This is a genomic window from Marinococcus sp. LNHM5E3-2.1, assembly GCF_056034365.1.
This window is the reverse complement of the sequence record NZ_JBQLIB010000001.1, coordinates 571,506-629,176: the sequence shown is the minus strand read 5'-3', so window position 1 is coordinate 629,176 and position 57,671 is coordinate 571,506. Positions and strand designations below refer to the sequence as shown.

The window sequence follows — 57,671 nt, the reverse complement described above, 5'->3', positions numbered from 1 at the left end:
GTTTGGAACTATATCGTTTGCTTTAATTCTTATGGATTTGCGCCATATTATTCATATGCCAAATTGGTTATTTATATTATTATTACTTATTTTGGCTATTTCTATTGGGATTTTCTTTTACCTTCAAAGAAAACAATCAAGCGTTTCCACCGACTATGAAAATTGAGTGGGGCTGTAGATGGGGATCTTTGATGGTTAGCCAAATCGTGCCTATTTTAGAATAATTGGTATATATTTCTATTTTTAAAATACCACAGTCCGCCTCATTTTTATACCAATAATTCCCTTTTAAATAAGAACATAAAAATTATTCGTTGCCTCCCGGATTTTTTTCCTTGTATAATATAGGTATTTTATAGGTGCCATGATAATATTCAAGCACATAATTACAAGGAGGCCCTCCACCATGCCATCACTCGATCAAACCGACTGGGCCATTCTACGGGCTTTGCAGTACAACGCCAAAGAATCCTATTCCCATATTGCCCGGTCATTAAATGTAAGTGAAGGAACGATTCGCGCCCGGATCCGCAAAATGCTTGATGACGGAGTTTTTGACTTTATCGTTCATACTGACCCGAAAAAAATTGGTTTGGACGTGCAGGCCATTGTCGGTGTCAATACCAGGCTCGGACAGCAACAGCACACGTCGCTCTTCAACTCCAAACCTTTGAAGCCGTTCGTTTCGTGGGAGCCTTCTCCGGTAATCACGACCTCATGATACAGGCATATTTTTCGACCAATGAGGAATTGGTTTCGTTTATCAACGCCGATTTAGCCGCAATTGAAGGTATTTTAGATGTCGACGTCAACGTAGAGCTCAAGCAATATAAAGACAGCTTTTCCTATTAAGGATAAAAAATAAATAATTTTACCTTTTATTACAAAAATTGGTTTTCATATCCTTTCTTTTCGTTTATACTGAAGCAACATTTTTCGAAAAGGGGGGAGAGCGCGTATGAAAAAGCTCACCACAACAATTTCCAGTCTTCTACTTGCATCGGTAGTTTCCGTTACTTTGGAAACGCCAGCCGAAGCCGCCCATGTAGCTGTCGTCGGCGGTGCCAGTCTGGGGTATCAACCATCCATCCAGGAAGAAAACCACAACGGCCAGCATCCCCTCCGTACCGAAAGCTATATTTCGGAGGAACAGCGTCAGCCTTGCGGCACATCCGAATGCCGAACAATTTTTCAGCAGTACCATGACCACATGAACGACATTTTTAATCGCACCGATGACGTGCTGACATTTGATGCCTTCGAGCAATCCCTCGTGTATCAATTATCCAATGGCGATTATTATATTGTCTCGAATTACACCAATGAAGTTAACGGAAACTATCGCCACATCGAAGTCATTTTGCATCAAAGTCTTGAGTATCTGCAGGACATGTATATCGAAACGGACGCCTCATCGTCATACGCCTCTCCAATGGTTCCTGGCGATAACCGGTGGGCTAGAAACACCGGCCAGGGCGAAGAATAATTACTCAAAGAAGAAAATGCTGTCTCCGTGAAAATATGGAGATGGCTTTTTCAGTTTATCGAACTGCGGAAAAAACTCATGAAAAGCACGATTACTTTTGGGGTTAATATATCAACTAGAAAAGCTTGCATGTAAATAGTTGGGAAGTGGGGGCCCGTTACTGAAACCTGTCCATTTCGTATACACAGAAAGAAAAAGATCCTCCTTTAATGATCCGGATGAAAAATCTCATAATATTTTTATCATTCCCGTACAGGATTTCCTTCGCTGTCGAGTAAAGGTGTCAGACTGCTCCCCGTTCCCGCAACTGTACACATGTAATTAATACCCGTGTCCCGATCGACAACAATAAAAACTTCCCCAAGCTTAGACAAACTTTTTGATTGTTTGATGTAAAAACGCTGCTCTTTTCCCTCTTCATTCTTCTTAAACAATCGAATCGCCCCCCATATTTAAACGAATTACCCCACCTCAGTTTGACTACCTTAATGTCCTGGTTTTCTGCCTATCATTCGTAAGCGTCCAGGCTTTTATCTTTGCTTTAGCCCTTTCTTCGTGACCGGCTAGAATTTTCCCTTCCAGTACGCTTGAAAAAAGAAATATGAACACCCTGTCTCGTTGATAGAATGAGTAAAAGTATAAGCGTAAATTCTTGACCCCGAATGAGGTGGACGAGGTATTCTTATTAATAGATCTTATTAAATAAATCAATGGAGGAATGGAAGATGACCAAATTTGCTTTCGTAACCGGCGCAAATAAAGGGATCGGATATGAAACCGCCCGCCAGCTGGCAGAGCAGGATTATCACGTTTTCTTAGGTGCCCGTAACGAAGAACTTGGCCGGCAGGCCGTTCAATCCCTGGGGGTTTCGAACGTTTCGTTAATTCCAGTCGATATTTCTGACCCCATGTCCATTCAAAGCTCTGTAGACAAAATTCGAATGAAAACGGAACAATTAGATTTACTCATTAATAACGCTGGCATCGCTCTTGATTTTAACCTTTCACCCAGTGAAGTCGATTTAGAAACATTGCAAAAGACATTTGAAGTTAACTTTTTTGGCACGTTCCAAATGATTCAGGCTTACGCACCGTTAGTAAAGCAGGCTCAGGGCGGTAAAATTGTTAATTTAACAACCGATATGGCGTCTCAAACCATGTTTGATAATGGAGAGGCCCCTCCGCTTAATATACTGGGGTATAACTCATCAAAAACGGCAGTGAATTCCTTAACTCTTACCTTCGGAAAAGAGTTTGAAACCGAAGGACCGGAAGTTATAGGGGTAACCCCCGGCTTCACCTCGACTGATTTAAATGGCAACCCTTCTGCCGGAAAGACACCTGCTGAAGGAGCTCAGACAGTCGTGAAATACGCTTTAAGTGAAACTAATTATAACGGCAAGATTCTTAATGATAAAGGTATTATCCCATGGTAAGCTTCCCCTTTAATATCATAAACGGGAGAACCCGACTCAAGGATTCAAGCCAAAGGTAATCAGAAAATTGAATAGAGAATGTCCCGCCTTTTCATTCTTTTTAATTTCTATAAGCGGAGGTTCACTTTATGTCATCAACCTGGAATCAAGAACAGCTCAGCCTTTTTGCCCGTTCCGATGATTTATACGTTTCTCCCTTTTACAGCGATGGTAAAACCCCGGGCACGCCAACATGGATCTGGAAGGACTGGATTCACTGCCGGTTACTTTTTAATCAGAGCAGACAGGCTTTTCATCGGTTAAAAAATTAAAAAACGCATTTTTTCGTGGATCATTTGATTCACGTTTTTTTGTGCCCAATTATTTGGTGATGCAAAGCATTCGCTCTTCCAAGAAGACTCTATTTTTTCTTCTTGCGAAAATTATTTTTAGTAAACGGGCTGGAAATATAAACGACAAATAGAAACCCAAATACATGGGCAGAAATGAGGCCGGTTATTAACATGGTTCTTGAAATATCCAGAGCTGTCAGCGAAAACATTAGTATTCTCTCCACCTTTATAAATTCTTGCCACGGCATACTTTAACGGTCTTTACAGATCGATGTTTCTACGTCACCCACGGTTAAAATTCTCTCCTTCCTAAATTCCCCTATTATCATGTTCATAATCATCCAGACAGCTCAAATTTTTCATTCAAAAAGCCAAAAAAAGACCAGCCGTAAAGGCTGATCTGGAGAAAGGCCGTATATTCATTAAGAAAAATATTGAATAAAGCAGCAACGTAACTTCGCCTGGCTATTATCCTAAATTAATAATTTTTAATACACGGCTGACCGTTTTTTTGCTGATTTTGCCGCTTGTAAACCGGGGGATCTGCCGGAAGGTCATATTCATGATAAACATAGTGTTGTTCGCCTGTAAGGGCTTATTCGCAGCCATTAATCCTTTTTTTATCGACACAATTAAAAGATATATCAGTTGCCCTAACCCTTTTTTATACTTCATTTGGGCAAGCGTGTCGTTATGGTCCAGGTTTTTCTTTCTGTTCCATTTGGAAGCAGGCGGCGTGTGGCCTAAAAGAGCATGAAATTCTTCGTCCCTTATACGATGCACATCTGCTCTATAGTACGAGGGCAGCCTCTCTTTATTATAGGGCGAAGCGTGATCGTCCCCTTCAATCGTTATCGTATGGGACAACCTTATATCCTGAATAGAACTTCCAATATTCAGTGTATACCTGCCGCTTTCCAGGGACCACGCCTGAATGGCTGTGTTATAGTAGGCGGCTTGATCTTCAGTAAACGGAATCGTTACTTCTTTGGCCTCTCCGGGCTCTAAATGCACCTTCACAAACCCTTTCAGTTCTTTTCGGGCCCGAAAGATGTGTGAATCCAATGGTTCAACGTAAAGCTGGGCAATTTCTTCCCCCGCCCGGGAGCCTGTATTTTTTATCGTCAACGAAATATGTGTGCTGCTGACATGCATTTGGCTGTATTCAAAACTAGTGTAGGACAGCCCATACCCAAATGGGAAAAGAACAGGAATTTCTTTAGTATCAAAATAACGGTAACCAATGTAAATGCTCTCTCTATGCTCAGCGGTTGCTTCCCGTCCAGGATAGTACGAAGCTGAAGGGACATCGCTGTAATGAACAGGATACGTTTCCGCCAGTTTTCCACTTGGATTACAGCTACCCTCCAGAACGTCACCCAAAGCTTCTCCCATGCCCTGCCCCCCAAGGTACGTATGAATAATTCCCTGAACCTTTGAGGCAAACGGCATTTCCACTATAGAGCCGCCCGAAAGAATCACAATCACGTTATCATGAATGTTCGTCAGCTCGTCCACCAGCTCTAACTGATTATTTCCAAGCTTCATATCTGACCTGTCTATGCCTTCCGCTTCACTTCCTTCATCTAAACCGAGAAAGAGCAGAACAATGTCTGATTCTCTGGCAAGCGAAGCGGCTTCCTGCTTCAATTTTGTGCTGCTCCCCCCAAACCTCTTAAATCCCTTCGCATAGCCTGAAAGAGTTAATGATGTTTTTTGCAGGGCTTCCCACGGACTGGGTAAACTGGTCGGCTGAACTAGTGAGCTTCCCGCGCCCTGATACCTTGGCACATCTGCAAAATCACCGATAACTGCGATCGTCTGTCCGCTTTGCAGCGGTAGAATATCCTGTTCATTTTTAAGCAGAACCATTGAACGCTTCGCCGCTCCCACGGCTGCTTTGTGATGGTGCTCCGTCTCCACTGCCTTTTTCGTATCAACAGACCGGGTATCAAAGATTAAAGTGAGCAGCCGGTCCACGCTTTGGTCTAAAACGTTCTCCTCCAGCTCATTCGTTTTTATAGCGTGCACGATCTCCTGATCCGTGATGCCGCCAGTCGAGGGCATTTCAAGCTGATTTCCGGCCAACAGTCCCTTGATGCGGTCGTTGTTACCTCCCCAGTCAGTAACAACAACTCCCTCATAGTTCCATTGATGATAAAGCACTTCCTGCATTAGATACAAATGTTCATTGGCATATTCGCCGTTTACTTTATTGTAGGCACTCATCAACGTTTTCGGCTCCCCTTCTTCCACAGCTAAGCGGAAGCCTTCTAAATAAATTTCATGCAGGGCCCGTTCATCGACGATTTCATCAATTGTCATTCTCAAATGTTCCTGACTGTTAAAAGCAAAATGCTTAGGACACGCAGATATACCGTTACTCTGGATGCCTCTCGTCATGCTTGCGGCTAATTTTCCGCTGAGAAAAGGGTCTTCGGAAAAATATTCGAAATTCCTTCCGCCCAGCGGATTTCGTTTAATATTTAAACCAGGCCCAAGAACGACACTTACATTTTCACCAACCGCTTCGCTGCCAATATAATGACCAACATCGTGCAGCAGGCTTTCATCCCAGCTGTTCGCCAGCGTGGCAGCGGTGGGAAAGCAGGTGGAAGGGATGCTTTTATTCAGTCCTAAATGATCGGCTTTTCCGCCCTGCTTTCTTAACCCATGGGGCCCGTCTGTCAGCATGATCGAAGGAATATTCAACCTCTCGATGTCCTCCGTGTTCCAAAAGTTTTTCCCGGACATCAGCGAAGCTTTTTCCTCCAGCGTCATCTGATCAATAATTTTTTGGTTTTTCAGCATTGTGTTTACCACCTTGTAGGATTCGTATCATTCGTCATCTTTTTTCATTTCTTGTGTTTGAAGAATGTAGTAGCAGATATTATGGACTGCTTTTCTAAGCCCTGCCACCGTTTCTGTTTCGTCTTCCTCCAGGTGCTCTGCCAGTTCTTCTTCAAATTTATTCGCCATAGGCAGATTGATAGGGAAAGCAAGCATCATGTCGTTTCCGGCATGTATGGCCTGCAACGCATCAAAGTGCTCGCCCTGCGGCCCTATTCCTGCATCGGTAATGACAAAGCCTTCAAATCCCCACTCCTCGCGCAATACGTCGGTCAGTAATGCCTGGCTGCCGCCGGACCAAGTAGGCCCAACTCTTGTAAAGGAGGACATTGCTCCGTGGGGTTCGCCTTCTTTTACTGCTTTTTCAAAAGGACGAAGATAAATTTCCCGCAAAGCCTGTTCATTTGCCCATACATATAATCCGTTACTCGCACGGTTCGTTTCCTGGTCATTTCCAACAAAATGCTTCATTACAGCGGTCGTATCGGTGCTTTCCAGACCTCTGATATAGGCAGCGCCGGTTTCACCGACAAGATGCGGATCCTCCGAGTAATATTCAAAGTTTCTGCCTCCAAGCGGCGTGCGGTGCATATTAAGTGCAGGAGCGTATACCGCTTCCACATCAAAAGCGTTGGCTTCCTCTCCCATCGACGTACCCATGTTTTCCACCAGCGATTTATTCCATGTGCTTCCAACATTGATGCCGGCCGGAAAAGCAACCGATGACCACGAGTCAAAGAAGTTTTTAATCGTAGAAGGCCCATCGTACATGGAGGTTTCCGGAATGCCTAATCGTTCGATAGGCACGGACCAGTAGCCGCCATCACCTGCTAATTTAATCATTTCCTCGGCGGTAAATTGATCGAGAAAGTCCTCCCAGAGAGGATCATTATAATCGAGCCCCTGCAGATCCTCGAGCACAATATCGTTATCCACATTCGTCGGAGGCGTCTCTTCCGTGGTGGCTTCATGCTCGTAATCGGCGGTTTCCTCCACGATATCCGGAATTAAGAAATCATCTTCCGAAGGTCCGTCGGGATAGGTTTCTTCCGGGTTCGCCCGGGATAAATACGTCAGGTCACCTTCAGCGTCCTCGAAACGATTTTGAATCGGTGTACCAGTTGTGCCGTCTTCATCGTAAATGTTTGTTTCTTCAACTGTGAACGTGGAAGTGTCCTGGCTGTCCCGGATATGAGAGGCAACATTCAGATCGTAATCTCCTTCCTCAAGCACCCAGGCTTCTTCATTCTCGTGATCGTAAGTCGCCATATCCTTTACCGGAAAGCTGACAGTCACCACCTCCGATTCACCCGGATCCAGTTCTGAGGTTTTCGCGTAGCCTCCCAGCTCCTTATCCGCTTTTTCCAGGCCGCCTTCACTATATGGAGGAGAAAAATAAACCTGAACGACGTCTTTGCCGGCTGCGTCACCTGTGTTCGTTACATTAATGTCAAAAGAAATTTCGGTATCCGTGAAATTCGTTGCTTCAACATTCCAGTCAAACTCTGTATAGGAGAGACCGTAGCCGAATGGAAACTGAACGGTTTCCTCATATTCTTCGTCTGTCAGAAAGGTTTCATAGTACCGGTAGCCTACGTAGATGCCTTCCTCATTGTTAACAAAATGCCGGCCGGTCTCCTCCCCATTTTCGTTTACATATTCAAAGTCTCCGGTATTTTCAACGGCAGGGTTGCTTTCGACGTTATACGCGTACGTATCCGGGAGTCTTCCGGACGGAGAGGTTTCCCCATTTAACACCCGTGCAATTGCATGTGTTCCGTACTGCCCGGGTCCCCCCACCCAAAGGAGAGCGTCAATATTTTCGTATTCCTCTATAAACCCAAATTCAAAAGCGTTGAACGTATTTGCCAGAATGATGACATGCTCAAAGTTTTCGTTTAATGTCGCGATGGTTTCTTCCTCTTCTTTTCTTAACCGGGTATCTTCGATGGACAGGTCTATCGCTTCAGACCCTACTCTCGAAATGGTATATACTGCTGTATCAGAATAGGATACCGCTTCTTCAAGTGTGTCTCCGGGAAGCTCTGAGACGGGCATTTCCTCCGGGTTGTAGGGCAAAAAGCCAACCGCGTTTGGAAGAAGGGTCTGAATAAGTGATGGATCTGACGGTTCGAAATCTTCTGTAGTAGCTTCTTCTTCCTTTTCATAGTTGTTATAGACGTTATAAAGCGTGGAATTATAGTTTATTCCTGCCTCGTCCAACGCTGTATATAACCCGTCAGCCTTTGTGTCATCAATGGACCCGGCCCCGCCTCCGCTGAATACCGGGCGTGCTGAACCAGTTCCAAACACGTTTATTTTTTTATTTTCCAATGGAAGGACATCGTCATTTTTCAGCATCACAATGCTTTCCTCCATTACCTGCTCCGCCACTTCCCGTGATTCGTCTGCGGCTTCCGCCTGTTCATCGGTTAACGGCGCTGTAGCGCTTAAATACCAGTTAAGCAGGCCCCCCCCTATCAATAGAACAATCAGTAATAAAGAGCTCAGTATGTAAGGACGACGCTTCAATTTTTTGTATTTTTTAAATCCTTTCTTTTTCGCTTTCCTTTCTTTTTTATCCTCCGTGCTTTTAATATCCTTCTCCCATTGCTTTATTTGCGTTTTATCGTCTCTACGGAGATCCTTTTTTTCTTCTCTTGAGAGCGGTTTTCGTTTCTTTTTCTCTTCTCTTAGTGCTTTAATTTTCCTTTTTGCTTCTTGTTTTTGTTCTTTAACCTTCTCTTTAAATGCTGACCGGTCCATTGTTATGAACCCTCCCCCCTTGATTTGTAAGCGCTGACATTTATACATATCTCTTAACTGCACTTAGTATACAAAGGTCTAATAAAAAAAACATTCCCATTTAAGAAGGAATGCTTTTCCAAATATGAACCTATTTTCAAAATTGTATATTCCACAATACAAATTCTTTATTTTTCATTCCAATTAGTGTGATCTTTTGTAAGCTCAATCAATTGAATTTCATGGGCATCCAGCGTCGTTTGAAGCAAGCACGGGTCTTCAGCATTCAAATAATCTGTTCGAAGGCCCGGCTCTGCTTTTACCTGAAGATAGCTTTTCAGCTCAGGATCAATCACCTCAGGCGCCCCAAGCTCCACCCATGCATCATAGGACGAGCCGTGCTTCTGATTAACAAAATGTTTTTTTATCCGATAGTTTCCCTGCAGCCCTTTTAATTCTAATTGTAGGGACTGGGCGGCACTGTTTTCAAATACACCGTAGCGGCTGGTGGAAGTTAATTGGGAATAATCGAACGATCTATATAAACGGTTTGGGTGGCTGTAATTCCAAAGCAGGATTTGAAGCCTGTCATCCGACTTTGTCACAATCATATTCTCTTTTATGGTGATAAGCTCCTCCCCCAGCTTACTCAAAAAAGCAAAAGCATGGTAGCTGGCTTTTTTAATCCCATTATACGTCATTAAACCGAAACCGCCGTGATACAAAGCGGGCTCTCTGCTGAATTCCCTGAAAACATCCGTGAAGGTCCAATACCCCATCCCGCTTATTTTTTGAAAATTATCCACGGCATTTTTGACAATAAAAGCCGCCATGTAACAGGTATCATGAAGAGGATCGCCGTAATCGCTGTTGGCGTTCCATTCTGTTATCCATTTTTCCTGATTCAGCGTGCTGTACTTTTTTGTATGGTTTATTATTTTATCTATGGAGGCGGAGAAGTTATCTTCCTCTCCAATCATAGTGACTTCACTTAAAAATTCTGTAATAGTACTAAAGCTCTCCACTTTTTTAGCAGGCTTGTCTTTTTTCTTCTCCGTGTTAGTCATCAGATTGTAGACATGAAATGAAAAAAAATCGAGGCCTACCTGCTGCTTGAGGGCAAATTCGTGAAAGTCGTTCAGCCAGGAAGCATTCCCATGAAAGTCAATGTTTCCGAAGCCGCCAACGCAAAGATCCGGGTCTATTGCTTTAACACACCGGTAGCTTTGGGCATAAAAGGAAAAAAACTCTTCCTTTGATTCACGCCAGAAATAGTCAACCTCCGGTTCATTCCAAAATTCAAAATACCAGCTCTTTACTTCTTTTGAGCCGTAACGGTTGAATAAATGCCTGATAAAAGAATCCAGCAATTCCAGCCACCGTTCCATGGATTTGGGAGCCGACACCGAAGTCCTTCCTTCAAAAATGGTGTAGGACTTACCGGCAAGCTCTCCTGGCATAAATCCAATTTCTATAAACGGTTTAATGTTATTTGCCAGCAATTGATCAATCAGTGCTTCAATATGAGAAAAATTGGCATACCATGAGCCATCAGGCCTTTCATTGTATACCTCCAGCTGGTCCGAAAAGATATTGTGAAACCTTACGTAGCGAAAGCCAATATCCTTCTGGAGCTGGTAAAGCTGATCATTAAAATCCTTCCGTAAACCCTGCGCAGCATCGCCAAAGGTAGCTAAAGAGGTGAAGGAATGATTTATTGCTTTAGCGGGCTGGGAAAAATCAATATTTTCCTTTGCAGCCTGCACTGCAGGGCCTGGCGTAGTTTTTATAGTCATGTATTGAAATAACTTCTTCAACGACTCACGGCTGTTAATGCTTAAATAATCCCTCGGGATGCTGTAATCTATGCTGAATTGGTACTTTCTGCGATACTGACCGGGAGCCATCTGCATATGCTTTCTGAATACCCTGTAATAGGATTTAGTATCAGGAAAGCCGAATTCCAGCGCGATTTCTGTTACAGCTTTATTTGTTGTCTGCAGTGCAAATAGTGATTTCTCCATCCGTATCGTATCCAGTTTCGTTTTTAGGGAAGTCCCTGCCTTCAGCTTGAAATATCTTGAGACATGCTGCGGGCTTAATGAAAACTCACTGGCTATTTCTTCGATGCTTAAAGAACTATTGGCGTAATGGTTATTCATATATTTCATTATTTCAAACAGTCTATTGTCCTCTAACAATTGCTCGTCGGATTTTTGATATGAATATTCGAAATTTTCTCTTAATATAATTATTATTTCCAGAACAAAATTTTCGATTTTTAAAATAGAGCTGGCCTTTTGGTTTATCAGTAAGTCTAAAATGAAAGCTAACAGCTGTTTCAAGCGTTGCACATGAACGTCTTCGCCTGAAGATGCATGATAGCCATCAAGAAAAAATTGTTGTTCTTCTACATTGATGCCTCTTTGTTTCATGTAATTACTATTGATCTGCAACACTAGTATGTGCGGCTTTTTGCTTTGGTCGACTGAATGAAGAAAGTGTAGTTCATTACTGTTGATAAAAAACAAATCTCCGGCGTTCAGATTGTAGGTTTTTTCATTTATTCTTATTTCCAGCGACCCTTCGAGCACGAACAGTAGCTCAGGATCCTCATGCCAGTGATAGGGATAACGTTCAATAGTCTGTGCAAATATATTTATTGGCAGGTTACTTTGGTAATTAATCGATTCATATGTATACACTTTTCTACCTCCAACAGAGAACCGCTTTGTCTCATAACATTTGTTGTAGTTTGCAATTTCAAGCTTTAATTGTCAATTCTTTTATAATTTAAATTGTTAATGCAAGTTAGAAAAAGACCCGGTTTTCGGTTGCCCCCTCCACTGGTTGACGATCCTTAAAACCGGGTTCTTAAGCTTCACACCTGCATTTCTATGAGACAATCTTTTCTGCAGCCAGAGCATCCAGCATAAAAGGAGAAAGGACTTTGCCAGGCCTATGGTTTTTTCGGACAAGCGGCACAGTAGCTGCCGCAGTTGTTCACCGCATAGTTAAAACAGCACGTCCTGCGCTCCCGGAACCACCCGCCTTCTTTGTTTTTCTGAAGCTTTTGATGGAAAAGCTGTAACGGATTGTTCGTTTCTCCAAATAGTTCCCCAGGCGCTTCATAAACGAGATAATGCAGATCCTCATCCATCCGCTGAAGCTCTGAAAGAGAGGCTGATGTTCGCAGTTTCTTTTCGTACAGCGAAAATAAACGAACAGCCGTATTTTCCCATAATATCGGCATCGGCAGGCTTGAAATATGAGAAAGGAGCTTCCAGACCGGCTGCAGATGCCCGGCAAAGACCTGCTTTGTCAGCCTCGCTCGTTTCTCCTGATAACTGCCTCCCGCATGGCCGGAGGTCTCCAGTATGTGAAACTCCGGGGTCCATTTATCCCTGGAGAAATCTGTACGAAGAACGCTGTTTTCTGGAGAGAGGTCGAGCATCTTTTCGTCTATCGTTAACGCCCTAAAGGCAGGCTCAGTAACAAAACGGGCGTACCTTTTCGAAAACTGGGAAGCAGCCACCATCCTTGAGGGAGCGTTGATTGCAGTCATTACGTCTTCGAGATACGACCGAGCGGCCTCCTCTTTCATCAGCTCTGCCCCGAAAATGATTTCATTCTGAATCGGCTGCGGCGATGGTGCCATACGGCTGCCTCCCTTTTCCGTATGGTATTACCATCGGCGTATGAAATACTGGGTCTTCCGCTATATAACAATTCATGTGAAAGACATGCCTGACCATTTCTTTGGTAACAATATCGCCGGGGCGCCCCTGGGCAAACACGGATTTCCCCTGCAGTGCTACAAGATGATCGGCATACCTGCAGGCCAGATTGATATCATGCAGCACCATCACGATAGTACGTCCCTCCTGTTCATTCAGCTCATACAAAAGATCGAGAACATCGATCTGATGGGCCATATCGAGATAAGTGGTTGGCTCATCAAGCAGCAAAGTGTCCGCTCCCTGGGCCAAGGTCATTGCTATCCAGGCGCGCTGGCGCTGGCCGCCGGATAGATCATCCACCGGAGTATCACGAAAGGATGTCACTGCTGCTGCCTGCATAGCGTTTTCCATCATTTTTTCATCTTCAGGCGACCATTGTTTTAACCATGATTGATGCGGATACCGTCCCTGTTTCACAAGCTGTTCCACCGTAAGCCCCTCCGGTGCGGTGGGGCCCTGTGGGAGAATCGATAATTGTTTAGCTATGTCTTTCGTTTTTAATTTAGAAATACCCTTTCCATTTAACAGAACTGCTCCCTTTTCAGGCTGAATCAGCCTTGCCATCGTTCGCAAAAGGGTGGATTTGCCGCATTCGTTCGCGCCAATAAACACAGTAATTTCTCCTTTTGGCACACGAATGGATAAGTCCTGGAGGACGGTTTCTTTCTCGTAGGAGAAGGTTAAATTTTTCGCTTCAACAGTCATCTGCTTTACCCCCTTAAAAGTGGTTGCGGTTTTGAAACAACAAGTATAGAAAGAAAGGAGCGCCAATGGCGGCTGTGAATACGCCAGCCGGTACATTTACCGGATAAAAAACCGTACGGGCTATAAGATCCGCAGAAAAAAGCAGCAACGCCCCGGTGCAGGCAGAAGCCGGAACCAGTGCCCCGTAGGAGCGGCCGATAAGCGCTTTTGCAATGTGAGGGGCAATCAACCCAATAAAACCAATGGCCCCCGCCACGGCTACCGCCGTTCCCGCTAAAACGACGCTCAGGAAAACGACTCCCACCCTGTCCACCTGAATCCTTACTCCCAGACCAGCGGAAGTGTCATCGCCAAGCTGCTGGGCATTCAGACTCCTGGAGAAAAAAACAGCGAGTGGCAGACCCAGGATGAGAACAGGAGCGATGGTAAATATATCGCTCCATGACGCTCCATATATGCTGCCCGTTAGCCAGACATAGGCGTCTGTTGCCGTAACAGCGGAGCTTACAATAATCATGAAAGTCACTCCGGCACTCATAATGGCTGAAATTCCAATCCCTATCAAAATCAGCCGGATCGGAGAGACTCCTTTTTTCCAGGCCAGCGCGTAAATCAGCGAAGATACGAGGAGCGCTCCACTAATGGCAGCAAGGGGGATCCATTGGATACTGATCACCCCGGCACCAAACGTCATAAACGCAACGGCAGCTACAGAGGCTCCTCCAGTCACTCCAACAATATCGGGAGCGGCCAGCGGATTGCGGACTACTCCCTGCAGCAGCAGACCTGATACACCAAGCGCTCCGCCCGTCAGAAGCGCTGTCAGCGTTCGCGGCACCCGGGAGTTGTTGACGATAAATTCATTTGCACCGCTGCCATTGCCCATCATCGTTTCCACGACTGTAACGGGGCTAAGCATCGTATTTCCTAAAGACGGGCCGAGCACGCAGGCGACCAGAACCGCCAGTGCAAGCATCCCCATTCTCCACATCGCTCTCTTATGCATTTGTAACGAAAAGAAGCGGGTGCGCCATGTCGTATGCCGGTTCATAAATTTGACACCCCTCTTCTTGCGATATAGATAAAGAATGGCCCTCCGACAAGCGCTGTCATTACGCCAATCGGTACTTCCTGCGGCATGATCACAAGCCGGGCAAGCACATCAGCCGAGACGAGCAGTACTGCTCCCAGCATTGCTGAAAATGGCAGGACCCAGCGATAATCGTGACCAACAAAATACCTGGCGACATGCGGAATCACCAGCCCAATAAATCCTACCGAACCCACTACCGCGACAGAACTCCCGGCTAACAGCACGACAATAACACCAATGACTGCTTTTAACAGAATGGTTTTCTGCCCCATGCCTTTGGCAATATCGTCGCCGGTAATGAATAAATTGATTGCTCTCCCAAGAAACATCGCTGCCGCCATAGCCGCCATCATAAACGGGAGTACAGGCAGCAGCATTTCCATGGTCCTTCCGCTTACCGACCCGGCGAGCCAGAACATGACATCCTGCAGCCCTGCCTCATCAAGCACCAAAATTCCCTGCGTGTATGACTGGAATAACGCACTGATCGCCGCTCCGGCGAGCACAATTTTCACCGGCGTCAATCCGTCCCGGCCAAGTGATCCGAGAAAATAAACCACGGCTGCAGCCACCGCTGCTCCGAGAAAGGCCATGCCCATTAAAGAGACGAGCGACGATAACGATAAATACACTATACCGATGACTACAAAAAAAATAGCCCCCTGGTTGATGCCAAAAATGCTTGGGGATGCCATCGGGTTTTTGGTCAGTGCCTGCATCAGCGTACCCGCCACCGCAAGACTCGCACCTACCACTGTAGCGATAACAGCACGCGGCAGCCGGTCCGATTGCACCACAATGTGGCTCGTCGCTTCGTCGTTAAACGCTGAAAAAGATTTCCATACTTCCCCAGCTGTAATGGGCGTCTGCCCAAACAAGAGACTAGAGATAAAGGAAAGCAGAAATAAGAATAAGATCAGGAAAAGGGTCAAGTCCCTTTTCCTTTGCTGTGCTACTCGGTTCTTCATAAATGTCCACTCTTCCAAACACTGTTATTCTTCTTCAATATCAAACGTCTCATAAAGATCATCAAGCATTAAATTCGCCGCGATAATACCGCCGCCGGCATTCCATGTTTCTTCCTCCACCATGTGTACCTCGTCATTTTCAACCGCTTCAAGCTCCTGCCACAGCGGGTGAGAGGTCCATTCCTCGTAGGTTTCTTCAATTTGCTCTGTTTCTGTACCGGAATTAAAGTTAAATATCATTTCCGCATCCGCTTCAGGTATGCTTTCCTTGGAGGTTAATTTGATGCCCCATTCATCTGTATCTTCATGGCCCTCCGGACGGTCAAATCCAGCATCCTGCAAAATACTCCCGGCAAATCCCATATAAAAAATCCGGGCATGATCCGCGCGGAAATTCGTTATGGCTACTTCAATCGGAAGCCTGTCCCCCATTTCTTCTTTGAAATGTTCGGTCCGGTCTTCGTACTCACTGAGCAGTTCATCGGCTTCTTCTTCCTTGTTTAAGACTTCTCCTGTCAGTTCGAGCGTATCCTTCCATTCGTAAACCTGATCCGTGGTAACTGTTGGTGCAATGGCAGAAAGGTCATCATATATGTCTTCGTGTCTGGATTTGTTCGCAATGATGACATCCGGATCCATTTCTGCTATTTTTTCGAGGTTCGGCTGAATTTCCTCTCCGACCGTTTCGGTTCCTTCAAGATCATCGCGTAAGTATTTGTAAATCGGCTGCTGGGTCCACGATTCAACAATTCCTACAGGGTCCGCGTCCAGCGCCGCCGCTGTATCATTGGCCCCCTGGTAAAGCGTAACGACTTTTTCCGGGGTTCCTTCGATCTCTGTGGTGCCCATCTCATGCTCCACCGTTCTCATCTCTTCCTCTTCTGATGAAGCTTCACCATCTCCTGTTTCACTGCTCCCGCTTGATTCTTCTCCGCTTCCGCATGCTGTTAACACCATCGCAGCGAGAAAAACCGTAGAAATACCTGCTTTTTTCTTCACTTACGTCACTCCCCCTGTATTTAATTGATAATAATTATCATTATCACTAATTGTATCGTTGATAATCATTTTCATCAAGACTTTTTCGATACAAAGGAATAACAGGCTTATTTTTTTAAAACAAAGGCGGGGCTGTCCCAAAAATAGGACAGCCCCTTAGATATTTACGGATACCTGGTTATTATTTAGACAAAAAAGATAAACAACATATTAAAATGCACCACCCGCTATCTAATATATTCAAATATACCTGCGGCTCCCATACCTCCACCAATGCACATGGTTACCATGCCATATTTGGATTCTGGTCTTTTTTTCATTTCAGAAAGCAGCTTTGCAGTCAGCATTGCTCCTGATGCCCCGAGAGGGTGGCCTAATGAGATGGCGCCTCCATTAACATTCGTTTTAGTCATATCTAACCCTGTCTGTCTGATAGAGGCAACCGTTTGTGCTGCAAATGCTTCATTTAGTTCGATTAAATCCATATCATCAACTGTCAGGTCAGTTAATTTTAACACATCCGGAATTGCATAAGCCGGACCAATCCCCATGATTTTTGGATCAACACCTGCTGCCTTGAAGCCCACGAATCGTGCAATCGGTGTGACGCCTAATTCTTTAACTTTGTCTCCTGACATTACAACTACAAAACCTGAGCCATCTGTAAGCGGGGCAGATGAACCGGCTGTTACTGTCCCATCGGCTTTGAATACAGTGGGTAGCTTCGCTAAATCCTCCATATTGGTATCAGGGCGCACCAGTTCGTCCGTATCAAATATATCTTTTGTTACTACTGGGCCGTCATTATTGTACGTGACCTTACTTACATTGACGGGAATAATCTCGTCATCGAACTTTCTTGAATCCTGGGCATTTTTAGCACGCTGATGGCTTTGCACTGCATAAGCATCCTGATCTTCCCGTGAAACGTTATATTTTTCGGCTACCATCTCGGCCGTCAGCCCCATTGGGTAGGATACTCCGGCCTCTTCCTCCTGGAGTATTGGACTGTTGACCGGCTCATTTCCCCCCATCGGAACGGCACTCATCAGCTCGACCCCGCCGGCCGCTATGATATCTGCCTGGCCAGACACGATCTGATTAGCCGCCATCGCGATTGTTTGAAGCCCTGAAGAACAATAACGGTTTACAGTCTGGGCCGGAACGTCTTCCGACAGCCCGGCAAGCAACGCAATCGAACGTGCGATGTTTTGTCCCTGCAGGCCTTCAGGAAAAGCATTACCAACGATAACATCTTGTACCATGTCTGGATGGAATTGACCATCTACCCTATCCAGCACCCCTTTTAATACCTGTGCTGCCACCTCATCAGGTCTCTCGTGAGCCATAGCACCATTTAACTTTCCTTTAGCTGAAGCAGAACGTCCATAAGCTACTATATATGCATCTTGCACTGACTTTCACCCTTTCTCTGCTGCCACCATTTTTAATTTCGTAAAGGCTCACCTGTAGCCAGCATATGAGTAATCCGATCGTACGTTTTTTCGTTTTGTAACAGCATTAAGAATTTCTGTTTTTCAAGTTTTTGAACGTATCTTTGATCAATATAGGTGTTACGCGGAAGATCTCCTCCGGATAAAACATCGGCCACACTCAAAGTGATTGTATAATCATGATCGCTAATGAAGTTTCCGACACGCTGGGCATCCAATTGGCCTTGAGCGAGTGCTTTATAATCTCTTCCTAAAGCAAAGTATTTCAACTTCGGCTGGGGAACATAATTTGTCTCCGCTTCAAACCGTGCCCGGTTTAATGCTATTTCCACTCTTTTCTCTGTATTCAATATAATCGAGTCATTTTCTCTTAGATAACCATACCTGAGCGCTTCATAAGCATTCGTTGATACTTTTGCGAAACCTACATTAGTCAGTGCTTTCGTCATCGATTCTTGTTTATCATTGTGCTTATGGGTTGTGCCAAGAATCCGGTCCGCCATTTCGGCAAGGCCGCCACCGCTAGGAAGCAGTCCTACCCCCGCTTCCACAAGTCCCATGTACGTTTCACTTGCAGCTACCACAACAGGTGAATGAAGAACCAATTCACAGCCTCCGCCCAAAGCTTTCCCGTGAACGGCTGTCACGACTGGTTTAATCGCATATTTAAGACGGTTAAAGCTCTTGTGCAGTTTTTCAATTGCAGGCCCCACGGTCTCTTCCACTGTGTTTTCTTCATGTGCTTTTTTCATCAGATATAGGTTGGCACCGACACTGAAATTGCTTCCTTCTGCATAGATGACCATGCTCGAGTAATCCTCATTTTCCAAAAGATCGATAGACTCAATTAAATCATCAGCAAAGCCGTTGGTAATAATATTATTCGTACTTTGTAGCTTGAGCAGCAACTGATCACTATTTGCAACAAAAAGACTGGAGTCTTCCCTGTTCCATAGTTCACGCTCTGTAAACGCTGATACCGGAGTTACACGCTCTATCGACTCCCCTTCAGCATAAAATGGTGTACTGCGTTTTTCTATCCATTCCGGTAATGCCCCCAGCTCCCGTTGCATGCGTTCCTTGACGCGCTTGAATCCCATCAGGTCCCACAGCTGAAAAGGCCCTTTTTTCCAGTTGAACCCCCATACCATCGCCCGGTCTATATCTTTAAAGTTTGGTGCCGCTTTCGGCACATTCAGCGCACTATAGTAGAAATTGTTTCTAAGGGTTTCCCATAAGAACCTGCCCGCTTCATCCTCAGCATTAAAGATTTTATCCATATTTGATTCCAGGTCTTTACTGAAGCTGTTCAGCAGCTCAAAATCGGGTTGTTCGGGCTTTACATATTCATTGCTTTCAGGATCAAAAACAAGCAGTGATTTCCTTTCTTTCTTATAAAAACCCTGCTTGGTTTTCCTGCCCAATGCGCCATTTTCCACCAGTTTTTCTGCCGTACGTGTATTATGGAAAAATTCTTTTTCTTCTGGAACCTGCTGAAGGCCCTTTATCACAGTTGTTGCAATATCCAGCCCTACCAAATCAACAAGCCCATACGTTCCCAGGCTTGGCCTTCCGATGCCCCGTCCCGTCAGTGCATCGACTTCCGCAATAGACAGACCTTCTTCTTCCGCACGATACATAACATCATTCATCGTCTGTGTCCCGATCCGGTTAGCAACAAACGCGGGAACGTCATTTGCGATAATTACACCTTTACCCAGTACATCTTCAGCAAAAGCCTGGACTTTGTTTGTTACTTCAGAGGACGTATTAGGACCCGGAATCACTTCTACCAGCTTCATAATACGGGGCGGGTTGAAGAAGTGCATGCCGAAAAATCTTTTCTGCTCTGTCTCATCAAACACTTGGGATATTGCCTTTATTGGGATACCAGAGGTGTTTGTTGCAAATAAGGCCTTATCTTTGGCAACGCTTCTCACCTGGTTCCAAATGCTATGCTTTATCTCCAATTCTTCTTTTACAGCTTCAATAAAAATATCCGAGTCATCCTGCTCAGACAAATCCTCTGTAAAGTTGCCATAGGTTAGATTAGAGGCAAAATCTAAGTCAAATAATTGCGGTCTTTTCGGGTCAGTAATCATATCATAGGATTTTTTTGAAATCTTGTTAGGGTCATTCTCATCAACTGCCATGTCCAGCAGCTTTACTTTTAAACCTGCATTTACCAGAAGGGCAGCAATTTGGCTGCCCATTAACCCCGCTCCTAAAACGGTTGCTTTTCTCATCGTCATGAAATAACCTCCATATTTCTGAAATTTATTTAGCCATTCCCTGCAATCAGATAAATGCAGAGTCCCCTGTTAATGCTCTGCCAATAACTAAGGCATTAATTTCATGAGTACCCTCGTAGGTGTAAATGGCTTCGGCATCAGAGAAGAACCTCGCGATATCATATTCGGCAAGAATACCGTTGCCTCCTGTAATGCCCCGTCCCATTGCAACAGATTCCCTTAATCTTAGGGCGTTCATCATTTTTGCGGTTGAGGTTGCCACTTCATCATATTCCCCGTTCCCCTGCATCCGGGCGAGCTGTGCAGACAGGCTCATTGCATGAGATAGGTTTCCCTGTATCATTGCCAGCTTCTCCTGAATTAACTGATATTTGCTAAGTTCTTTACCAAATTGTTTACGTTCGGTCACATAATCCAGAGTTGCCCGCAGGGTCCCGGCTATCGCTCCTGTCGCCATATGGGCCACACCAGCACGTGTGGAGTACAGCACTTTCGCAATGTCTTTGAAGCCGTTAATATTTTGCAGCCTCTCTTCTTCTTGGACGACAACATTGTTTAAGTGAATATTAGCATTTGGAACAATTCTTAAAGCGATTTTATTTTCAATGATATCTATATCTACGCCATCCTGGTCAGGCTTAATGATAAATCCCTTTGGTTTACCTGTCTCCACATCTGTAGCAAAAACTGGTATGACATCCGAAAGAGTGGCACCGCCTATCCATTTTTTCACACCGTTTATTACCCATTTATCACCCTCACGCTTAGCCGTCGTTGCTAAACCTCCAGCTACATCCGATCCATGTTCAGGCTCGGTTAAAGCAAAGCAGGTCCTCAGTTCGTGAGATTGTAATTTGGGCACATAGTACGCCACCTGTTCTTTACTTCCGCCAAACAGGAACGCATTGTGTCCTAAACCTTGATGCACGCCCATCAAAGTAACTAAGGAAACATCAAACCTTGCCACTGTATATAGCATGAAAAACTGAAACAGCTGACTCGCAGTCCGTTCGCCCTCCCGCCCTTCAAACAGCAATGGGTTATTGAAATAATTCAATTTACCCATATCATTAAAAAAGTCTTCAGGCACTGTTGCATTAGCCCAGTGATCATTGATTGAATCCCGGTATTTTTCTTCGAGCAGATCATTGAGTTGTTTTAAAAACTGTAGTTCTCCTTCAGTTAATTCTTTAGAAATATTTAATAAATCTTCAGGATATAATTCTTTTATCAGTGCTTGTTTTTCAGCCATAGTATAGCCTCCAGTATATTCTGATAGCGCTTTCAAAAAAGTCGCTTAAAGTAATTCGTTTTCTTGATTTTCCTCCCGTGCTTTTTGATTCGCCATTTTTTGTAATTCTAATCTGTCAGGTTTCGCGGTAGAGTTTAATGGTATATCTTTAATTTTCAAATACATCCGCGGTATTTTGTAGCCTGCCAGGTGCTCTCTCACATGTTTGTCCAGTTTAGCTTCGAAATCCGGATCGTCTTCCTTCAATTGCACTACCGCAGAAACAGATTCTCCAAATTCCGGACTTTCATATCCCACTACCACCGTTTGCCTGACAAGCGGGTGCTCTGATAATACACCTTCCACTTCGGAAGGCAGAACATTTTCACCCCCGGTAATAATGAGTTCCTTTTTCCGGTTAATGATAAAGATATCTCCGTCTTCATCCTGCCTGGCTAAATCGCCTGTTAAGAAATACCTGCCTGCAAATGATTTTTCTGTTTCTTCCGGCTTGTTCCAATAGCCTGGTGTAACGTTTTTACCATGGATGGCCAATTCCCCAATTTCACCAGTTTCAACATCGTTATGATTTTCATCCAGCAGACGCACATTCATATACATGACAGGTTTGCCAATACTCATTGGTTTTTTCATTGCATTATGAGGTGTATTAACCATAACAAGTGGAGCTTCAGTTAAACCGTAGCCATTGACTAATGTGTACCCCATACTTTCAAATTTTTTCTGTACAGCTGGAAGCGGTGAAGAGCCACCCTGTATTAAGAACTCAATATTTTTGAAGCCCTGAATATCAAGATTGCCAGCTGCCAGCATTCCGTAATACATAGTTGGTATGAGCATTAAATAATCGGGCTGGTATTTTACCATCAGATCATTTAATTCCTTCCCGTCAAAATAGCGATGCAGAATCAATGTGCCGCCAGCCATTAATAACGGAAGCGACAAATCATTAAATCCCAGTACATGAAACATTGGAGTAGATACAATCGTTGTGTAACCGGCATGTGTTTTATACGTCAATGCGGTATTGATCATGTTATTAACAAACGACTCGTAGGTGAACATAACCCCTTTTGGTAATCCTGTTGTCCCGCTCGTATATATTAAAGATGCAAGGTCGTCGCTTTCTACATCGACACTCTTAAATGGGCGGTGACTGTCAGGGTTAACAATGTCATCATATTCCGACGAATCGACATCCATATGGATTAGCTCCTGGGGGATTCCTCTCAGGGACTCCAGATGATTGGAGGCGTAAAAAATCAGTCTGGCATTAGAATCCGAAATAATGCTTTCAATCTCTACAGATTTCAGCCGCCAATTAATAGGAAGGAAAACGGCACCCAGTTTAAAGGAGGCGAACAGCACATCCAGTATCGCAACATCATTTGGTGCGAATATACCGATTACATCCCCGCGTTTTACTCCCTGATCCTGCAAATAATTCGCTAGATTCTCTGCACGGATGTTTAAATCCTGATACGACCATTCTGTACCCTTGCCCGGATCAATAACCGCTGCTTTTACTCTGTCAAAATCTGATCTTGTTTTAATCCAATCATAATTCATATTTATCTTCTCCTTTATCAATATGATTCCGACGTTGGATCGATTGCTTCAATTCCCCCCAATCATTTTGATAAATAGTTTGGTCCGTAATTTTCAACTCGTCAGAAATAATAGGGTCAAAATCCATCTTTGATAGAACATCCTTTTGCAAATCTAACCCCGGACTGATTTCAATTAATTTTAAGCCTTCATTCACCAATTGGAATACAGCACGTTCAGTCACATAAAAAACCTGTTGATTCAGTTCTCTCGAATATGCTGCGTTGAAATCCATACTTTGTACAGTATTTACAAATTTATGCGAGTGACCTTCTTCCTCAATGATCAACTGGTTATTTTCACAAGAAGATTGGCTGCCCGCAGCCAGGGTTCCCGAAAAAATAATCGTCTTCACAGTTTGACTTATATCTATAAACCCGCCACTTCCGCTCATTTTATTACCAAAACAGGAGACATTTACATTTCCAAACCGATCGATTTCCGCAAAACTGAGATAGGCTATATCATGGCCGCCATTGTATATAAAATCCCATGTCAGCTCATGGCGCATTCTCGCGTCCAGGTTATAGTTCATTCCAAAGCGGTCCTTGCTGCCGATAATTCCTCCGAATATGCCGGTATCAATATTAAGCTGAACCAAATCCTCCGCTTGTTCTTCTATCAATACATTTGGCAGCTCATTATTTATACCAAAACCAATACTGACTACATCCCCTTCGCTTAAAAACTGGGCAGCCCGTCTTAAAATAATTTTACGGGAGCTAAGCTTCATAGGCTGCTCCTGTATCTCACTCACCCGGTAGTGGCCTGATAAAGCAGGGTCATAATAAGTTTGCATCACCTGCTTATGATAGTTGGGGTTTTCATTTATAACAACGTAATCCACAAGTTCACCGGGTATAAACACGTCTTGGGGCGGAAAACTGCCGCCTGGAACAATTTCTTTAACCTGAACAATCACCTTACCACCATTTTTATGGGCTGCAGCCGCTACACTATATCCTTCTCCTAAATGGGACTCATGAGTCATAAAAATATTCCCTTTTTCGTCAGCATAAGTTCCACGTAAAAGGGCTACATTAATGTCAGGGAAGTCATAATGTAAATATTCTTCTCCCTTGATTTCTAATACAGAAACTAAATCCCCGGTGGTAATATCATTCGCCTTTCCCCCCGAGTTTCTAGGGTCGACGCTCGTATTTAAACCTATTTTTGTAATCATACCGGGCGAAGAAAAGGATTGGTTTCGATATTGTACTGCGAGAATCCCCTGGGGTAAAAAGTACGTCTCAATGGCATTATTTTTAATCGCATCAATAGTAGCTGGTGAAGCTGTAAGCAAACTCGTTATTAACCGTCTGACCATGCCCCGCTTAACGAAAGCATCAAGATCAATTCCGTCCTCGTAATCACTTATATCATTTGCGATAATAAACGTAAGATTATCCGGACCTCCAGTATCATCGTACTCATCAACTATATTTTTTAATATTTCTGCTGGTAAATTTCCGACAGATAAGGCTGCGATGGAAATAGTATCTCCAGTGTTAACAATGTTTTTTAAATCCTTGTAAGAAATAATATCCATGTCTTAACCTCCATATGTATTTATTCTGCTAAAATTTCACCATATATATATACCCCCTTATTTACCTTTATCTTACAAGTGTAATTTTATCATTGTATACAAAAAAAGTAAACGCTTTCATATAGCAATAGACTCTCCTATGGAATTGGACAAATCAACGATGTCATAAGTGGTTTAAGCATTAGGCAATGTTCCAGCGTCCAAAGTTTGGCTATTCGAGGCTGTGACGCAGGAATAGCAACAGCAAATTAATAGATGGCTTCATCGGCGACGTGTAGATAAAATGCTCGGGCCGACAGTTCCTCGCTCCAGGCCATTACTGTGTTGGAATACCCTCGCCTCGCAAACTGCCGTATGAAGTATTATTGTGGAAAATGTTCGTGTATTCGATAAGCAAAACAACGTTCTAGCTGATGCCAAACAAGTGGAACAGGCGCGAGACAGATGGAAAATCGTCTACGGAAAGCATCAAGAACAAGTCGCTACCATGACAAACACCTCAACCATGAATACCTATATGCGGCTAACGATCCGTTACAACGGGAACGAGTCCGTTATTAAAAATGATACGGAGCATAAAATCTTTGTGCTAAAAGCTCAGGGAAACGTATTAGCCACCATGAAGATCCAGAACCCGTCGTTAACCCATCACGAAGTGACCTATGATCCTGCCGCCTTGGATTGGCCGAGGAGTTGTTGGTGGCCGTGTTTTATACCTTCAGCCTGAAGCATGTGAGGCCTTAATCCCGTCAAAATGAGCTGTATGCAAAAAAAGTATAGTCTTCAAACATGAAAAGAAGCATTTCTGCTGGAAAAAATGCTTCTTTTAGAATTCTAAATTTCTTCGTCGTCGAAAAAATTCATAGATAATTCATGGAAATAATTCTTCAATAAATGCTAATTCGTAGTCGAAAATTATTGAAGTGGTTCCGTAAATCACAAAAATTCCTATTGGCCATTTGTCGAACTTGCTTTCTTTTTCTCGAGGTTGAAAAGAATCTTCCCTATGTTGCTTTCGATCCTTATACCTTTAGAAAGGAGAAAGTTTAAGCTTCTTGATATTCATAAATACGAAAAATTTTAGTTATAAAACAAATGATTCTTTGCTCCATTAAAATCATAAAACAAAGAATCAAAAAATTTAATATTATATCCACTTAACGTGTTGGTAATAAACTGGATATAATAATCAGTATCTATCAACATAATGACGATTATCGGTAATGAGAGAAAGGTAGCTGTAAATGACCCCTGGACAAATGCTTATCGATAAGTCCTGGAGACCTCGAAGGAGGGGCCAATCATGCAAAAAGGCCAACCATACGGCCGGCCTCCCAACAGATGTCATTACTTAAGGGGGAGTAATGGAGAAGACGATCATTCTCTATCCCATTGTATCATGCCATAAGGAAAGGGACAGGACTTGCGCCTCTATCTTAACCATGTTTCAAGGCTTTCTTTTGGGGGTTCGGGTCCAGGCCCATGCATCCAACAGAAGGAAGTTAGTCTCCCCTCGGACTTTTAACGATGAATGGTGGCCAGGTATTGGTCCAACCGCTCCATGTTGCTATCGAAAAACTTGTGTTTCCGCTTCAGTTGCTCGATACCAGCTTTCGAACATGTGGACAGGCATGGCAAACCATTATTTTTGGGACGACCACGTCTCTCCAAATATATATTGAAATACTCGTTCTTTCATCCCTGTAGGGGGCGTCCAGCAGGTTTGTTTTTCCTCAGAAAGTAAAAAGCTATCGTTGCCCGTTCCAGAGCTGTCAGCGCGTTTTTTGTTTTGTGCCTGTTTATTTACTTTCGTCCCCCACTTTCTTACATTTATGGCCATCGCCTCCCCCTGTTCATGCCTTTATCCCTATGATGGAACAACAAAGACGATGCCGCTTGATACGTTCATCGCCCTGTCGTTGATCTATAGTTCTTTCTCTGTCTCTACTCTTCCATGGATACGTCTTCCGAAGGCTTCGATTCCACTCCTTCGGTGTCGACAGCCGTCACATGGTACGTGAAGGCTCCTTCCTCTGTTTCCGTGTAGCTTTTGCGCTCATGGGCATCCACGCTCGCCACCCGGGTGAAATCATCCCCGCCCTCTTCCTGGCGGTACACCCGGTAACCGGCAATGTCCTCATCCCGCACCGCATGCCATTTCACCAGCGATCCCTGGAGAGAGACATTGTCCGGGGACGGCGGCGGTTCCGATGCTTCGTCGCCATCGTTCATCAGGGCTTCTTCGCTCTCCTCGGTGAGCTCGGTATAAACGACCAGCCGTTCATTATGCGTGCCCTGCTCCTGATTAAAGGTGCCGGTGCACGTAATCAGCTGCAGATGCCGGCCGTCGCTGGCACCAAAAATATTCTCAATCGGTGCATCCTGCCGTGGATAGCTCACCACTTTTGTCACCGTAAAGGTCAGCTCCTGGCCGTCCTCATTCGTGACTTGCACATCGTCTCCGGCTTTCATGTCCTCCAGATCGAAAAACACGGCCGGGCCGCTTTTACTGTCTACATGGCCGGCCATCACGGCATTGCCTTGTTCTCCCGGGGTGACGCCCGGTTCAAACCAGCCGACACCCTCCGCCGAATCTGGTACGCCCATCTGGCCGTTATCCAGGACGCCCACGCCTTCCAGATCGGCTTCCACATCAATTGATGGAATCGAAAGCGTCGAAGGAGCGGCCAGCTCCATTTCCTCTGCTTCTTCTGTTTTTTCATTCGCTTCGGTGTTATCTGTCACCTGAACAAACTCTTCCACCTTCTGCGAGGACGAGCTTTCCCCCGATTCTTCGTCTTCTGGATCCGACACGCCCTCTCCCTCGGATAATACCGTGGTTTCCGCCGGAGAGGAGAACAGGGCCTGCTGCGCGTATTGAACCCCCAGGCCGATGGCCACAAACATCATCGCAGCAAGTATCAGGAATTTGATTCGTCGTTTGGTCACCGTTCTCCTCTCCTTTCTATTTACGTGGGATTATTTGGCCAGGTTTTTACGGAACATGTAGGCTCCTGCAAGAGCCGTCATCGCGACAGACGCGAATACCCAGGCCCATGGACTATTGCCATTCGCCGTACCGCCCATGCCGGTTTGCGGCATTTCGGCCGGCATCATTTCGCCGTCCTCCATCATCATGTCCGTTCCGAACTGATCCGGCATTTGCGTGGAGATTGCGCCTCCGAGATTCTTGCCGATGCCAAACATAAAGGCATAGCCTTCCCGGAAGGAATCGTAGGTGGCTTCATAGTCTTCGTTCATATAGTTATCGTACGTGTCGAGCACCTGGCTTTCATGCATCCATACAGCTTCCTGCGCGGCTTCGGTCGGAAGGTTTTCCTCCGTCGCCCCGCCTAAGAAGGCACCAAAGTCTTCCGAGAACATTTTTAATTCATCTTCAGCGGCCTGACGCGCTTCATCGTCTTCTTCCAGGGTTGCAGCGACGATATCGCTCTGGGCATCAATATGCTCCCCCTGCCAGATATCCATGAATTGAACCCCGGCTTCCTCGCCGTAAATCGAGGTGATCGCGGCCCGGAAATCTTCGGTATTGCCATCTTCGGCCCAAGTGACGAAGTCATAATCGTCCTGCTGGTTCACGCCCTTCTGCATTTCCAGAACGGCCAGGCTGAAATGTTCGCCGGCCAGCATGTTCAGGTTCGAGCGGAGATCGTCGGCCGCGGTGTCGGTCGTGCCCTGGTCAAACTGCTCCGGCATGCCTTTTACGACCGCGTCTGAGACCGTTTCGCCGATGTCAAACATGCGGGCGTAGCCGTCCCGGTAGTCGCTGTAGGCGGCTTCATAATCCTCCGCCACGTAGTTGTCAAACGCGCTCTGTACGTCACCCTCATGAGCGATCAGGGCTTCTTCCGCTGCTTCCTGCGGCAGTTCCCCACCGGTCGCGTCGGACAACAGGGTGCTTAAGTCGTCCGCGAAGGTTTGAATTTCGGCTTCAGCTTCTTCCAGACCGGCTTCATCATCATTTTTGGTGGCTTCAACAATATCCGTGGTGTATTCGTTATGCTCCCGGAACAGATCGCCGAACTGCTGGCCGGCTTCTTCGCCGTAGAGCGATGTAATCGCCATCTGCATATCATCCGCATTTTTATTGAGGTTCATTTGAACTTCCTCGGCATCCGGCGCATCGTCATACTGCTTCTGCATCGACAGCACGGCTAAGACGAAGTGCTCCGATAACAGCTGGTCAAACGACGCCCGGACGTCCCCGGCGGACATCTCTTTCATCTCCTGCATATCGGCCATCGGCATCTGCTCGCTGGAGTCATTGTCTGCTGCCATGGCGGTGGTCGGCACCATCAGGGTAGCCGCTGTTGCCCCTAAAATAAATTTTTTACCAATCATGGAAAAACCCTCCTCATTTTGTGTTCATCCAGGCTAACGAGAAGAAAAATGTTTTGGATCACAATGGCTGCCATCTTTTTTATTTTGGTTTTTTTGAGCTTCAAGCATGCTTGTTATTCCTAAAAAGAGTAACAACCCTTCAAAAGGGGTACTTAAGAATCATCATTGCTATATAAATCGATGCTTTAGACCTATGACAAGGAGGATCACGTTTGCGATGCCCTATGAACGATTGCTCGTCCGCCTTCATCGTCGGGATCGACAGGCCCTGGAAGATCTCTATGAAGCCACCGCGTCTCGCCTTTATGCCTGGTTGTATCATGATCACCCCAATGAACAGCAATGCGAATACGTTCTTTGCCTCCTGTACGAGCATGTATGGACCTACCCGCAAACCTACTGTACCGAGGGGCTCTTCGACCAGTTGTTGGCGTGCGGGTATCAATTCATGCTAGACCACCAATTCGATTCACCTGTTCGAGGAACGCCCCCTAAGCGGGGTTTTTAAGGATATTTTTAAAAAGTTTAAAAAATTCTGTCAAAAAGTGATCCGCCTCTTCTTTCCCACCGTATGCTCCCTAATTGGATGCTTGTATTTATTCTGCATTCATGGAAGGGGGATCGACTGGTACCCATCGACCGTTTCATTTCATTATGACCTAAGGGGGAAAAGAATATGAAAAAACGCGTTATTGTACCATTAGCATCCGTATTTGCCGTGACCAGCTTTGCAGGCACTGCTTCCGCCGATCATGAAGGACTCGAGTTTATGGTGAACTTAACCCCGGAGGCTGAGACCAAAGACGTCGACAGTGACGCCATGGGCGAAGCGCACTTTGAAGTCAGCGAAGATGGCGAATCGATCATGTATTCCGTTCAAGCTGAAGATCTGGATAACGCCGTTGCCGGACACCTGCACAGCGGTGCGGAAGGGGAAGACGGTCCTGTCGAGTTATTTTTGTTTGAAAACGATGAACCAATGGATGTCGACGGAGAAGTTGCTACGGGCACGCTGACCGAGGATGATCTGGTGGGCGACATGACATGGGAAGAGGTATCCATGGGACTTGTCTCCGGTGATATTTATGCGAATCTTCATACCGAAGAATATCCGGATGGCGAGATCCGCGGCCAACTGAATGAGGAAGCTCAGGAAGCAGCCATGATGCCGAAGGAAATGCCGCAAACCGGCATGGGCGGCACCAGTGATAGTGGCGGTATGACGGGCCTTTGGGCTGGCATGGCTGCCTTAGCCGTTGGTGGAGCAGCATTATTCATGCGCCGGAGAAGTGAAGCTTAAGCGAAATAACGATTCTAGCACCATCGAAGTATGCGTTGAAATAAATGAACAATGACCTCATGAACCCCCCCTCTATGTCCCGGTAGAGGGGGGGTTCATATGGATCATGCATCCATGTCGTTCGCAGCCTTCGGAATGGTTGTGTTTCAGTTTATCAATCGCTTTTCCTCTGCTTAATGCTTTGTTCAAGGCTGCAAGCATCTTTTCCAGCCATATATTCACATCCGGCACATTGCTCATTCTTAATGATCGAAATAGAGTGTTTATCATTTTATCCAAAACTCTTAACTTCTAGACAGTGCAATAAACACCCCGTTTTTATAGTCAAAAACGGGGTGTTTTCCATCTAAAAGCTCGTCTATAACGGAATGTACAATACCTAATAGACTTTTAGACACTTTCAGCAAATTTGAAACTTATGTATTCCATTTTAAAAGCTCAGCAATAATATCAGAGCTGCCAGGAAGCAATAATATTAACGACATTACTATAAACAAAATACCAATGATAAATAGAAAAATCACTATTTTAACAGAACGAGGCACATTCCTGTTAAGTGCTCCAATTACGAATAGCATCATTCCAATAACGAGTAATAATAAATAATAAAATCCCATCAAATCACTCCTTATAGTTTATTTTTCTTTAAAGAACATGTTCGAATAGTTATATAAAGAAATTCCTCTTTCCTATATTATAGATTTAGATAATCTAAGTATACGATATGTTGCTATATTTGGAATTACATTTCAAAAATTCACCTTTTTTATAAATTAGGATCTTCTAAGGTTTGAGAGATAGGATGAACATATCTAATTTTGGCGCTTACAATTAGCGCATGTTCAATACAATCGCGCTTATCGGAAGCACCAATATAAAGATCTTTTCGTTGTTCGATCATGATAAAATGAGAGTAGCCCGCGGTAGCCCTTCCTGTGATTATTTGATCGTACTTTCATTTCAAACTAGGAGACCACGGGTGTTTTTTTATTTTTCGTCGTGTTTGCACTTAATATTACAATTCAAGAATTAAATACACATTAGATGTATGTATTAATTTCTTAGAGAGCGAGGTGCAAGGTGAATACATTACAATTTTTAGAATTTTTGGTTTCTATCATTGATTCTATTATTTGGCCACTGGTGGTAGTAATATTTATGTTCATATTCAAAACATCTTTAAGTGAAGTTATATCACGGCTGAGTTCTATTGAATTACCAGGGGGCACAAAGCTCATTATTGCTCCAAAGTTATGGAAAGTTAAAAATTCTCTACGTTTAGCAAAGCCTTCTTACTCAAACACGGCAAATCAAATGCAAATAAATGATGAAAGTTCTATATCAAGTATGGAAGAAGCCGTGGCCATTGTAGCTCAAGAGTCTTCAAGAACGGCTATTTTGATGGTTTGGCAAGAAGTTGAAAAAGAATTACATTCTATTAATCCAGAGTGGAGAGGTAATAATGACTTAAAAGATATGAAAAACATAGATAGTAATGTTCTAGAAGCGCTGAATAATTTAAAGGAAATTCGCAACGAAGCAGTCGATCGACCTAAGGCTTGGATAGATTACTCAGAGACCATGCAGTATTATGAATTAGCAAAAGAAACTACTAAAGCAATACGAAAAACCAATGGTTAAATATTAGGAAGTATTGTGCTTTTCTTAAAAAGTACGAGGTTTTAAGACAGTATTGGAAATCCAGAGAAAAAAAACAAAAGACATGAATGAACCAATGGCTTTTGGGAAAAAAGCTTTTCCGCCAAAGATTGTTACTTTTTCCTAAAACAATATTTGACCAGGAACTGTATTTTTTTCGCCGCATTGGAATAAAAATCGCTTAAAAAATAAGTGACAAACAGTCGCACAACATGAAAAAAGAAGGCGATAACCATGATGAAGGGCAAAAGAATGAGTCCTTGTTGAATGAATGGCAAAGGGTCTCTCTCCTTGTGTTCAGCCACGCTTGATTTGGATGGGCGCAGGAAAATCCAAGAAAACATTGGGCAAAGTATATTGGGGCTGCTTCTGGCCTGGCGTTGGTGATCTGTTTGATTGGGGTTTATTTAAGTGTTACCAAAATGAAGGTTGCTACCAGTGCGATTACTGGAATAGGCTCAGGCATAGCTTTATTTTGTTTTGCTGTACTAGTATTAATTCGCTTTCTACTTGCCTAAAATAAGTGCTAAGACATTCACAAACCTAACGAAAGTACTGTTGATTACATAGCTGAGGTGCGTGGTTAAACGTCTTAAATACGATCATAATTTCGTACTTGTAAGACTTAGATGGTTATGATTTCTCTGCCCATCATCGGATGTATGCCCTGGAGAAATGCCCACTTTACTTAAAATGGAAATGAAAAGTTTATTTTTTTAAGCATCATGGGAAATTCAGAATATTTTTTGCATTTAGAGACAATAAAGCATTTAAAAGTGTGCAGTTGGTCTAAGCTGCGTAGTATCATTCAAGCCTTTGTTCTACTTAACCTTATAACATTTACATGCTATGTCTATCATGATAAGATAATTGTATAAAAGTTCATTGTCATTTTAGCACCAAAAAGGGAGCGCCCAGATGTCGTCAGCATCTGAGCGCTCTTTTTATTGCTATTATCGCCTGTTCCTGCATTTCTTTCGCACGCGCTTCAGCAACAAATCAGCGCATACGATTCCTAACACAGTAGATGCGAAAGGAAACAGAAAATGCATTAATAAAAGTTCGATTGCCATTCTAACACCTCCCTTCTGACCCATTTCGCCAGAAGGTGAACAGGCGATAAATTCCATTATACCAAGCTACTATAGCTATTAAAATCTACGAATGATTTGACTAAATGAACAGTCATTCTATTTTATAGAAGGAACTTAACGATAAATGAAAATTTCTTGATTATTAAATAAATGTTTTTAAATCAGCGTATTCTTCCAACATATAAGTTACTAAAATTCTTGCCATATAACCTTTGATTCCTTTCAATAAAAAAAGAGTAACCCCACTTGAATAGGGGGTTACTCTCAGAATATTATTACCAGCGGGCGGTGACCATTTTCTTGCGGGTGTAGAACTCCACGCCGTCCTTGCCGTTCGCATGCAGGTCGCCGTAGAAGGAATCCTTCCAGCCGGAAAACGGGAAGAACGCCATCGGCGCCGGCACGCCCACGTTGATGCCGAGCATCCCGGAGTCGATATTCTCCCGGAATTCCCGGACGCTGTGGCCGGAGCTCGTGAACAGGCACGCCCCGTTCGCGAAGCGGGACTCGTTCGCCCATTCGATGCCGGCGGTCAGATCCGGCACGCGCACGATGGACAGCACCGGCGCAAAAATTTCATCCTGCCAGATCGTCATCGTCTGCTGTACGTGGTCAAAGATGGTCGGGCCGATAAAGTAGCCCTCCTTCGCGACCTCATCCTGGCGGCCGTCGCGCACGAGCGTCGCGCCTTCTTCGACGCCTTTGTCGATGTAGGCCTTCGTTTTCTCGAGGTGCCCTTCGCGGATCACCGGTCCGAGGAACACGTCTTTTTCGCGGCCGTTGCCGATGGTCACATCATCCGCGTACGCCTGGATCTTTTCGACCAGCTGGTCGGCGACGCTTTCCTGCACCGCGACCACGGAGGCGGCCATGCACCGTTCCCCGGCGGAGCCGAAGGCGGCGTTCAGAATCTGCCACGCGGCGTTATCGAGATCCGCATCCTCCATGACAAGGGTGTGGTTTTTGGCGCCGGCGAGCGCCTGCACGCGTTTGCCGTGGGCGGTGCCGTTTTTATACACGTATTCGGCCACCGGCTGCGAGCCGACAAAGGAAATCGCCGGCACGTCGTCGTGCTCGAGCAGGCCGTTCACGACGTCATGCGCGCCGTGGACCACCGAGAGCACGCCTTTTGGAAGCCCGGCTTCCTCGAACAGCTCGGCAAGCCGGTTTGCCAGCATCGGCGTCCGCTCGGACGGCTTCATCACGAACGTGTTGCCGCAGGCGATCGCCAGCGGGAACATCCAGCACGGCACCATCATCGGGAAGTTGAACGGGGTGATCCCGCCGACCACGCCGATCGGATAGCGGTACATGCCGGACTCAATGTTGGTGGCAATGTCCGGCAGCTGGTCACCCATCATCAGCGTCGGCGCCCCGGCGGCGAATTCCACGCACTCAATGCCGCGCTGCACTTCACCCTTGGCTTCCTTCAGGTTTTTGCCGTTTTCGAGCGTAATGATCTCGGCAAGCTCGTCCCAGTGTTCGATGAGCTTCTGCTGGTAGGCAAACAGGATACGGGCCCGCTGCGGGACCGGCTTTTTCGACCAGTCCCGGTAGGCGGCTTTGGACGCCTTCACAGCTTCGTCCACTTCCTCCTTCGAGGAGAGCGGCACGTGGGCGATCACCTCACTGGTGGCCGGATTGTACACCTTGTCGGTCGCCGACCGGGACTCCACCCATTCGCCGCCGATAAAATTTTTCAGTGTGGTTACTGCTTGTTCCTGCATAATAAAAATCCTCCTTTAATATAATAAATCAATTAGAAAATGGAATAAGCCAGAACGGCTAAGAATAGAACGATACATGGTACAACAACGCTTACATAGAATATTGGTTTGTAAGATCTTCTGTGTGTTTCTCCGGAGATAACCCTCACTGTCGTCACAACATATCCATTATGCGGGAGAGAATCAATCCCTCCGGAAGCCAACGCAGAAATTCTGTGCATATCTCCTGGATTCAAACCTTGAGCCATGTAAATAGGTGCTAAGATAGGAAGAGCGATACCTAACCCGCCGGAAGCAGACCCTGTAATACCGCAAATAACCGTTACACCCACGGCTAATCCTAATAGTGGCGGTCCCGGCATATTCACTAATCCATCAACGACGGTATCAAAAGCTGCTACTTGAGCTGCTACACTGCCAAAGCCTACGACTGCACAAGTGTTTGCTAAGGCTATTAAGGCGTTCTGCGTACCCGTAGCCAGGTAATCCCAAAATGCCTGCAGGTGTTTCCTCATGCTGACACAAGCAAACGCAATACCAGTTGTTAAAGCAATTAGCAAAGAAGAAGTAGGATCAATGAACTGCGATAATATATTTAAAATAAGAATGACCAAAACTAAGGGAGCGAAAGCCAGAAAAATATTTGGTAATTTTTGTTGATTTTCTGGGTTCGGATCATGCTCCGGCTCTAATTCTTCAGCTTCAACTGCCGCAGCGGTTTCCTCCTTGGTCTTATTCGAAGGTCCATAAGGGAGAGAAAATTCCTCCCCATTATCACTTGCTTTTTTCACCATTCTTCCGAGCCACCATCCACCAGTGACCATTACTAATAAGGCACTAAGGATACCAATAATACCACCGGCTGTGGGCGCTGTATCAAAGAATTCCGTTGGTATAATATTTTGTATTTCTGGTGAACCCGGGGCCGTCATTGTAAATGAAATGGAACCAAACACCAAAGCCGCCGGAATAAACCGGTGAGGCAGGTTTGCCGCTTGGAATAAGGAAACGGCAATAGGATAAACTGCGAAGCCTACCACAAATAAACTCACTCCGCCATACGTCATAATCGCAGCGGCAGCTACAACCGCAAATACGGCCCGCTTTGCTCCTAGTTTCTTTTTAGTCCATTGGGCAATACTGTCTGCTGCTTTGGTTTCCTGAATGATCTTTCCAAAAATCGCTCCTAAGAGAAATACTAAAAACCACGAAGCAAAGTAATCAGTAAAACCGTTCATATAATTATCCAACAGGGCGCTTTGAAGGTTTAATCCTCCCGTCACCGCGACGACAATAGAACTTAACAGTGCGGCTACGATAATATTAATGCCTTTCATCGTAAGGTAAATTAGCAGGGCAAGAGAAGCAATCAGCCCTAACATTCCGACAATACTCATTTTTTCTCCTCCCTGTTACCTCACGGTTTCTTCAGCATAATCGTAGCTGTAACAAACCCGGTATAATTCTTTCATTTCTTCTGCAGAAGGCACTTTAGGATTCTTTTCAGGACTCCCGCTTTCAAATGCATCTTTCACCATTTTATCGACAGCGCTTTCAAATTCTTTTTGTTCAATGCCCCATTCCTGTAGATTAGGTATCTGTAAATTCCGGCAAAGTTCTTTAACAGAGTTAATAGCAATATCCGCCGCTTCTTCATTTGAATATTTTTCAGCTTCCGGCTTAAAGATCCTTCCCAAATCAGCTAAGCGATCAATGGCAGCTTCACGGCTGAACTCCATGACGGCCGGCAGCAGCATCGCATTTGAGAAACCATGCGGCACATGGAAGAGAGCCCCAATCGGCCGCGACATGCCATGCACCAGACATACGGACGAGTTTGAAAAAGCCCATCCTGCTTGCAAAGCACCTAACGCCATTTTTGCCTGTGCTTCCAAGTCCTCCGCCTCGTCATACGTTTTTTTTAAATTCGGAACAATTAATTCCATAGCCGATAATGCCATCATATCTGATAAAGCATGTGCCTTTTGTGAGATGTATGCCTCAATAGCATGACTTAAAGCGTCCACCCCCGTAGCAGCTTTTACTTTCGCAGGAGCTGATTTTGAAAGCTCCGGGTCAACGATAGCTACTTCAGGAAGAAAAGCTGGCTGCTTTACCATCATTTTTACATCATTAGAAGTGTTAGTAATAATCGTAACGTCCGTGGCTTCCGATCCGGTGCCAGCAGTGGTTGGAACAGCGATATGCGGTGCTGGCGGTTGAGAAGCATGCTTTTTCCCTCCCATATAATCACCTATATATCCACCGTTTGTGCTCACTACCGCTACCGATTTAGCTGTGTCAATACAACTCCCTCCACCTATTGATATGATTGCATCGCACGCTTCCTGATGATATAGAGCCAGCGCTTCTTCAACAAACAGGTCGGTAGGTTCTGAGCCTACTCCCGTGTAAACTACACTCTCAACGAGTTCCTCCTGCAAATAAGACTGGCACTTTTCAATGTACCCTAGTGTTTCCATCATTTGGTCGCTGATGATAAGAGCTTTTTTTCCCTTCCGCGCAGTTTCTCTCCCAACCTGTTGAAATGCCTCCTGACCGTAGTGAATAATTGCTGGCGATTGAAAAGCCGTAGGTATGTTCATTAAATTCATCCTCCTTTATGAAAAACTAATTGCAAGAAGCATGCCAACTGTTAATCCCCTCATAATAGCGCTTACAAATTAAAACTGTAGATTGATTTTACAATCTACAGTTTTAATGTCATCAATATATACAATTAATTCAGACCGTATTTTTTTAATTTTTGATAGAGAGTAGTGCGGTGGATCCCAAGTTCTTTTGCCGTTTTTAATTTATTGCCGTTGTTTTTTTCAAGGGAGGATTCAATAATCTGCTTTTCTTTCTCTTCGTCATTGGCTTTCAATATGGGAAGTTCTCCTTCTATACTTTTGCCGCCATCCTCCACCAACAAATAAGAAGACAGGTGTTTCTTTTCAATCACTTCTTCGTCCAATAAGACCACCAGATTTTCTATTACATTTCTTAACTCCCTTATATTACCTTCCCATTTATATTTAATAAGTACTTGCAGAGCTTCAGAAGAAATAGATTTTACTGCCACCTGGTGCCTGTTGCTTATTGAAGTTAAATAGTAGGAAACCAGGGAAGGAATGTCTTCTTTTCTCTCCCGGATAGGAGCGATAGGAATTTCCACGATGTTAATTCTGTAGTATAAATCTTCCCGAAAGTTTCCTTTTTTGACTTCTTCATATAATTTTCGATTCGATGCAGCTATAATTCGGGTGTTTGTTTGAATGGTCTCCACCCCCCCCACCCGCTCAAATTCTCTTTCCTGTAAAACCCGAAGCAGTTTCGTTTGCATGTCCAAAGGCATTTCGCCAATTTCATCGAGGAATAATGTGCCTTTTTGAGCCAGTTCAAATTTTCCCGGCTTTCCTCCTTTTTTAGCCCCAGTGAAAGCTCCCTCCTCATAACCAAAAAGTTCAGATTCAATTAAATGTTCAGGAACCGCTCCGCAATTAACACTGACAAACCGTCCTGTTGAAAAGGAACTTAATTCATGAATACTTTGGGCAAACATTTCTTTTCCGGTTCCACTTTCACCAGTTATAAGAACAGTTATGTGCTTTTTAGCCACTTTTCGTGCCAATGATTTTGAATTCATGGTACTTTCACTCTGACCAATAATTTCATCAAGGGTAAAACGGGCACTTCTTTCTGTATTCACATTTGCGGTTTCAGTTGTTAATTGATCATTTCTGTAGCTTTTCTGCATGTTCTCATAAATTTTATACAACTCATTTAGTCCTTCAAAAATAAGCATACCTACAGCCCCCACTACTTTTCCATTTTTCCATAATGGAAGCCGGTGAACGACCATAGCCTGACCGTTAATATACTGAATGGCACCACGCTCTGGAAGTCCTGTTCGTACAGTATTGTGCAAGTTTGTGTTTTCTATGATTTCTTCAACTTGCTTTCCTAATGCGTAATGTTTGTCAATTCCAATAAAACGGCTGTAGGCATCGTTAAATTGAATAATTATTCCATTATGGTCTACTACCGCCACTCCTTCATAAGCCCGTTCTAAAACAATATCGAGGATTTCAGCGGTATGCTCAAGCTTATCTGCTTTTTGCAATAAATCTGAAAGACCGTTTGAAATATTATTACGATTCAGGACCCCTACTAATTTATTACTTTCATCTCTAACAACAAACCACGTCGAGTTGCTTCTATACACATTCAATAGAGGTTCATTTTGCTGAATGATAATAAAATCTTCTTTACCTAAAAAATCAGCAACCGGCCTGGCTCCAGCACCCGATAAAATTGATGGAAGCAGCAGCCGTGGCGTAACCAGCCCTATCGGTTTATTATCATTACTTACAATGACTATATTTTCTTTTTGAGAAGCTGCCAGCAATTCTGCAAGATTCCGTACACTATTATCTGCTCCGGCAGTTAATGGATGAAAGTCCATCCAATCCTGGACTAAAAAATTATCCTCTAGCTCTTTTATTCTTCTTTGCGGTTCAAAACTATCGCTCAACTCTTGTTTCCCTCCTTAAGAGTTTTATTTTAATGTCTAATATATAAGCTTTAAATTTAAATATAGCAAAATTTTACTCTTGAAGTATATCAAGCAGCGCAATGTACAAAATATCATTGGAGGCCCATTAGCAAAATCGAATTTCAAAAACTATTGCGATCCAATAAACACCATGGTAGTATACTTGTATACTAGAATACTAAAAGGAGGTGCCCAACCCAATGCAGCAAACAGCACGAAGCAATACTTATAACATTATTAAAGATAAAATTGTCCGGCTGGAACTTAAACCAGGCCAACGGGTATCTGAAAACAAGATTGCCGAGACGCTTGAAGTAAGTAGAACGCCCGTACGCGAATCATTTGTCCGTTTATCCCAGGAAGGATTAATTGACGTCTACCCACAGCGGGGTTCTTTTATTTCGCTTATTAAAGAAGATGATGTAGAAGAAGGACGCTTTATGCGTGAACACATGGAGATAGCTGTAGTGAAACTTGCTTGTCAAACTAGCAGTAGAATCAATCTCCAGCATTTATCAGAAAATCTCCTTTTACAGGATAATAGCGTAATAGAAAAAAATCACCAACGCTTGTTTCAATTAGATGAAGAATTTCATCACGCTATTTTTATTGGCTGTAATAAAGAACGAACCTGGCAGGCAGTTCAAAACATGATGGTGCATCTAAATCGTACTAGAATGCTCAGTCTGGCTTCCGAGTTGAATTGGGAAAAAATAGTCACTCAGCACAAAGAAATTTTGGAAGCTATAAAAAACCAAAATGAAAAAGAAGCAGAGCGTATCATGCGGGAGCATATGGCGCTTGTAAATATTGATCTGGCTAGTTTGAAAACGAATTACAGTCACTACTTTGAGTAAGCCATGGAGGCGAGGCAAATGGATAATGTTATTGAAAGTTATGTAAGCGATACCATTAATAAAGTACCGGTCATTGATATGCACACACATCTATTCCCTTCCGCCTTTTCTCAACTATGTTTATATGGAATCGATGAATTATTAACCTACCATTACTTAATCTCAGAGGCGACGCTTTGGATAGACAGTGATTACCAACAGTTTTCACGATATTCCAAGAAAGTCCAGGCGGAAATTGTATGGGAAGAATTATTTGTAAAACGCTCTCCCTTTAGCGAAGCTTCTGTAGGACTTCTTACGATCCTAAACGAACTTGGCATTCCTTTTTCCAAAGATTTAAATACCATCCGCGAACATTTCTCGAAAATCAATAACGAAGATTATGTAGCTTATATAATGAACAAAGCCAATATTTCTTCTTTCGTTATGACCAATAACCCTTTTGACAACGAGGAAAGAAAATATTGGGATCAGGACGTTTCCTTTTCTTCCACCACTTTTATTCCCGCTGTGCGTGTTGATCCATTAATTAATGACTGGAAAAATGCTTATAAAATAATCAAGCAAGATGGATATTCTGTTTCTGAAGATATAAATACTTCTACAATAGAAGAAATCAAACGTTTTTTACGTTTTTGGGTCGAGAAAATGCAGCCTGTCTATATGGCAGCCTCCCTCCCCTGGGATTTTCCCAAAAGCGATTATGAGATCACGCTTCTAGAAGAATGCGTTCTCCCTGTGTGTGAAGAATACAATCTTCCCATGTCTTTAATGCTCGGTACAAAACGACAATTGAACCCTGACCTCGGTATTGCGGGAGACGGGACGGGACGAACATCCTTTGTCTATTTAGAACAATTATGTATGCGCTTTCCTGAACAAAAATTTTTAATCACTGTGCTTTCCCGCGAAAATCAATATGAACTAACCGTTATTGCTCAGAAATTTAAAAACGTAATGCTTTTTGGATGCTGGTGGTTTTTAAATACTCCTCAATTGATTGAAGAAATCACCACCATGAGATTGGATCAACTGGGCCTTCATTTCATCCCACAGCACTCTGATTGCCGGGTCATGGAACAGTTATTGTATAAATGGAGTCATTTCCGACAAACATTTTCCCCCATCTTAACCCAACGTTACCAACTGTTAGAAAACAAGGGAATGACCGTTACAAAAGAAACCATACAAAACGATGTTGAGCAGTTATTCCAGGGAAATTTTATTAATTTTACTAACCTATTAAGGAGTGAAACAAAATGAAAAAAAGTTTTACTGTAGTAAGTGCAGCAAGTGTATTAGTTCTCAGTGCCTGTGGCGGTGGCTATGGAAGTTCTGAGGATGATAACTCCGGCTCAGGTTCAAATTCTGAAAACAACGATGCTACCCATTCCCTGCAAGTGGGGATAGTGGTATCAGAAAATGATCCAATGTATGCAGGATTAGAACAGTTTAAAAAAAATGTGGAAGAAAAAACTGATGGTGACCTTGAAATTGAACTTTTTCCAAATTCCTCATTAGGTGATACACCTGCTATTCAGGAACAGGCTAAAGCAGGCTCTAATGTGGGAACCTTAGCGGATGCTGCTATTATGGGAGACTATCAAGAGGAAATTGGAATTCTTCAAGGTCCTTATCTTTTTGAAAATTACGAAGAAATCCAAAAAGTAACAGACTCCGACTTATTTCAGGGATGGTCTGACGATCTGGCTGAAAACGAAAATTTACAAATTCTCTCCTTTAACTGGTATCAGGGTACCCGCAACATGGTAACTGATAATGCCATTGAAACTCCTGAGGATTTAAATGGGCAAAGCATACGTACCATTGGCTCAGATATTTTCTTAGAAACGATGACAGCGATGGGAGCGAACCCTACAGGTCTTGATTGGGCTGAAGTTTACTCCGGCATTCAACAAGGAGCAATTGATGGAGCTGAAGCCCAGCAGTCCGCTGCCTATGAAGCGAGCCTCTACGAAGTTTCAGATTATTATTCTAAAACTAATCATATACAGCTTATTACCGGCTTAGTAGTAAGCGCCGATTGGTTCGAAGGATTACCGCAGGAATACCAGGATATTGTTCTCGAAGAAGCCACAAATGGCGGTACTTATGCTTCTGAACAAGTAGTCGATACTTCCGAGGAATATGAAAGTCAAATGGAAAATGAAGGCATGACAATTGTAGAACCCGAACTTGAACCTTTCCAAAAAGCCACAGAAGACGTGTATGAAGAATTTGATGGTTATCCAGAGCTTCGAGATGAAATTTTGGAAATTATTGAATCTTAGCATAAGATTTTGAGGAGGCACTCGCGATGAGCAAGCTAGCTTTCGCTTTAAACAAGATTGAAGAAACACTCACGAAACTATTGTTGGCTTGTATTGTTTTGCTGGTGTTTTATTCTGCTATGGTCCGCTGGGCCGGGTTTCCCATCGCCTGGTCCGTGGAAATGGCTCAACTGCTTTTCATTTGGCTCGTATTTATTGGAGCAAATCAAGCTCTTCGCAAAAACCGGCATATAGGTGTTGACTTTTTCACTAGTAAGCTTCCATTTAAAGGTCAACTTATCATTCAAGTGTTTACAAACGTATTAATTGGCGGTTTTCTTCTTTATTGTATTTATTTTGGCTTTGTCCAGACCAGCCAATTTACATTGAGAAGTATTCAAAACCTTCCGTTTAGCTATTCCTACATCACTGCTTCAGTACCAGTAGGCTGTAGCCTCATGTTTATTACTCTTGTTACCAAGTGGCTCCTCTATTTTATAAACAAAGACAAGCCACTCAGCCCTGAACCTGTTAAAGATAGTCCGGCAAAGGAGGTAAAACCATGATTTGGGTTTTAATTTCATTTGTCGTGTTAATTGTCGTTAACGTACCTATTGCTTTTGCTATTGGCATTTCAGGTCTCGTCTTTTTTATCACAGATCCGAACTTACCTATAAATCTGGCCATTCAGCGTTTTGCCGAAGGAACGCAGTCTTTTCCCTTACTAGCTGTCCCCTTCTTTGTATTAGCAGGTAATTTGTTGAACGAAACCGGCATCACAAAAAGACTTATTGATTTTGCGAATGCTTTAACCGGTCATTTAGTCGGCGGTCTCGCCCATGTTTCTATTATTTTAAGTGCTATGATGGGCGGTATTTCAGGTTCAGCAAATGCGGATGCTGCAATGCAAAGCAGAATTTTATCCCCCCAAATGATGAACAAGGGGTACTCGGGAGGGTTTACTGGCTCTGTTATTGCATTCAGTGCTTTAATTACTGCCACTATTCCTCCAAGCATTGGCCTCATTCTTTACGGTTTTGTTGGAGAAGTTTCAATAGGGCAATTATTTATGGCTGGCATCGTACCGGGCGTTCTTATGACCATCATGCTCATGATTACTTCCAGCCTTATTGCAAAAAAACGTCACTATGAGCCCGCCCGTATTGAGAGAGCCACGTTTAAAGAAGTCGTTTCTACTTTTAAAGCTAGTTTTTGGGGGCTCTTGTTTCCAGTTATTTTAATTGTAGGTATCCGTTTCGGTGTATTTACAGCTTCTGAAGCCGGAGCCTTTGCTGTGGTGTATGCTCTTGTAGTTGGGTGGTTCATCTACAAAGAACTCGATTGGAAAAAATTAAATTTGGTATTAAAAAATACGGTTGAAGATAACGCGATTATTATGCTGATCATCGCCTGCGCATCTATACTGGGATATGCTATTACTTCTGCCCGGCTGCCCCAAAGCGCCACTACGTTTCTTCTGTCTCTAACTGAAAATCCTTTTTTAATCATAACGATTGTTTTGGTTTTCTTATTAGTCGCAGGCATGTTTATGGAGAGTACGGTTAACACGCTTCTGCTTACTCCAATTCTTCTTCCTATTATGACAAACATCGGAATGGATCCTGTACATTTTGGAATTTTGATGATGACAATCGTGACCATGGGTGGAATGACCCCGCCAATAGGTGTGACCATGTATACCGTTTGCTCTTTATCCAATATCGCTGTCACAGACTACATGAAAGAGTCAATACCTTATATCTGCATGGTCGTCGTTTTTATCATTATTTTAGTTCTTTTCCCTCAAATATCCTTATTCCTGCCAGAAGTATTAATGCGTTAACGAATGCCAGAATCTAAGAACGGAGTTGAAGCGATGCGTATAGCCTTCCGTTGGTTCGGAGAAGATAACGATACAATTTCTCTGAAACAAATCAAACAAATACCTGGAGTCGAAAGCATCGTATGGGCGCTGCACCATAAACAGCCTGGAGAACTTTGGCCAAAGCACGAGATCGATGAAGTGACCTCGGCCATTACTTCTCATGGGTTCAGTGCGAACGTTGTGGAAAGTGTTAATATTCACGAGGATATTAAACTTGGTCTGCCGTCCCGGGATGCCTATATTGAAAATTACAAACATACAATTGAAAATCTAGCAGATGCTGGCGTGAAAGTCATTTGTTATAATTTTATGCCTGTCTTTGACTGGATTCGCACGGATTTGAATAAGTCATTGAATGATGAGTCGTATGCGATGTTCTACCAATACGATCTTATAAACAATGTAAATCCGGAAGAAATGGTCCGCACTATAACATCTAACCCGGAGTTCACTATGCCTGGCTGGGAGCCTGAACGTCTAAAGGATATTAAGTACATTATTCATCAATATGAAAACATCACCACAGACATCCTGCGTGAAAACTTACATTATTTTTTGTCCGCTATCATTCCTGTGTGCGAAAAGCATAACATCCAAATGGCTGCTCACCCGGATGATCCACCGTGGCCGGTCTTTGGATTACCAAGGATTCTCTCCGGTCCTGAAGATATCCAGAAACTATTAAATCTGGTCGACAGTCCTTCCAATGGAATCACTCTTTGCAGTGGCTCATTGGGAGCCAATAAGGAAAACAATGTACCAGAAATGATTCGGGCGTTTAAAGATAGGATTGCTTTCGGTCATGTTCGTAACCTCTACCGTTATGCGAACGGTGATTTCATTGAAACTTCTCACCGTTCCTCTGATGGTTCACTGGATATTGGCGAAATTATGAAAGCCTATCATGATATTCACTTCGACGGAGTGATCCGGCCAGATCACGGCAGACAAATCTGGGATGAAAACTGTCGTCCGGGCTACGGACTCTATGACCGCGCCCTGGGTATTATGTACTTGTTAGGAATTTGGGATACATTAAACAAACAGGGGGGAAAATAATATGCTTTCATTGCATGCGAACCTTAAGGGAAAAGTTGCTGTTATTACCGGAGGGGGTGGTGTCCTGTGTGGAGAAATGGCGAAAGAGCTGGCTCGCCAGGGAGTAAAAGTAGCTGTACTCAGCCGAAAGGAAGAAAATGCGCAAAAGGTAGTCGATGCTATTACCAGTGACGGCGGGGAAGCTATTGCTCTTGCCTGTGATGTACTGGATAAAGAAAGTATCGAAGCCGCAGATGATATCGTCTACCGTAAGTATGGCTCCTATGACATTTTAATTAACGGAGCGGGCGGCAACCATCCTGATGCTGCCACCTCTGAAGAATTTTTTCAATCTAGTCATGTAGAAGACGAAAATATTAAAACATTTTTCGATTTAACAGAAGAAGGTATCAAACATGTTTTCGATTTGAATTATGTTGGTACCGTCCTCTCTACTCAGGTATTCATGAAACATATGCTTGGAAAACAAGACGCCAGCATCATAAACATCTCCTCAATGAGTGCCCCCACTCCGATGACCAAAGTGATTTCGTACAGCGCTGCCAAAGCCGGGATCGATAATTTCACTCAATGGCTCGCTGTTCATATGGCTAAGGAGAATATTCGTTGCAACGCTATTGCTCCCGGCTTTTTTCTCACTTCGCAAAATCGCAATATGCTACTCGATGCGCAAGGAGAGTTGACAAGCCGAGCAAACAAAATTATCAGCCAGACACCGATGGAGCGTTTTGGAAAGCCTGAAGATTTAACTGGCTCATTAGTCTGGTTGGCAGATTCTGAAATGTCCCGTTTTGTCACAGGAGTCACTATCCCTGTTGATGGAGGTTTCATGGCTTATTCAGGTGTATAATCAAATATTTTATCAAAGATTATTCGGGGTGTTTATATGAAAAAAGTAATTACAGTGGGAGAGCTTTTAATGCGGCTCTCCCCTCCTTCTATTGATACGTTAAAGCAATCAGACTGTTTAAATTTTTACTACGGCGGTGCTGAAATCAATGTAGCTGTCGCATTAAGTAACTTAGGAAGCCGAAGCACCGTGTTAACAGCTCTTCCAGATAATCCACTAGGAGAAGCAGCAGCAGCTTTTTTAAATAAGGAAGGCATCAATACCTCTTATATTGATATCCAAGGAGCAAGGCTTGGAACATACTATGTAGAAAACGGCACTGCTGAGAGACCTTCCAAGGTTACTTATGACCGTATACTTTCTTCTTTCTCTACTTGGGATTTAGGCAATAAAAATTGGGATGCTATATTAGACAAAGTCGATATTTTACATGTTACAGGTATTACCCTGGCTTTGGGGGAAAGAAGTCGTCGCCATACCGAAATAATTCTACAGGAAGCTGAAAAAAGAAATATAGATATTAGTTTTGATTTTAATTATAGAAGTAAGCTCTGGAGTATTGATGAAGCAAAGGAGGCGTTTGAAGAAGTTCTGCCTTACGTCACTATTTGCTTTGGAAACCTTTCAGACCTTACTAATATTTTGAAAAGACCGTCTTCAGGGTCGTCTGAAACTAAAGAAATAAATACAATAATTCATTTTCTAAATGAGTATGACATCAAATGGTTTGCTTCCTCGAACCGAAAAGTAGAAACAAATGAATTGCATTTTTTGCAGGGCTCCTTAATCCATCAGAAGGGAGATTCTTTTTTCTCCCCCACTTATTGTGTGCATGTTTATGATCGTATAGGCGGCGGCGACGCTTTTGCAGCTGGTTTATTACACAAAATAAACCTTCAGCAACTTAGCAACATGGAAGAAGTAATTAACTTTGCCACCGTCACAGGGTTGTTAGCTCATACTTTAAAGGGAGACTCATTCATTTTAAAACAAGAGAACGTACAAGCATATCTTGAAAAACAACACGGTACTGATGTGAATCGTTAATATTTTTGATTGATGATGATCCGATAATAATATTCTGATCTTAAAGGAGCTTACTATGAAAGATCAAAAACATTATGCCTTATCTAAAATATTTAATTCTCAAATTATAGCGGTAATTCGGGGGGACACACTTGAGCAGGCAGAAAAAGTGGCTACTGGCGCTTTTGAAGGTGGAATAACGTGTCTTGAGATTACTTATACAGTACCTAATGCTTCGAATCTCATTGATTCTTTAAGTAAAAAATACAGCGACCAGGCCCTTATAGGCGCGGGTACTGTATTGGATGCTACTACTGCCCGCCTGGCCATATCGTCTGGTGCTTCTTTTATCGTATCTCCTCACTTTGATAAGGATATCGCTAAAATATGTAACACGTATAGGGTTCCTTACCTACCTGGATGTTATACTGTAAGCGAAATAATTACTGCAATGAAGTACGGGGCAGATATTATAAAGATTTTTCCCGGAAACACTGTGACCCCTTCCTTCATAAAATCAATTCAAGGGCCTCTTCCTCACTCCGTTCTTATGCCTTCAGGTGGTGTAACAGAAAAAAATGCTAAAGAGTGGATTGAACAGGGAGCAGCAGCAATCAGTGTGGGGAGCGTGCTATACAAAAATGACCTGAAAGAAATTAAAGAAAACGCCTCCAGGATAATTAATATAATTAAAAACAACTCTGTATAGCTTATTCATTAATCTGCACATAGAATAAAGAAGGGCCTGTTTCAAAAATTGGCACTTTCGTTCGCATAAAAAAGAGTATTTATTTATGAGGTTATTAGTAGAAAAACGTATAGTAGGTATAGTGTCATAGAAACTGGACATAAGCATAGTAGCATCGTTATATCATTGAACGCCACAGCACCACCAAACACACACAAAGGCCTCCGGCAAAGAATGCCGGAGGCCTTTGTGTGCGGTTCCTTACAGAAGCAGTCATTCCTTCAACTAGAACTGCCTTTTAAAATGACGCTTCCGTTCCTGAGATAAAAAATTTTTGAAAATTGCGGTGCTCTCTTGCTCTAAGCGTAAACATTTTTCGCTTTTTACAGGTTCAGCACAAGCACTTTATCGCGGAGCATCGAATCGATACTTCTGCCAATTCCCTGTACGCCCTGACCCGAATTTTTCACTCCCAAAAACGGAAAATGATCAGGTCCACGGGACGTCTTGCCATTCACCTGAACCGTGCCGACATTCAGCTTGTCGGAAATAGCGAAGGCGTTCTCCAGGTTCTGAGTAAAAATACTGGCTTGAAGACCATACTCGTTACGCTTTTCGAGCATGATGGCTTCCTGTTCATTTTCAATTCTTAGAAAAGGAAGCACCGGGCCAAACTGCTCCTCCCAGGCGACTGCCATATCCTCTGTGACATGATCCAAAAGCGTTGGCCCCAGAAGATTCTTTTTCTTGTCTCCCTCAAATACGACTGCTGCCCCCTGCTCCCGGGCATCTTCGATCAGCCTTGTAACGTTATCGGCTGCCTTCTGATCAATCATCGGCGTTACGCTCGCATCTTCCCTGGACGTGCCTACCTTCAAGTTGGACACGATTTCCTTCACTTTCTCGATAAGCTCATCTGCCACACTGTCCATCACGATCACACGCTTGATAGCTGTACAGCGCTGACCCGAATAACTGAAGGCCCCGCTGACAATTTCTTTTGCGGCCTTATCCAAATCGGCATCTTCAAGAACAATCGCCGGGTCTTTGCCGCCAAGCTCAAGCACCACTGGGATCATGGATGCTTTTTTCGCAATATGTTTTCCGGTATCTGTTCCTCCGGTAAACGTGATCATATCTATCAGGGGATGAGTAACGATGAAATCGCCAATAACGGAACCTCGGCCCGTTACAACATTTAATACCCCTTCCGGCAGGCCGGCTTTCACAAGCGCTTTTACCATTAACAATCCACTAATCGCTCCCTGCGTCGCCGGTTTGAAGACAACCGTATTACCGGTAATAAGCGCTGGAGCAATTTTAGAAGCAGCCAGGTTTACAGGGTAGTTAAATGGCGAAATGGCCAGGACGACTCCGTGTGGAACTTTCTGAACCATTGCTTTTGTCTGTTTTGTAGCGCCGGGAAAGGCATCCCCCTGAATAAAGCTTCCATGTGTTCGAAGTCCCTCTTCCGCTGTGTGGCGAATCAGTTGGGCGGTACGCTTCACTTCACTTTTCCCCGAGGACAACGTCTTGCCTACTTCCTTGTGGATCATTTCCCCTATCTCATCGGTCATCTTTTCCAACTCTTCGGCCCAGCGATGAAGAAGTTCTGAACGCTCATGTCCCTCTTTTGCTTCCCAGGCTTCCTGAACCTCGGCCGTTTGTTGAATCGCAGCGGCAACTTCCTCCTGACTCAAGGCAGGCACGCTTCCTACGACTTCATTATCGTCGGGAGCATAAATGTCGACAGTGTCTCCACTGTTGCTTCCGATCCATTTGTTGTTAAGCAGCGTAGCAAACACGCCCTCTGTCTGCCGTACGGTCATATTTCTCTCTCCCTCTATCTTTTTTTTAACCTTTTAAAGGTTAATGTTATCTATTAAACCATAACAGTGCACTTTCAAACAAGTCTGAATTTTATAAATTATCACTTTTGAAACCAAGAAAACGATTTCAGGGAAAGGAATTTATTAATGTATTCTTAGAAATAATATAAAACCTGCAGGGCGGAAAAGAAAACAATAAGAACCCTTGCCGATAAAATGTAAATGCCTACGCCAAATAAAAGTTAGTAAATAAAAAGGCAAACCCCCGAAATTGTAGAGGTTTGCTAGCAAGCTATTTCATATCAGCGCTATTACCAGAATGAAATACTCTTAAAAAAATCTCTTCTTTTATATTAGCCGATAATAACAGTTTGCTCTTTAGCCCCTCTGATAATGAATGGCCGATTATTATTTATTTCGCCTCCGCTGTCTTCGGCGATCTGCCGACGCCGGCCCACCGTATCATTGGAATTGCCAGGAGCGAAAGCAGTGGTGCAGCTATGGCCAATACGGCAAAGCTTGAATAAGCTACTATGATGCCGGATAATCCTCCACCGATTGCTCCTGAAAAAGCAATCCAGACATCGACGGATCCCTGGGTTTTCGCTCTCGTTGACAGTGATGCAGCATCAACCACAATGGTCGTGCCGCTGATTAAGCCAAAGTTCCAGCCAAGCCCGAGAAGAATAAGCGCAATCGTTATCGATACAAGAGAATCTGCCGGCCCCAAGGCAGCCAGCACTCCTGCTGCCAAAAGGGTACCGGCGGATGCCACAGCCATCCGTGCTCGTCCGGCCTTTTCCACCAGGGTTCCTGTTACTAATGAAGGCAGATACATGCCGGCGATATGAAAGCCGATCACCATACCCACCGCCTGCAGGGAGAAGCCGTGGTTTCCCATGTAAATAGGGGTCATGGTCATCACCGCTACCATCACAAACTGGGTGCTCACCATCACGGAAGCTCCGGCTAATACGCCCCGCCGGTCAGTCGATGCTTCCACTGGCTCCTCTTCACCGTACAGCCGCCTGCTATTCTTTTGTTCTTTGGCCACTGCCTTTGCCACAAGGAATGGGTCAGGACGGAGAAACAGATAGAGGAACCCGCCGGCTGCCAGATAGGCAGCGGCAGCCAGCATAAACGGGCCGGCCAGGGAAGGTATGCCCATGGCGGTCGCCACCTCTCCCATGGGTCCCACCAGATTTGGGCCGGCTACCGCTCCGAGAGTCGTGGAAATCATGGCCATGCTTACCGCCTTCGCCCGCTGAGTGGAGGACGCCAAATCCGTTCCTGCATACCGTGCCTGTAAATTCGTCGCTGTGCCGGCCCCGTAGATTAGCAGGGCAACAAACAGCAGCCCGATCTGATTGGTAATCGCCGCCAGCACTACTCCGACGGCGCCCATTCCGCCGGTCAAAAACCCGGCTGCCAGACCCGTACGCCGGCCGAGCCGCTGGGACAAGCGCCCGATCAGGAGCGCCGCTCCAGCAGAACCAAACGTAAATACGGCGGTAGGCAGTCCGGTGACGCTGTCTGTACCCATCATGTCCTGGGCCAGCAACGCCCCCACAGTGATCCCGGCTGCCAGTCCAGCTCCGCCGAATATTTGCGAGATGATTACAATGAGAAGCGTTTTTTTATACAGCCGGTGCTGCTCCTCTTCAGAATCCATATATCGCTGAAGCTTTAGCCTAAAGGCTTCTGCTTTTTTTCTTTTTCTCTCTCCCATAACTTCACCTGTCTTTCGATCATTCCGCCAAAATTAACGACTGCAGGTTCCTATACCCATAGCGGCATCGGCAACCTATCCAGCTGCTGCACTTCCGACGTATTGATTTCTGCATAACTTTTGATTTCTTCTTAGATGTTATCTTACAATTTTATGGAAGTATATACTTGGCTTAATATATTTGTTCTTATGCCTTTGGCGGATAATTTTTATAATAAGAACCTAAGAAAACGCTGCCGAAAACAATAAAACCTATGATAAAAAAGAGAAAATTCCACTCCCCGGTCCTAACTCCAGCAGCAATAAATAAAATTATGTACACGCTCAACACTATCCACGCCATACGCTTTAACACTATCTTCATGCCCCTATACTACCCCTTTCCCGGGTTGCTGTGAACGCTCATCTCCCCGGTTATATCAACTGCTCATTTCGCCTATTTTAATAGCCTCCACCATGATACCATTTGAATTTTTCTCAGTTTCTTACTGATTTACATTATTTACAAGTATTGAAGGTTCGCTTCATTTCACCCTATCTCTTCTCTTTGCTTATTTCTAAAGCGTGATACTTTCTGCGCTCACTTGGCTATTTTTCGTGCCAACCAATGCAGTAAAGAGAATGTCGGAGATATGTGATTGTAATTTAATGGAAGCGTATTTAAAATGCAATATAGAAATCTGTTTGATAAAGGAGCGACAGGATGAGTGGCATCAGCATAGGCGTTTACGCTGTTTGCTTTTTACTTATTGCAGCTGCTGGCATCATAAAGCTTATAGAATATCGAAAGCCAAAAGAAGCACGCAGGCACAAAAAGCTAATGATCTCTATGAGTTTGCTGCTGGCAGCTTCCCTTCTTCAACTGAGTCACGGCCTTGCCACCGATCTCTAGGAAATAATAAAGATGCATAAAATTTCGCTTCAACAAAAAGAGACCAGCTCATCAGGCTGATCTCTTCGATAATTACTTCCCAAAGAACGGGAGCAATATTTCCTCTAAATAAACCTTTTAATTTCAGCGGCGAACATGTCCGGCGCTTCCTGAGGCACCCAGTGGGCCGACTGGTTTATTCTAACCGGCTCGCTCTTTGGAAGATCCCTGTCCAGCATCTCCCCCGTTTCCACCGGCTGCCAAGGGTCTTTGGTTCCCCATAGCAGAAGCACGGAGTGTTGAATATCCGAAAGCTTATGCGTCAGCGCGGTGGTGTGGTTCGTGTTCAGGGCAGCAGCGTTGCGGACAAGGCTGACTTTGCCTTCTTCATGTAAATACGGGGCCATAATCCCTTCCAAAAAGGTATCCGTCAGCTGCTCCCGCTGGGCAAATACATCGTTATAGCCCTTCGAAAGAAAATCCTTCATATCCTGAAGGGATTTGTTTTTCCACGATGGGTGGCCCACCATCAGCATTTCTTCAATTGGCCAGGAGTCATAGGCAACGGTGTTGGAAAGGACGAGCTTATTGATTCGATCCGGTTCATCAAGCGCAAGGATCAATCCGACGCCTCCCCCGATATCATGCGCTGCCAAGTGCACCTGTTCGAGCTCCAGCTGATCCATCAGCTTTATCACCATTTTCGCCTGCACATGAAGCGAGCGGTCGAAGCGGTCCCTTTGATCCGAATAGCCGTACCCCAGCAGATCAGGAACAATCACCCGGTACTCCTCTTCAAGCTGCGGAATAACGGCCTGGTACAAGTACGACCAGGTTGGTATGCCGTGCAGCAGCACGATCGGCGGCCCGGATCCTACATCTGTATAGTTTATTTTCACTGGTTCCTCTACCACTCCTTCAAGCGTGACCGATTGCTGGCGTTGTTTAAATTCTGCTTCCGTTACTGTTCTGTTGGGCTGCATATCTTTGCCTCCTTACGAATTTTTTTGCCGGTTTCACTACGTTTCTATGAACAGATAGCTTTAGACAAACCAGCCTCCCGTAAATGTATTCTTTTGTCCCATTCCCGCGTTTGTATATGATTAAATGTAAGCCAGCTTACAGCGAAGATTCTCCTTCCGCTCCAAAAAGTTATAAATTGTTTATTCAGAAATTTTTATCACGATGATATACTTTAAAAAGATTTAAATAATTTTCTGATTATTGACTCTTCTCATTAGTTTACCGGTTTTATTACTTTCTCTGCGGGGAATTTACAACGACATATAAGGCAGCAATGGATGGAGACTACAGCCACTCCATAAGCCAGGAAAAGAGCATAATTCTTTTTCTGGCTTTTTATTTGTTTATGGAAAAAATTCCAATCTAGTCTAGTGCTATTCCCTATTCAGAAAGAAGGGACCCTTTTGGAAAAACTGCGCCTGTTTTTTATTCTGCCAGGAATCCTGCTTATTGCAGTTATGTTTGGCTGTACAAGCAAAGAAGAAACTCCTCAGACCTTAAATGCCCAGGAAACTGCTATTCAGGATGAAGATGATCTGCCGAAGAAGGATGTAGAAGAAGAACCATCTTCCCAGCCGGAGCCGCAAAGGGAAAATATATCCTCCCCTACACCTTCGGAACTGGACGCCGGAAAAATACACCAGGAGCTTCTGATAGACGACAACCTGGTCAAACTGCCTTCAAGCTTTCCCGGCCAGCGCATAAGCCAGGTCCAGGGATCAGTGGCCTCCAACAATTCAGCCACCTACAGTGTTCAGTACCATACGAGTACCGGAGAGCCTTTGGCACACGTAACAGCTGCCCAGTACATGGGAATCCAGGAAGCTTCCAATGAAATTGAAGCTTTTCGTGAAGGCAAAACTGTCAATCCATCCCGGCCAGGGGTAAAGGAGTTTCGGCACGGATTGCCCGGACATGCGCAGGAAGGCGCAGACCAGTACCATTACAGCGGGCAGCAGGATCAGTGGCTGTTGAGCCTCTCTTCCTCATCTTCGGAAAATCTCAATCAGAAAGCTGTTCTTGTTCAAATATCAGAATATCTCAAGCATCACCCTCTCCCCGCATCTGCCAGACAGGGGGTCGTCGACATTTATTACGCCCCGGCCAGTGAGGATGTGACCGTGGATATCCGCTGGCAGGAAGGAGAAATGGTCTATGCGGTGCGGACCAGTCTTCCGCCGGTGGAAGCCTTAAAGATTACAAATTCCATGAACTAAAAAATACTTCCTTATTTATTCAGACGTTCGTTAAACAAGAAAAGCTCTCCTGCGATTTTAGCAGGAGAGCTTCGTTATTTATTATGCCTTCGACCGGTAGCTCGTATTGTGGTCCTGAAGGGTTTCATCTTGACCGAACAGGAAGTGCTTTTCCATATTCGGGGAGTACTCTGAGCTGATGGTCTGCAGGCCTGCTGCTTCAGCTACTGAACGGAGCATAGCCGGGGAAGCACCGCAGCACAGCCCGATGTAATTCACACCGCCATCTGTCGCTTCCTTCGCCCATTCGGCCAGTTCGTACCGGTTATGGTAGAGCGGCTCGAGCGCAGTAGGAAAGGTTGTTTCAAGAGGTGTATGACAGCTGCATCCAGAATCCGGCAGATTAAAAAAGGTCGGGTGCTCCTCTGTGGTCCGGTAAGGGACCGGAAGACCGGCTATATACCCCTGAACTGATTCCCGGATCTTTTCTAGATACGGCTGCATCGTGTTCGGACCGCGGAAGCAGTTCATGCCAACGACCAAAGCGCCGCTTTCCGATAAAATGCGGCAGGATTCCTCCACTGAGTATCCGTCCCGCAGGATGTTTTCGCCCATTAATCCAAGTGTAATAACGGCTGGGAGACCCTGCTTTTGAATCTCTTCAAGAGCGATCAGCGCTTCCTCGTGATAATAGAAGGTTTCCCCTTTAATGTAGTCGACGCCTTCCTCGCTGCACCAGCCGATCATTTCTGCAAACATCTGGCGGACAGCGGTTTTGGAATCTTCATCATCCGGGTTGAAAATATTGGTATTGGAAATATTGCCCGCCACCAGTGCCTCTTCCTCCGGGTGCTCCTGGGCCACTTCCTTCGCCAGACGGATCGCCTGACGGTTCAGCGGCTCCAAGAGATCCTCTTTTCCGATGATGCGCATTTTCTCCCGGTGGGCGTTATACGTAAACGCCAGTATGACATCCGAACCGGCACGCATGAAATCCCGGTACGTCTGTTTTAAGGCTTCGGGGTTTTCCAGCGCAACCTCCGGCACAAAAGTGCCTGCCTGTAAATATCCCCGACGCTCGAGTTCAAATAAGTATCCTTCTCCGGCGATGACCGGTCCCTGCTCTAAACGCTCCTGTAAGCTTCGCTTCATTCATTCTCCACCCTTTTCTCTTCCTATTGAATAATCCCAACTGCTCTCCCTCTGGCAACCGCTTTTTTTGTATTTTCAGTCATTTATACGAAAACCACGTCCGTATATTCCATAGAGATAAATCTAATATACGCAGTCCGCTTTTTTCATGTCAACCGGATATGAAAAACTTTTTTATTGTTAACCCATTTTAAATTTAAGTTTACAATAAAAGCCAGGTTCTATATACTAGTGGAAAAAAGGAGGAAGTTCATGATTCAGTCACGTGTCCACGGATTCGTCTTAGCTTCGTTATTCGCAGCTTTGATGATGATTGGGGCCAATATTACATCCATCGCCCCCATCCTTGTAATTGGCGGCGTACCGATTACACTTCAAACGACAGTCTGCATTTTAGCCGGCCTACTGCTCGGAAAAAAATATGCCCCGCTAGCCATGACCCTTTATCTGCTCATCGGCCTTGCCGGCATGCCGGTATTTTCCCGATGGTCGGGAGGGCTTGATGCTGTCATTTCCCCGACGTTCGGCTTTTTACTTTCTTATGTTCTCGTGGCTTACGTCACAGGTGCCCTTTCTGGACATAGGCGTTCATTTGCAGCGTTTGGTCTGGCGTCCCTCACAGGCACAGCTGTTAACTATGTGATTGGAACTAACTGGATGTATATGGCGTATGAATGGTAGTTTGCCGCTCCAGGAGGCTTCTCTTACACAACAGTCTGGCTGTGGATGCTCGCACCGATGCCTAAGGATATTCTTTTAGCCGTCGGAGCTGCCTGGTTTGCACTCCGCCTGCTGCGTATTTTGAAAAAAACAGAGCGAGGAACAAATTCAACTAAAGGAGTTGCATAGTTTATGGGAACATTCTGGATTGATCGTGCCAAAGAGATACAAAAAGGAAAAGATTTAACAAAAGAGGAGGCCATGTCGTTTTTAGAGGAGCCTCGTCAACACCTGCTCGAACAGCTCGAAGCAGCCTACCTGCTCCGGTTTCATTACTATCAAAATCAGGTCAAACTAAACATGCTCATTAATACAAAATCCGGCCTGTGTTCGGAAAACTGCGGATACTGCGCCCAGTCTATTGATTCCAAAGCTGTAATTTCCAAATATCGCATGATGCCTTCTGAAGAGATCATCCAGGGAGCGCGGGAAGCGGAAAAGCGTGGAGCCGGTACTTATTGTATTGTAGCCAGCGGTCGGGGCCCTTCGGAAAAAGAGCTGCAGACCGTAGAGGAAGCAGTGGAAAAAATCAAAGCCACGAGCCAGTTAAAGGTATGCGCCTGCCTGGGGATTTTAAAGGAAGGCCAGGGCGATCGGCTGAAAGCAGCAGGCGTCGACCGCTACAACCATAACGTCAATTCTTCGGAGCGATTTCACGATAACATTGTTACCACCCATACATACGACCACCGGATCGAAACGGTGAACGAAGCCAGACAGGCAGGTATCTCTCCCTGTTCAGGGCTAATCGCCGGCATGGGGGAAAGCCATGAGGATATTATCGATGTATTGTTTGCGTTAAAAGATATCGGGGCTGATTCTGTACCAATTAATTTTCTTCATGCGATCGAGGGTACAGCCTTTGAGGATCAGCAGGGGCTTCGGCCGGAGCATTGCCTCCGTATTTTAGCCCTTGCCAGAATGATTCTTCCTTCGAAAGAAATCCGTGTGGCCGGTGGACGCGAAGAAAATTTAAAAAGCATGCAGCCGCTGGCATTGTATGCGGCAAACTCTATTTTTCTCGGCGACTATCTGACTACGCCTGGACAGGCCTGGCGAAAGGATCTTCAAATGATTGAAGAAGCAGGATTCGAAGTCGAAGAAAATGCGTTCAACCAGAGTGCTGAAATGTATTCGGGGGGATAGTATGGCTGCGAGTAGAAAACGACCGCCTTTCTTTATAATTACGAAGGCTTTAAATAAAAATCGGCCGGCATAAGCCGGATACCAGCCGGGACTCGTGCCAACCAATTATTTGCATGAAAATCAAGGAGGTAGCTCGACTCCCCCCGTTTTTACAGGTATTATCTTCTTCCCTATTGCTTGAGGACCTTATACCAGATTTCA

Annotated in this window: 46 protein-coding genes and 1 pseudogene (1 of these 47 only partly in view); 21 read left to right on the top strand and 26 right to left on the bottom strand. The window is 44.4% G+C overall.

The window, feature by feature from the left end; all coding sequences use genetic code 11:
* Window positions 1–406 precede the first annotated feature (406 nt).
* From ACTRXH_RS03185 to ACTRXH_RS03175, 3 genes are all read left to right on the top strand, one after another.
* Window positions 407–721, top strand: a complete 315-nt coding sequence (locus ACTRXH_RS03185; RefSeq protein WP_474277496.1) for an Lrp/AsnC family transcriptional regulator — start codon at window positions 407–409, stop codon at window positions 719–721.
* Window positions 688–852 carry a hypothetical protein gene (locus ACTRXH_RS03180; protein ID WP_474277493.1) on the top strand — a complete coding sequence of 55 codons (165 nt, stop codon included), beginning with the start codon at window positions 688–690 and terminating at the stop codon, window positions 850–852. Before ACTRXH_RS03185 ends, ACTRXH_RS03180 begins: the two co-directional genes overlap by 34 nt.
* A 106-nt stretch (window positions 853–958) precedes the next feature.
* On the top strand, window positions 959–1,486 hold the full coding sequence (locus ACTRXH_RS03175; protein ID WP_474277491.1) for a hypothetical protein: 528 nt from the start codon (window positions 959–961) through the stop codon (window positions 1,484–1,486).
* 242 nt (window positions 1,487–1,728) lie between these two features.
* Here the strand turns inward: ACTRXH_RS03175 and ACTRXH_RS03170 are convergent, their stop codons facing one another.
* Window positions 1,729–1,920, bottom strand: a complete 192-nt coding sequence (locus tag ACTRXH_RS03170; protein ID WP_474277488.1) for a DUF6440 family protein — start codon at window positions 1,918–1,920, stop codon at window positions 1,729–1,731.
* Between the two features lie 291 nt (window positions 1,921–2,211).
* On the opposite strand from ACTRXH_RS03170, the gene ACTRXH_RS03165 reads away from it, so the two are divergent.
* Window positions 2,212–2,922 (top strand): SDR family NAD(P)-dependent oxidoreductase, encoded by a 711-nt coding sequence (locus tag ACTRXH_RS03165; RefSeq protein WP_474277486.1) that lies wholly within the window; start codon window positions 2,212–2,214, stop codon window positions 2,920–2,922.
* A 128-nt stretch (window positions 2,923–3,050) separates the two neighbouring features.
* Complete coding sequence (locus ACTRXH_RS03160; RefSeq protein WP_474277483.1) at window positions 3,051–3,233, top strand: hypothetical protein; 183 nt, start codon at window positions 3,051–3,053, stop codon at window positions 3,231–3,233.
* A 489-nt stretch (window positions 3,234–3,722) separates the two neighbouring features.
* Here the strand turns inward: ACTRXH_RS03160 and ACTRXH_RS03155 are convergent, their stop codons facing one another.
* From ACTRXH_RS03155 to fadX, 13 genes are all read right to left on the bottom strand, one after another.
* Window positions 3,723–6,065 carry a beta-glucosidase gene (locus ACTRXH_RS03155; protein WP_474280562.1) on the bottom strand — a complete coding sequence of 781 codons (2,343 nt, stop codon included), beginning with the start codon at window positions 6,063–6,065 and terminating at the stop codon, window positions 3,723–3,725.
* A gap of 27 nt (window positions 6,066–6,092) precedes the next feature.
* Window positions 6,093–8,870, bottom strand: a complete 2,778-nt coding sequence (locus ACTRXH_RS03150; protein WP_474280560.1) for a beta-glucosidase — start codon at window positions 8,868–8,870, stop codon at window positions 6,093–6,095.
* 167 nt (window positions 8,871–9,037) lie between these two features.
* Complete coding sequence (locus ACTRXH_RS03145; RefSeq protein ID WP_474260648.1) at window positions 9,038–11,554, bottom strand: GH39 family glycosyl hydrolase; 2,517 nt, start codon at window positions 11,552–11,554, stop codon at window positions 9,038–9,040.
* 254 nt (window positions 11,555–11,808) lie between these two features.
* On the bottom strand, window positions 11,809–12,507 hold the full coding sequence (locus ACTRXH_RS03140; protein ID WP_474260647.1) for an IucA/IucC family C-terminal-domain containing protein: 699 nt from the start codon (window positions 12,505–12,507) through the stop codon (window positions 11,809–11,811).
* A complete protein-coding gene (locus tag ACTRXH_RS03135) occupies window positions 12,476–13,294 on the bottom strand; it encodes an ABC transporter ATP-binding protein (RefSeq protein ID WP_474280558.1) in 819 nt (272 codons plus the stop codon). The genes ACTRXH_RS03140 and ACTRXH_RS03135 overlap by 32 nt, the downstream gene beginning before the upstream one ends.
* 13 nt (window positions 13,295–13,307) lie before the next feature.
* Window positions 13,308–14,345, bottom strand: a complete 1,038-nt coding sequence (locus ACTRXH_RS03130; RefSeq protein WP_474260645.1) for a FecCD family ABC transporter permease — start codon at window positions 14,343–14,345, stop codon at window positions 13,308–13,310.
* Window positions 14,342–15,355, bottom strand: coding sequence for a FecCD family ABC transporter permease (locus ACTRXH_RS03125; RefSeq protein WP_474260644.1), 1,014 nt, complete (start codon window positions 15,353–15,355; stop codon window positions 14,342–14,344). Before ACTRXH_RS03125 ends, ACTRXH_RS03130 begins: the two co-directional genes overlap by 4 nt.
* Before the next feature lie 24 nt (window positions 15,356–15,379).
* Complete coding sequence (locus ACTRXH_RS03120; protein WP_474280556.1) at window positions 15,380–16,354, bottom strand: ABC transporter substrate-binding protein; 975 nt, start codon at window positions 16,352–16,354, stop codon at window positions 15,380–15,382.
* A 227-nt stretch (window positions 16,355–16,581) separates the two neighbouring features.
* Window positions 16,582–17,769, bottom strand: coding sequence for a thiolase family protein (locus ACTRXH_RS03115; protein ID WP_474280554.1), 1,188 nt, complete (start codon window positions 17,767–17,769; stop codon window positions 16,582–16,584).
* A gap of 32 nt (window positions 17,770–17,801) precedes the next feature.
* A complete protein-coding gene (fadB, locus tag ACTRXH_RS03110; RefSeq protein WP_474280552.1) occupies window positions 17,802–20,060 on the bottom strand; it encodes a 3-hydroxyacyl-CoA dehydrogenase/crotonase FadB in 2,259 nt (752 codons plus the stop codon).
* Between the two features lie 46 nt (window positions 20,061–20,106).
* A complete protein-coding gene (gene fadE, locus ACTRXH_RS03105) occupies window positions 20,107–21,312 on the bottom strand; it encodes an acyl-CoA dehydrogenase FadE (RefSeq protein WP_474280550.1) in 1,206 nt (401 codons plus the stop codon).
* A gap of 45 nt (window positions 21,313–21,357) precedes the next feature.
* Window positions 21,358–22,881 carry a long-chain-fatty-acid--CoA ligase FadD gene (gene fadD, locus ACTRXH_RS03100; RefSeq protein WP_474280548.1) on the bottom strand — a complete coding sequence of 508 codons (1,524 nt, stop codon included), beginning with the start codon at window positions 22,879–22,881 and terminating at the stop codon, window positions 21,358–21,360.
* Window positions 22,871–24,469, bottom strand: a complete 1,599-nt coding sequence (fadX, locus tag ACTRXH_RS03095) for a fatty acid degradation protein FadX (RefSeq protein WP_474280546.1) — start codon at window positions 24,467–24,469, stop codon at window positions 22,871–22,873. Before fadX ends, fadD begins: the two co-directional genes overlap by 11 nt.
* Window positions 24,470–24,836: 367 nt before the next feature.
* On the opposite strand from fadX, the gene ACTRXH_RS03090 reads away from it, so the two are divergent.
* Window positions 24,837–25,196, top strand: a complete 360-nt coding sequence (locus ACTRXH_RS03090; RefSeq protein WP_474280544.1) for a tubby C-terminal domain-like protein — start codon at window positions 24,837–24,839, stop codon at window positions 25,194–25,196.
* Between the two features lie 915 nt (window positions 25,197–26,111).
* Here ACTRXH_RS03090 and ACTRXH_RS03085 read toward each other — a convergent pair.
* From ACTRXH_RS03085 to ACTRXH_RS03075, 3 genes are all read right to left on the bottom strand, one after another.
* Window positions 26,112–26,309 carry a hypothetical protein gene (locus ACTRXH_RS03085; protein WP_474280542.1) on the bottom strand — a complete coding sequence of 66 codons (198 nt, stop codon included), beginning with the start codon at window positions 26,307–26,309 and terminating at the stop codon, window positions 26,112–26,114.
* A 104-nt stretch (window positions 26,310–26,413) separates the two neighbouring features.
* Window positions 26,414–27,418: a class F sortase gene (locus ACTRXH_RS03080; protein WP_474280539.1), complete on the bottom strand. Its 1,005-nt coding sequence runs from the start codon at window positions 27,416–27,418 to the stop codon at window positions 26,414–26,416.
* Between the two features lie 30 nt (window positions 27,419–27,448).
* The gene (locus tag ACTRXH_RS03075; protein ID WP_474280537.1) at window positions 27,449–28,831 is read right to left on the bottom strand and encodes a copper amine oxidase; all 1,383 of its coding nucleotides are present in this window, start codon (window positions 28,829–28,831) and stop codon (window positions 27,449–27,451) included.
* Window positions 28,832–29,507: 676 nt separating this feature from the next.
* Between ACTRXH_RS03075 and ACTRXH_RS03070 the strand changes: the two genes are divergently transcribed.
* Both ACTRXH_RS03070 and ACTRXH_RS03065 read left to right on the top strand, forming a co-directional pair.
* Window positions 29,508–30,131 (top strand): CHRD domain-containing protein, encoded by a 624-nt coding sequence (locus ACTRXH_RS03070; RefSeq protein WP_474280535.1) that lies wholly within the window; start codon window positions 29,508–29,510, stop codon window positions 30,129–30,131.
* A gap of 1,080 nt (window positions 30,132–31,211) precedes the next feature.
* Window positions 31,212–31,772: a hypothetical protein gene (locus tag ACTRXH_RS03065; RefSeq protein ID WP_474280533.1), complete on the top strand. Its 561-nt coding sequence runs from the start codon at window positions 31,212–31,214 to the stop codon at window positions 31,770–31,772.
* A 1,387-nt stretch (window positions 31,773–33,159) separates the two neighbouring features.
* On the opposite strand, the gene ACTRXH_RS03060 is transcribed toward ACTRXH_RS03065, so the two are convergent.
* The 4 genes from ACTRXH_RS03060 to ACTRXH_RS03045 form a co-directional block, all read right to left on the bottom strand.
* Window positions 33,160–34,611 carry a CoA-acylating methylmalonate-semialdehyde dehydrogenase gene (locus ACTRXH_RS03060; RefSeq protein WP_474280532.1) on the bottom strand — a complete coding sequence of 484 codons (1,452 nt, stop codon included), beginning with the start codon at window positions 34,609–34,611 and terminating at the stop codon, window positions 33,160–33,162.
* Between the two features lie 32 nt (window positions 34,612–34,643).
* A complete protein-coding gene (locus tag ACTRXH_RS03055; protein ID WP_474280531.1) occupies window positions 34,644–36,008 on the bottom strand; it encodes a GntP family permease in 1,365 nt (454 codons plus the stop codon).
* Window positions 36,009–36,023: 15 nt separating this feature from the next.
* Complete coding sequence (locus tag ACTRXH_RS03050) at window positions 36,024–37,217, bottom strand: iron-containing alcohol dehydrogenase (RefSeq protein ID WP_474280751.1); 1,194 nt, start codon at window positions 37,215–37,217, stop codon at window positions 36,024–36,026.
* 134 nt (window positions 37,218–37,351) lie between these two features.
* The gene (locus tag ACTRXH_RS03045; RefSeq protein WP_474280529.1) at window positions 37,352–39,148 is read right to left on the bottom strand and encodes a sigma 54-interacting transcriptional regulator; all 1,797 of its coding nucleotides are present in this window, start codon (window positions 39,146–39,148) and stop codon (window positions 37,352–37,354) included.
* A 221-nt stretch (window positions 39,149–39,369) separates the two neighbouring features.
* Here ACTRXH_RS03045 and ACTRXH_RS03040 point away from each other — a divergent pair, with 221 nt between their 5' ends.
* From ACTRXH_RS03040 to ACTRXH_RS03000, 9 genes are read left to right on the top strand one after another with little or no spacing between them, the layout of a single operon-like run.
* Window positions 39,370–40,026, top strand: coding sequence for a GntR family transcriptional regulator (locus tag ACTRXH_RS03040; protein ID WP_474280527.1), 657 nt, complete (start codon window positions 39,370–39,372; stop codon window positions 40,024–40,026).
* An 18-nt stretch (window positions 40,027–40,044) separates the two neighbouring features.
* Window positions 40,045–41,289, top strand: a complete 1,245-nt coding sequence (locus ACTRXH_RS03035) for a glucuronate isomerase (protein ID WP_474280525.1) — start codon at window positions 40,045–40,047, stop codon at window positions 41,287–41,289.
* Entirely contained in the window at window positions 41,286–42,317 is a 1,032-nt protein-coding gene (locus tag ACTRXH_RS03030; RefSeq protein WP_474280523.1) for a C4-dicarboxylate TRAP transporter substrate-binding protein, read from the top strand. The genes ACTRXH_RS03035 and ACTRXH_RS03030 overlap by 4 nt, the downstream gene beginning before the upstream one ends.
* A gap of 26 nt (window positions 42,318–42,343) precedes the next feature.
* Entirely contained in the window at window positions 42,344–42,862 is a 519-nt protein-coding gene (locus ACTRXH_RS03025; RefSeq protein ID WP_474280521.1) for a TRAP transporter small permease, read from the top strand.
* The gene (locus ACTRXH_RS03020) at window positions 42,859–44,139 is read left to right on the top strand and encodes a TRAP transporter large permease (protein WP_474280519.1); all 1,281 of its coding nucleotides are present in this window, start codon (window positions 42,859–42,861) and stop codon (window positions 44,137–44,139) included. The genes ACTRXH_RS03025 and ACTRXH_RS03020 overlap by 4 nt, the downstream gene beginning before the upstream one ends.
* A 33-nt stretch (window positions 44,140–44,172) precedes the next feature.
* Complete coding sequence (gene uxuA, locus ACTRXH_RS03015; RefSeq protein WP_474280517.1) at window positions 44,173–45,240, top strand: mannonate dehydratase; 1,068 nt, start codon at window positions 44,173–44,175, stop codon at window positions 45,238–45,240.
* A gap of 1 nt (window position 45,241) precedes the next feature.
* Window positions 45,242–46,090 (top strand): SDR family oxidoreductase, encoded by an 849-nt coding sequence (locus tag ACTRXH_RS03010; protein WP_474280515.1) that lies wholly within the window; start codon window positions 45,242–45,244, stop codon window positions 46,088–46,090.
* A gap of 36 nt (window positions 46,091–46,126) precedes the next feature.
* On the top strand, window positions 46,127–47,137 hold the full coding sequence (locus tag ACTRXH_RS03005; RefSeq protein ID WP_474280513.1) for a sugar kinase: 1,011 nt from the start codon (window positions 46,127–46,129) through the stop codon (window positions 47,135–47,137).
* Window positions 47,138–47,192: 55 nt separating this feature from the next.
* Window positions 47,193–47,825, top strand: a complete 633-nt coding sequence (locus ACTRXH_RS03000) for a bifunctional 2-keto-4-hydroxyglutarate aldolase/2-keto-3-deoxy-6-phosphogluconate aldolase (RefSeq protein WP_474280511.1) — start codon at window positions 47,193–47,195, stop codon at window positions 47,823–47,825.
* Between the two features lie 362 nt (window positions 47,826–48,187).
* On the opposite strand, the gene ACTRXH_RS02995 is transcribed toward ACTRXH_RS03000, so the two are convergent.
* Window positions 48,188–49,633, bottom strand: a complete 1,446-nt coding sequence (locus ACTRXH_RS02995; protein WP_474280509.1) for an NADP-dependent glyceraldehyde-3-phosphate dehydrogenase — start codon at window positions 49,631–49,633, stop codon at window positions 48,188–48,190.
* Between the two features lie 412 nt (window positions 49,634–50,045).
* Entirely contained in the window at window positions 50,046–51,362 is a 1,317-nt protein-coding gene (locus tag ACTRXH_RS02990; RefSeq protein ID WP_474280507.1) for an MFS transporter, read from the bottom strand.
* A 703-nt stretch (window positions 51,363–52,065) separates the two neighbouring features.
* Here ACTRXH_RS02990 and ACTRXH_RS02985 point away from each other — a divergent pair.
* A complete protein-coding gene (locus tag ACTRXH_RS02985; protein ID WP_474280505.1) occupies window positions 52,066–52,254 on the top strand; it encodes a hypothetical protein in 189 nt (62 codons plus the stop codon).
* Between the two features lie 104 nt (window positions 52,255–52,358).
* Here ACTRXH_RS02985 and ACTRXH_RS02980 read toward each other — a convergent pair whose 3' ends face one another.
* The gene (locus ACTRXH_RS02980) at window positions 52,359–53,216 is read right to left on the bottom strand and encodes an alpha/beta fold hydrolase (RefSeq protein WP_474280503.1); all 858 of its coding nucleotides are present in this window, start codon (window positions 53,214–53,216) and stop codon (window positions 52,359–52,361) included.
* 444 nt (window positions 53,217–53,660) lie between these two features.
* On the opposite strand from ACTRXH_RS02980, the gene ACTRXH_RS02975 reads away from it, so the two are divergent.
* Window positions 53,661–54,473 (top strand): hypothetical protein, encoded by an 813-nt coding sequence (locus tag ACTRXH_RS02975; RefSeq protein WP_474260639.1) that lies wholly within the window; start codon window positions 53,661–53,663, stop codon window positions 54,471–54,473.
* Between the two features lie 81 nt (window positions 54,474–54,554).
* On the opposite strand, the gene ACTRXH_RS02970 is transcribed toward ACTRXH_RS02975, so the two are convergent.
* Entirely contained in the window at window positions 54,555–55,604 is a 1,050-nt protein-coding gene (locus ACTRXH_RS02970; RefSeq protein ID WP_474260638.1) for a homocysteine S-methyltransferase family protein, read from the bottom strand.
* A gap of 252 nt (window positions 55,605–55,856) precedes the next feature.
* On the opposite strand from ACTRXH_RS02970, the pseudogene ACTRXH_RS02965 reads away from it, so the two are divergent.
* Together ACTRXH_RS02965 and bioB are read left to right on the top strand one after the other, a co-directional pair.
* Window positions 55,857–56,453: pseudogene (locus ACTRXH_RS02965) on the top strand (biotin transporter BioY).
* Window positions 56,454–56,456: 3 nt separating this feature from the next.
* On the top strand, window positions 56,457–57,470 hold the full coding sequence (gene bioB, locus ACTRXH_RS02960) for a biotin synthase BioB (RefSeq protein ID WP_474277453.1): 1,014 nt from the start codon (window positions 56,457–56,459) through the stop codon (window positions 57,468–57,470).
* Window positions 57,471–57,640: 170 nt separating this feature from the next.
* Here bioB and ACTRXH_RS02955 read toward each other — a convergent pair whose 3' ends face one another.
* Window positions 57,641–57,671, bottom strand: partial view of a dihydrofolate reductase family protein gene (locus ACTRXH_RS02955; protein ID WP_474260635.1) — the end only. The gene runs 518 nt beyond the window's last position; 31 of the gene's 549 nt are visible here — the last part of the coding sequence; the start codon falls outside the window, past its right edge; it ends in the stop codon at window positions 57,641–57,643.

Excerpts from the sequence above, each read along its gene's own strand:
- ACTRXH_RS03185 (WP_474277496.1), top strand. The coding sequence starts at position 407 with ATGCCATCACTCGATCAAACCGACTGGGCCATTCTACGGGCTTTGCAG.
- ACTRXH_RS03175 (WP_474277491.1), top strand. The coding sequence starts at position 959 with ATGAAAAAGCTCACCACAACAATTTCCAGTCTTCTACTTGCATCGGTA.
- ACTRXH_RS03165 (WP_474277486.1), top strand. The coding sequence starts at position 2,212 with ATGACCAAATTTGCTTTCGTAACCGGCGCAAATAAAGGGATCGGATAT.
- ACTRXH_RS03160 (WP_474277483.1), top strand. The coding sequence starts at position 3,051 with ATGTCATCAACCTGGAATCAAGAACAGCTCAGCCTTTTTGCCCGTTCC.
- ACTRXH_RS03155 (WP_474280562.1), bottom strand. The coding sequence starts at position 6,065 with ATGCTGAAAAACCAAAAAATTATTGATCAGATGACGCTGGAGGAAAAA.
- ACTRXH_RS03150 (WP_474280560.1), bottom strand. The coding sequence starts at position 8,870 with ATGGACCGGTCAGCATTTAAAGAGAAGGTTAAAGAACAAAAACAAGAA.
- ACTRXH_RS03140 (WP_474260647.1), bottom strand. The coding sequence starts at position 12,507 with ATGGCACCATCGCCGCAGCCGATTCAGAATGAAATCATTTTCGGGGCA.
- ACTRXH_RS03135 (WP_474280558.1), bottom strand. The coding sequence starts at position 13,294 with ATGACTGTTGAAGCGAAAAATTTAACCTTCTCCTACGAGAAAGAAACC.
- ACTRXH_RS03130 (WP_474260645.1), bottom strand. The coding sequence starts at position 14,345 with ATGAACCGGCATACGACATGGCGCACCCGCTTCTTTTCGTTACAAATG.
- ACTRXH_RS03125 (WP_474260644.1), bottom strand. The coding sequence starts at position 15,355 with ATGAAGAACCGAGTAGCACAGCAAAGGAAAAGGGACTTGACCCTTTTC.
- fadB (WP_474280552.1), bottom strand. The coding sequence starts at position 20,060 with ATGACGATGAGAAAAGCAACCGTTTTAGGAGCGGGGTTAATGGGCAGC.
- fadE (WP_474280550.1), bottom strand. The coding sequence starts at position 21,312 with ATGGCTGAAAAACAAGCACTGATAAAAGAATTATATCCTGAAGATTTA.
- fadD (WP_474280548.1), bottom strand. The coding sequence starts at position 22,881 with ATGAATTATGATTGGATTAAAACAAGATCAGATTTTGACAGAGTAAAA.
- fadX (WP_474280546.1), bottom strand. The coding sequence starts at position 24,469 with ATGGATATTATTTCTTACAAGGATTTAAAAAACATTGTTAACACTGGA.
- ACTRXH_RS03085 (WP_474280542.1), bottom strand. The coding sequence starts at position 26,309 with ATGGCCATAAATGTAAGAAAGTGGGGGACGAAAGTAAATAAACAGGCA.
- ACTRXH_RS03075 (WP_474280537.1), bottom strand. The coding sequence starts at position 28,831 with ATGATTGGTAAAAAATTTATTTTAGGGGCAACAGCGGCTACCCTGATG.
- ACTRXH_RS03070 (WP_474280535.1), top strand. The coding sequence starts at position 29,508 with ATGAAAAAACGCGTTATTGTACCATTAGCATCCGTATTTGCCGTGACC.
- ACTRXH_RS03060 (WP_474280532.1), bottom strand. The coding sequence starts at position 34,611 with ATGCAGGAACAAGCAGTAACCACACTGAAAAATTTTATCGGCGGCGAA.
- ACTRXH_RS03055 (WP_474280531.1), bottom strand. The coding sequence starts at position 36,008 with ATGAGTATTGTCGGAATGTTAGGGCTGATTGCTTCTCTTGCCCTGCTA.
- ACTRXH_RS03050 (WP_474280751.1), bottom strand. The coding sequence starts at position 37,217 with ATGAACATACCTACGGCTTTTCAATCGCCAGCAATTATTCACTACGGT.
- ACTRXH_RS03040 (WP_474280527.1), top strand. The coding sequence starts at position 39,370 with ATGCAGCAAACAGCACGAAGCAATACTTATAACATTATTAAAGATAAA.
- ACTRXH_RS03035 (WP_474280525.1), top strand. The coding sequence starts at position 40,045 with ATGGATAATGTTATTGAAAGTTATGTAAGCGATACCATTAATAAAGTA.
- ACTRXH_RS03030 (WP_474280523.1), top strand. The coding sequence starts at position 41,286 with ATGAAAAAAAGTTTTACTGTAGTAAGTGCAGCAAGTGTATTAGTTCTC.
- ACTRXH_RS03025 (WP_474280521.1), top strand. The coding sequence starts at position 42,344 with ATGAGCAAGCTAGCTTTCGCTTTAAACAAGATTGAAGAAACACTCACG.
- ACTRXH_RS03020 (WP_474280519.1), top strand. The coding sequence starts at position 42,859 with ATGATTTGGGTTTTAATTTCATTTGTCGTGTTAATTGTCGTTAACGTA.
- uxuA (WP_474280517.1), top strand. The coding sequence starts at position 44,173 with ATGCGTATAGCCTTCCGTTGGTTCGGAGAAGATAACGATACAATTTCT.
- ACTRXH_RS03010 (WP_474280515.1), top strand. The coding sequence starts at position 45,242 with ATGCTTTCATTGCATGCGAACCTTAAGGGAAAAGTTGCTGTTATTACC.
- ACTRXH_RS03005 (WP_474280513.1), top strand. The coding sequence starts at position 46,127 with ATGAAAAAAGTAATTACAGTGGGAGAGCTTTTAATGCGGCTCTCCCCT.
- ACTRXH_RS03000 (WP_474280511.1), top strand. The coding sequence starts at position 47,193 with ATGAAAGATCAAAAACATTATGCCTTATCTAAAATATTTAATTCTCAA.
- ACTRXH_RS02995 (WP_474280509.1), bottom strand. The coding sequence starts at position 49,633 with ATGACCGTACGGCAGACAGAGGGCGTGTTTGCTACGCTGCTTAACAAC.
- ACTRXH_RS02990 (WP_474280507.1), bottom strand. The coding sequence starts at position 51,362 with ATGGGAGAGAGAAAAAGAAAAAAAGCAGAAGCCTTTAGGCTAAAGCTT.
- ACTRXH_RS02985 (WP_474280505.1), top strand. The coding sequence starts at position 52,066 with ATGAGTGGCATCAGCATAGGCGTTTACGCTGTTTGCTTTTTACTTATT.
- ACTRXH_RS02980 (WP_474280503.1), bottom strand. The coding sequence starts at position 53,216 with ATGCAGCCCAACAGAACAGTAACGGAAGCAGAATTTAAACAACGCCAG.
- ACTRXH_RS02970 (WP_474260638.1), bottom strand. The coding sequence starts at position 55,604 with ATGAAGCGAAGCTTACAGGAGCGTTTAGAGCAGGGACCGGTCATCGCC.
- bioB (WP_474277453.1), top strand. The coding sequence starts at position 56,457 with ATGGGAACATTCTGGATTGATCGTGCCAAAGAGATACAAAAAGGAAAA.